The 54,355-nt window shown below is 63.3% G+C and carries 57 protein-coding genes, 4 tRNA genes, 2 pseudogenes and 1 riboswitch (1 of these 64 cut by a window edge); of the genes and pseudogenes, 46 read left to right on the top strand and 17 right to left on the bottom strand.

The annotated features are described in order from the left end of the window. The 13 genes and pseudogenes from EGJ86_RS07245 to EGJ86_RS25175 all read left to right on the top strand — a co-directional run. On the top strand, positions 1 to 1,325 hold the 3' portion of the coding sequence (locus tag EGJ86_RS07245) for a hypothetical protein (RefSeq protein ID WP_125834590.1). It extends 49 nt beyond the left edge of the window; 1,325 of the gene's 1,374 nt are visible here — the last part of the coding sequence; its start codon lies off the left edge, out of view; it ends in the stop codon at positions 1,323 to 1,325. A gap of 2 nt (positions 1,326 to 1,327) precedes the next feature. After that, the gene (locus EGJ86_RS07240; protein ID WP_125834589.1) at positions 1,328 to 1,966 is read left to right on the top strand and encodes a hypothetical protein; all 639 of its coding nucleotides are present in this window, start codon (positions 1,328 to 1,330) and stop codon (positions 1,964 to 1,966) included. A gap of 165 nt (positions 1,967 to 2,131) precedes the next feature. After that, positions 2,132 to 2,590, top strand: coding sequence for a hypothetical protein (locus tag EGJ86_RS07235; protein WP_125834588.1), 459 nt, complete (start codon positions 2,132 to 2,134; stop codon positions 2,588 to 2,590). Further along, complete coding sequence (locus EGJ86_RS24960; protein ID WP_158620895.1) at positions 2,574 to 2,795, top strand: hypothetical protein; 222 nt, start codon at positions 2,574 to 2,576, stop codon at positions 2,793 to 2,795. The genes EGJ86_RS07235 and EGJ86_RS24960 overlap by 17 nt, the downstream gene beginning before the upstream one ends. Positions 2,796 to 2,807: 12 nt before the next feature. Then, a complete protein-coding gene (locus tag EGJ86_RS07225; protein ID WP_125834587.1) occupies positions 2,808 to 3,374 on the top strand; it encodes a hypothetical protein in 567 nt (188 codons plus the stop codon). 4 nt (positions 3,375 to 3,378) lie between these two features. Further along, positions 3,379 to 4,668 (top strand): DUF1566 domain-containing protein, encoded by a 1,290-nt coding sequence (locus EGJ86_RS07220; protein ID WP_218565878.1) that lies wholly within the window; start codon positions 3,379 to 3,381, stop codon positions 4,666 to 4,668. Between the two features lie 51 nt (positions 4,669 to 4,719). Continuing rightward, positions 4,720 to 5,130 (top strand): four helix bundle protein, encoded by a 411-nt coding sequence (locus EGJ86_RS07215; RefSeq protein ID WP_125834586.1) that lies wholly within the window; start codon positions 4,720 to 4,722, stop codon positions 5,128 to 5,130. 276 nt (positions 5,131 to 5,406) lie between these two features. Further along, the gene (locus EGJ86_RS07210; RefSeq protein WP_125834585.1) at positions 5,407 to 6,507 is read left to right on the top strand and encodes an RNA-directed DNA polymerase; all 1,101 of its coding nucleotides are present in this window, start codon (positions 5,407 to 5,409) and stop codon (positions 6,505 to 6,507) included. Continuing rightward, positions 6,508 to 7,122: a DUF4376 domain-containing protein gene (locus EGJ86_RS07205; protein WP_256672367.1), complete on the top strand. Its 615-nt coding sequence runs from the start codon at positions 6,508 to 6,510 to the stop codon at positions 7,120 to 7,122. Further along, positions 7,091 to 7,486, top strand: coding sequence for a DUF1353 domain-containing protein (locus tag EGJ86_RS07200; protein ID WP_125834584.1), 396 nt, complete (start codon positions 7,091 to 7,093; stop codon positions 7,484 to 7,486). The genes EGJ86_RS07205 and EGJ86_RS07200 overlap by 32 nt, the downstream gene beginning before the upstream one ends. Then, positions 7,483 to 8,022 (top strand): hypothetical protein, encoded by a 540-nt coding sequence (locus EGJ86_RS07195; protein WP_125834583.1) that lies wholly within the window; start codon positions 7,483 to 7,485, stop codon positions 8,020 to 8,022. The genes EGJ86_RS07200 and EGJ86_RS07195 overlap by 4 nt, the downstream gene beginning before the upstream one ends. Then, positions 8,019 to 8,489: a hypothetical protein gene (locus tag EGJ86_RS25290; protein WP_125834582.1), complete on the top strand. Its 471-nt coding sequence runs from the start codon at positions 8,019 to 8,021 to the stop codon at positions 8,487 to 8,489. The genes EGJ86_RS07195 and EGJ86_RS25290 overlap by 4 nt, the downstream gene beginning before the upstream one ends. Next, positions 8,413 to 8,592 (top strand): annotated as a pseudogene (locus EGJ86_RS25175) (hypothetical protein); the annotation flags it as partial. The gene EGJ86_RS25290 and the pseudogene EGJ86_RS25175, both read left to right, overlap by 77 nt. A gap of 229 nt (positions 8,593 to 8,821) precedes the next feature. Here the strand turns inward: EGJ86_RS25175 and EGJ86_RS07185 are convergent. From EGJ86_RS07185 to EGJ86_RS07170, 4 genes are all read right to left on the bottom strand, one after another. Continuing rightward, positions 8,822 to 9,370 carry a cytochrome b gene (locus tag EGJ86_RS07185; protein WP_125834581.1) on the bottom strand — a complete coding sequence of 183 codons (549 nt, stop codon included), beginning with the start codon at positions 9,368 to 9,370 and terminating at the stop codon, positions 8,822 to 8,824. Positions 9,371 to 9,505: 135 nt separating this feature from the next. Then, positions 9,506 to 9,582: transfer RNA gene (locus EGJ86_RS07180), tRNA-Met, on the bottom strand. 114 nt (positions 9,583 to 9,696) lie between these two features. Next, positions 9,697 to 9,773: transfer RNA gene (locus EGJ86_RS07175), tRNA-Met, on the bottom strand. A gap of 114 nt (positions 9,774 to 9,887) precedes the next feature. Beyond that, positions 9,888 to 9,964: transfer RNA gene (locus EGJ86_RS07170), tRNA-Met, on the bottom strand. 136 nt (positions 9,965 to 10,100) lie between these two features. On the opposite strand from EGJ86_RS07170, the gene dinB reads away from it, so the two are divergent. Beyond that, positions 10,101 to 11,153 (top strand): DNA polymerase IV, encoded by a 1,053-nt coding sequence (gene dinB, locus EGJ86_RS07165; protein ID WP_125834580.1) that lies wholly within the window; start codon positions 10,101 to 10,103, stop codon positions 11,151 to 11,153. 94 nt (positions 11,154 to 11,247) lie between these two features. On the opposite strand, the gene EGJ86_RS07160 is transcribed toward dinB, so the two are convergent. The 4 genes from EGJ86_RS07160 to EGJ86_RS07145 are packed head-to-tail and all read right to left on the bottom strand — an operon-like array spanning position 11,248 to position 15,865. After that, positions 11,248 to 11,646: an META domain-containing protein gene (locus tag EGJ86_RS07160; protein WP_125834579.1), complete on the bottom strand. Its 399-nt coding sequence runs from the start codon at positions 11,644 to 11,646 to the stop codon at positions 11,248 to 11,250. A 4-nt stretch (positions 11,647 to 11,650) separates the two neighbouring features. Beyond that, positions 11,651 to 12,082, bottom strand: a complete 432-nt coding sequence (locus EGJ86_RS07155; protein ID WP_125834578.1) for a hypothetical protein — start codon at positions 12,080 to 12,082, stop codon at positions 11,651 to 11,653. 27 nt (positions 12,083 to 12,109) lie between these two features. Further along, positions 12,110 to 13,105: a 2-hydroxyacid dehydrogenase gene (locus tag EGJ86_RS07150; protein WP_125834577.1), complete on the bottom strand. Its 996-nt coding sequence runs from the start codon at positions 13,103 to 13,105 to the stop codon at positions 12,110 to 12,112. Positions 13,106 to 13,114: 9 nt separating this feature from the next. After that, entirely contained in the window at positions 13,115 to 15,865 is a 2,751-nt protein-coding gene (locus EGJ86_RS07145) for a response regulator (RefSeq protein ID WP_125834576.1), read from the bottom strand. Between the two features lie 121 nt (positions 15,866 to 15,986). Between EGJ86_RS07145 and EGJ86_RS07140 the strand changes: the two genes are divergently transcribed. The 7 genes from EGJ86_RS07140 (at position 15,987) to EGJ86_RS07105 (ending at position 24,489) form a co-directional block, all read left to right on the top strand. Next, complete coding sequence (locus EGJ86_RS07140; protein ID WP_125834575.1) at positions 15,987 to 16,697, top strand: response regulator transcription factor; 711 nt, start codon at positions 15,987 to 15,989, stop codon at positions 16,695 to 16,697. Then, positions 16,694 to 18,031 (top strand): sensor histidine kinase, encoded by a 1,338-nt coding sequence (locus EGJ86_RS07135; RefSeq protein ID WP_125834574.1) that lies wholly within the window; start codon positions 16,694 to 16,696, stop codon positions 18,029 to 18,031. Before EGJ86_RS07140 ends, EGJ86_RS07135 begins: the two co-directional genes overlap by 4 nt. A 98-nt stretch (positions 18,032 to 18,129) precedes the next feature. Then, complete coding sequence (gene cysM, locus EGJ86_RS07130; protein ID WP_106733883.1) at positions 18,130 to 19,035, top strand: cysteine synthase CysM; 906 nt, start codon at positions 18,130 to 18,132, stop codon at positions 19,033 to 19,035. Continuing rightward, entirely contained in the window at positions 19,035 to 20,393 is a 1,359-nt protein-coding gene (gene rlmD / locus EGJ86_RS07125) for a 23S rRNA (uracil(1939)-C(5))-methyltransferase RlmD (protein WP_125834573.1), read from the top strand. The genes cysM and rlmD overlap by 1 nt, the downstream gene beginning before the upstream one ends. A 134-nt stretch (positions 20,394 to 20,527) precedes the next feature. Next, positions 20,528 to 22,771, top strand: a complete 2,244-nt coding sequence (gene relA, locus EGJ86_RS07120; RefSeq protein ID WP_099525263.1) for a GTP diphosphokinase — start codon at positions 20,528 to 20,530, stop codon at positions 22,769 to 22,771. Positions 22,772 to 22,925: 154 nt separating this feature from the next. After that, a complete protein-coding gene (gene mazG, locus EGJ86_RS07110; RefSeq protein WP_106733885.1) occupies positions 22,926 to 23,756 on the top strand; it encodes a nucleoside triphosphate pyrophosphohydrolase in 831 nt (276 codons plus the stop codon). Positions 23,757 to 23,949: 193 nt separating this feature from the next. Beyond that, positions 23,950 to 24,489: a DUF2058 domain-containing protein gene (locus EGJ86_RS07105; protein WP_106733886.1), complete on the top strand. Its 540-nt coding sequence runs from the start codon at positions 23,950 to 23,952 to the stop codon at positions 24,487 to 24,489. Between the two features lie 54 nt (positions 24,490 to 24,543). Here EGJ86_RS07105 and EGJ86_RS07100 read toward each other — a convergent pair whose 3' ends face one another. After that, positions 24,544 to 24,816 carry a Rho-binding antiterminator gene (locus EGJ86_RS07100; protein ID WP_125834572.1) on the bottom strand — a complete coding sequence of 91 codons (273 nt, stop codon included), beginning with the start codon at positions 24,814 to 24,816 and terminating at the stop codon, positions 24,544 to 24,546. Positions 24,817 to 25,058: 242 nt separating this feature from the next. After that, positions 25,059 to 26,306, bottom strand: coding sequence for an OprD family porin (locus tag EGJ86_RS07095; RefSeq protein ID WP_125834571.1), 1,248 nt, complete (start codon positions 26,304 to 26,306; stop codon positions 25,059 to 25,061). A gap of 318 nt (positions 26,307 to 26,624) precedes the next feature. On the opposite strand from EGJ86_RS07095, the gene EGJ86_RS07090 reads away from it, so the two are divergent. After that, entirely contained in the window at positions 26,625 to 27,764 is a 1,140-nt protein-coding gene (locus tag EGJ86_RS07090) for a DUF5610 domain-containing protein (protein ID WP_106733889.1), read from the top strand. A gap of 48 nt (positions 27,765 to 27,812) precedes the next feature. Beyond that, positions 27,813 to 28,049, top strand: coding sequence for a glutaredoxin family protein (locus EGJ86_RS07085; RefSeq protein WP_106733890.1), 237 nt, complete (start codon positions 27,813 to 27,815; stop codon positions 28,047 to 28,049). A gap of 62 nt (positions 28,050 to 28,111) precedes the next feature. Here EGJ86_RS07085 and EGJ86_RS07080 read toward each other — a convergent pair. The 3 genes from EGJ86_RS07080 to mobA form a co-directional block, all read right to left on the bottom strand. Further along, a tRNA-Pro gene (locus EGJ86_RS07080) sits at positions 28,112 to 28,188 on the bottom strand. 130 nt (positions 28,189 to 28,318) lie between these two features. After that, complete coding sequence (locus EGJ86_RS07075) at positions 28,319 to 28,540, bottom strand: YgdI/YgdR family lipoprotein (protein ID WP_099525269.1); 222 nt, start codon at positions 28,538 to 28,540, stop codon at positions 28,319 to 28,321. 87 nt (positions 28,541 to 28,627) lie between these two features. After that, positions 28,628 to 29,218 carry a molybdenum cofactor guanylyltransferase MobA gene (gene mobA, locus EGJ86_RS07070; RefSeq protein ID WP_125834570.1) on the bottom strand — a complete coding sequence of 197 codons (591 nt, stop codon included), beginning with the start codon at positions 29,216 to 29,218 and terminating at the stop codon, positions 28,628 to 28,630. A gap of 68 nt (positions 29,219 to 29,286) precedes the next feature. Here mobA and moaB point away from each other — a divergent pair, with 68 nt between their 5' ends. From moaB to EGJ86_RS06965, 22 genes and pseudogenes are all read left to right on the top strand, one after another. Next, positions 29,287 to 29,826, top strand: a complete 540-nt coding sequence (gene moaB, locus EGJ86_RS07065) for a molybdenum cofactor biosynthesis protein B (protein ID WP_045732987.1) — start codon at positions 29,287 to 29,289, stop codon at positions 29,824 to 29,826. Next, positions 29,823 to 31,037: a gephyrin-like molybdotransferase Glp gene (gene glp / locus EGJ86_RS07060; protein ID WP_125834569.1), complete on the top strand. Its 1,215-nt coding sequence runs from the start codon at positions 29,823 to 29,825 to the stop codon at positions 31,035 to 31,037. Before moaB ends, glp begins: the two co-directional genes overlap by 4 nt. Positions 31,038 to 31,331: 294 nt before the next feature. Next, positions 31,332 to 31,952 carry a C40 family peptidase gene (locus tag EGJ86_RS07055; protein ID WP_045732989.1) on the top strand — a complete coding sequence of 207 codons (621 nt, stop codon included), beginning with the start codon at positions 31,332 to 31,334 and terminating at the stop codon, positions 31,950 to 31,952. Between the two features lie 85 nt (positions 31,953 to 32,037). Then, the gene (locus EGJ86_RS07050) at positions 32,038 to 32,562 is read left to right on the top strand and encodes a C40 family peptidase (RefSeq protein WP_125834568.1); all 525 of its coding nucleotides are present in this window, start codon (positions 32,038 to 32,040) and stop codon (positions 32,560 to 32,562) included. Between the two features lie 10 nt (positions 32,563 to 32,572). Then, positions 32,573 to 32,892 (top strand): annotated as a pseudogene (locus EGJ86_RS07045) (hypothetical protein). A 39-nt stretch (positions 32,893 to 32,931) separates the two neighbouring features. Further along, positions 32,932 to 33,142: riboswitch (cobalamin riboswitch) on the top strand. Positions 33,143 to 33,327: 185 nt separating this feature from the next. Next, positions 33,328 to 33,939: a cob(I)yrinic acid a,c-diamide adenosyltransferase gene (cobO, locus tag EGJ86_RS07040; protein WP_125834566.1), complete on the top strand. Its 612-nt coding sequence runs from the start codon at positions 33,328 to 33,330 to the stop codon at positions 33,937 to 33,939. Next, complete coding sequence (locus EGJ86_RS07035; protein ID WP_125834565.1) at positions 33,939 to 35,231, top strand: cobyrinate a,c-diamide synthase; 1,293 nt, start codon at positions 33,939 to 33,941, stop codon at positions 35,229 to 35,231. Before cobO ends, EGJ86_RS07035 begins: the two co-directional genes overlap by 1 nt. Then, a complete protein-coding gene (bluB, locus tag EGJ86_RS07030; RefSeq protein WP_125834564.1) occupies positions 35,228 to 35,881 on the top strand; it encodes a 5,6-dimethylbenzimidazole synthase in 654 nt (217 codons plus the stop codon). Before EGJ86_RS07035 ends, bluB begins: the two co-directional genes overlap by 4 nt. Before the next feature lie 3 nt (positions 35,882 to 35,884). Further along, positions 35,885 to 36,793 carry an adenosylcobinamide-phosphate synthase CbiB gene (gene cbiB / locus EGJ86_RS07025; protein WP_125834563.1) on the top strand — a complete coding sequence of 303 codons (909 nt, stop codon included), beginning with the start codon at positions 35,885 to 35,887 and terminating at the stop codon, positions 36,791 to 36,793. Continuing rightward, positions 36,786 to 37,796, top strand: coding sequence for a threonine-phosphate decarboxylase CobD (gene cobD / locus EGJ86_RS07020; RefSeq protein WP_125834562.1), 1,011 nt, complete (start codon positions 36,786 to 36,788; stop codon positions 37,794 to 37,796). The genes cbiB and cobD overlap by 8 nt, the downstream gene beginning before the upstream one ends. Then, positions 37,796 to 39,247 carry a cobyric acid synthase gene (locus tag EGJ86_RS07015; RefSeq protein ID WP_125834561.1) on the top strand — a complete coding sequence of 484 codons (1,452 nt, stop codon included), beginning with the start codon at positions 37,796 to 37,798 and terminating at the stop codon, positions 39,245 to 39,247. Before cobD ends, EGJ86_RS07015 begins: the two co-directional genes overlap by 1 nt. A gap of 60 nt (positions 39,248 to 39,307) precedes the next feature. Next, complete coding sequence (gene cobU / locus EGJ86_RS07010) at positions 39,308 to 39,829, top strand: bifunctional adenosylcobinamide kinase/adenosylcobinamide-phosphate guanylyltransferase (RefSeq protein ID WP_125834560.1); 522 nt, start codon at positions 39,308 to 39,310, stop codon at positions 39,827 to 39,829. Further along, positions 39,826 to 40,881: a nicotinate-nucleotide--dimethylbenzimidazole phosphoribosyltransferase gene (gene cobT, locus EGJ86_RS07005; RefSeq protein ID WP_125834559.1), complete on the top strand. Its 1,056-nt coding sequence runs from the start codon at positions 39,826 to 39,828 to the stop codon at positions 40,879 to 40,881. The genes cobU and cobT overlap by 4 nt, the downstream gene beginning before the upstream one ends. Further along, positions 40,878 to 41,453: an alpha-ribazole phosphatase family protein gene (cobC, locus tag EGJ86_RS07000; RefSeq protein ID WP_177432796.1), complete on the top strand. Its 576-nt coding sequence runs from the start codon at positions 40,878 to 40,880 to the stop codon at positions 41,451 to 41,453. Before cobT ends, cobC begins: the two co-directional genes overlap by 4 nt. After that, positions 41,450 to 42,181: an adenosylcobinamide-GDP ribazoletransferase gene (locus tag EGJ86_RS06995; protein ID WP_125834557.1), complete on the top strand. Its 732-nt coding sequence runs from the start codon at positions 41,450 to 41,452 to the stop codon at positions 42,179 to 42,181. Before cobC ends, EGJ86_RS06995 begins: the two co-directional genes overlap by 4 nt. A 72-nt stretch (positions 42,182 to 42,253) precedes the next feature. Continuing rightward, positions 42,254 to 42,658 (top strand): MarR family winged helix-turn-helix transcriptional regulator, encoded by a 405-nt coding sequence (locus EGJ86_RS06990; RefSeq protein WP_099525285.1) that lies wholly within the window; start codon positions 42,254 to 42,256, stop codon positions 42,656 to 42,658. A gap of 58 nt (positions 42,659 to 42,716) precedes the next feature. Further along, the gene (locus tag EGJ86_RS06985) at positions 42,717 to 43,922 is read left to right on the top strand and encodes an MFS transporter (RefSeq protein WP_125834556.1); all 1,206 of its coding nucleotides are present in this window, start codon (positions 42,717 to 42,719) and stop codon (positions 43,920 to 43,922) included. Continuing rightward, entirely contained in the window at positions 43,919 to 44,044 is a 126-nt protein-coding gene (locus EGJ86_RS25285; protein WP_256672108.1) for a hypothetical protein, read from the top strand. Before EGJ86_RS06985 ends, EGJ86_RS25285 begins: the two co-directional genes overlap by 4 nt. A gap of 62 nt (positions 44,045 to 44,106) precedes the next feature. Further along, a complete protein-coding gene (locus EGJ86_RS06980; RefSeq protein ID WP_125834555.1) occupies positions 44,107 to 44,658 on the top strand; it encodes a glutathione peroxidase in 552 nt (183 codons plus the stop codon). Positions 44,659 to 44,925: 267 nt separating this feature from the next. Beyond that, complete coding sequence (locus tag EGJ86_RS06975) at positions 44,926 to 45,852, top strand: triacylglycerol lipase (protein ID WP_125834554.1); 927 nt, start codon at positions 44,926 to 44,928, stop codon at positions 45,850 to 45,852. Between the two features lie 42 nt (positions 45,853 to 45,894). Next, the gene (locus EGJ86_RS06970) at positions 45,895 to 46,953 is read left to right on the top strand and encodes a lipase secretion chaperone (protein ID WP_125834553.1); all 1,059 of its coding nucleotides are present in this window, start codon (positions 45,895 to 45,897) and stop codon (positions 46,951 to 46,953) included. A 12-nt stretch (positions 46,954 to 46,965) separates the two neighbouring features. After that, the gene (locus EGJ86_RS06965) at positions 46,966 to 48,714 is read left to right on the top strand and encodes a hybrid sensor histidine kinase/response regulator (RefSeq protein WP_125834552.1); all 1,749 of its coding nucleotides are present in this window, start codon (positions 46,966 to 46,968) and stop codon (positions 48,712 to 48,714) included. Here EGJ86_RS06965 and EGJ86_RS06960 read toward each other — a convergent pair whose 3' ends face one another. The 4 genes from EGJ86_RS06960 to EGJ86_RS06945 form a co-directional block, all read right to left on the bottom strand. Next, the gene (locus tag EGJ86_RS06960) at positions 48,715 to 49,326 is read right to left on the bottom strand and encodes a response regulator (RefSeq protein ID WP_125834551.1); all 612 of its coding nucleotides are present in this window, start codon (positions 49,324 to 49,326) and stop codon (positions 48,715 to 48,717) included. A 63-nt stretch (positions 49,327 to 49,389) separates the two neighbouring features. Next, the gene (locus tag EGJ86_RS06955) at positions 49,390 to 50,664 is read right to left on the bottom strand and encodes an OmpP1/FadL family transporter (RefSeq protein ID WP_125834550.1); all 1,275 of its coding nucleotides are present in this window, start codon (positions 50,662 to 50,664) and stop codon (positions 49,390 to 49,392) included. A gap of 150 nt (positions 50,665 to 50,814) precedes the next feature. After that, positions 50,815 to 51,294, bottom strand: a complete 480-nt coding sequence (locus tag EGJ86_RS06950; RefSeq protein ID WP_106733924.1) for a hypothetical protein — start codon at positions 51,292 to 51,294, stop codon at positions 50,815 to 50,817. A 412-nt stretch (positions 51,295 to 51,706) separates the two neighbouring features. Next, positions 51,707 to 52,561, bottom strand: coding sequence for a sulfurtransferase (locus tag EGJ86_RS06945; RefSeq protein WP_125834549.1), 855 nt, complete (start codon positions 52,559 to 52,561; stop codon positions 51,707 to 51,709). A gap of 332 nt (positions 52,562 to 52,893) precedes the next feature. Here EGJ86_RS06945 and gdhA point away from each other — a divergent pair, with 332 nt between their 5' ends. Continuing rightward, positions 52,894 to 54,231 (top strand): NADP-specific glutamate dehydrogenase, encoded by a 1,338-nt coding sequence (gene gdhA, locus EGJ86_RS06940; RefSeq protein ID WP_125834548.1) that lies wholly within the window; start codon positions 52,894 to 52,896, stop codon positions 54,229 to 54,231. Positions 54,232 to 54,355 lie beyond the last annotated feature (124 nt).

Below are 54,355 nucleotides of genomic sequence, written 5' to 3'. Positions count from 1 at the left end.
GGCCCTGGCACGGCCTTATCCAGGGCGCGAGTGCGGGCAGTGGCTCGCTCTCGTTTGGTAGTGGCCGGGTGGTGCCGTGCGGTTATGTCGATTACCACAATACCCATCTTTGGGATATCGGCATGCCGGTGCCAGAGGTCGAAACAGAAGACCCTGACGAGCAGTGGCTGAGCCAGGCGATTGTGCGCAGCCGGTACCTCGGCAACGAAGCTTTTGCCTCGGTGGCCTACGGGCAGATGAGCTTCGACGGTGATGGACGCTACCCGTTCTACACGCCCGGCTACGGCGTGATGCGCAGGCAGTTCGCGATTACGGTACAGGAACCGCTGAACCGCCTGCGGCTATCCGGCTTGGTTTTTGGCTGGGCGGCCACTGCCGTGCCGGACATATTCGTCAGCTATGCCGATGCCGGGCTGGGCGGCAAGCCTGCCGACCTTACGAATCTGCGCGTGCAGTTTCTCGACAACAGCCCGGACGGTCGCCGGGCGCTGTTCGCGATTTGCCCGTGGCGGGTGTCCGGGCAGGTCTACTCGATCCCGCGGTCAATCATCGAGATTGAGTTGCGGGGCGACCCGGAGGTGGGTTTCAGCCTAGCGGCGCACCTGATCGCGCCGTATGCAGTGACTTGGGAATACATCGGTACCGGGGGCGGGCCTGAGCCAAGTTCGCGCTATGAACTGCGCGCGATCGAGGCGGTTATCTGGGCCTGGTACGGCATGGACGGCACCGTGGAGACGGTGAAATTTCGCCGTGAAACTGAGTTCGCCGGCGAGATGAACGGTACGACCACAACGCTCCGCCACTCGTTTGACACGACCATCACCACCAAAGTCATTTGCGGTGACCGCGTGGCGGCTCTGGTGAATGACCTGGCTGTGACTGTGAACTACAGCCGCAACGGCGAAGGCCCGACGTGGTCGAACGTCACCCATACCGTGCGCACCGTGGCGGGCGAGGTGGTGGTAAATGCATCCGTACCTGGCGGCCCGCATGATGAGCCCTCGCGCAATCTGCCGTTTCCCGGCTCATCTGCGATGCAGCAGTTTGACTACTCGATGAGCGGCATTGCGAACCCGGCTGACCTGGTGATTCTGTCAAACAAGATACTGGCGCCTGCGGTTAGAGACATTCAGGTGCCGGGCGTGAGCGGCTACCAGTTCTGGTGCGCCGATGCCGTTACGCCAGCCGGCGTTGATGCGGGGCTCTACAAAATCGCCACCACATCCCAGGCGAGCAATCCCATTCCATTCATCTACGGCGCGTTCAACCCGCTAACGGGAGCTGTGGTGCGGAATAACCCGACGACCTATCAGACATGGGTATGAACATGAATTTCATCGACAACTGGATCTACCAGCTTGACGACGTATTGGCGGTCGATGGTGATGCGCTGCCGGTGCCAAGTGATGCGATCGCAAGGCTTGGGCTAGCAGATGGCGTGGCTTACACCGTGGTGTTTTCAGCAGCGTTGGCCCAGGCCGGCGGTGGGGTGTTCGAAATTGCTCATGTAATCGGCGGCGCGGGTGGTGGGTACACGCTCCAGCGCGGGCGAGAGGGAACGGACGCCGCCCTGTGGCCTGCCGGAACGCTGGTGATGGCGACAGTTACCGCGGCGCAACTGGCGGGTTTTGGTGGCGGTGTGGACGATAGCGGCTGGGTAACGCTGGAGCCTGTTGGCGGTTTTGTGTACCCGCCGGATGCTCGGAGAATCGGCGGGGTAGTCTACCTGCGCGGCTTTAAGTGGATTGATCTCGCACAACTCGGCGAGCCACTAGCGCAGCTGCCAGTGGGCTGGAGACCGGCGCAGCAGTTCTATGCAACTAAACCCATTGGGGACCGCATACGCCGTATGTCAATCACCGAGGATGGCATTGATGGGGCCGGCATGATTTTCATCGATCATGTCAACGGCCCTACGGCATCCGACTATTTCGAGTTTGACGGGATCTCGTTTCCCGTCGGCTGATCGGTATCACCCCATATTACGGAGTAGCCAGCCATGCAGCCGGCCTGCCTAGACCTGCCCATTGTTCCTGGGGCAACGAACCGCAAACCGCTCTACCTGCTCCAGCCGCGCTGGGAGCGCCGCGCCATCGCCGAGGTGCAGAAAACTCCATCCCTGCGGCTCACCGTGCCAGGGCACGACCTGCCGGCCGAGTGGCCGTGCTGGGTGGAGGGTGTGAGCGGCTTCACCGCGCTCAACCGCCAACCGCCGCAGCAAGCGCCGTGGATGGTCGGTGTGGTGGATGACGACACGGTGGAAATCAACGCCCTCAACGGCGCCGAGCAGAACGCCCGCGGCGGCTGGCTGGTGTACCAGTCAGGCGTCGACCTCACCGATGCAACGGCAGTGCTCACGCTCACCGGCCCTGGCTACAGCCTGGAGCTGACCACCGCGCCCGATGGCGGCCTGCAGGTGCTGGGCGTGGGGCGGCTGAACATCGTGCTCACGCCAGCGCAGAGCGCGGCCATCCCGCTCGACGGCGTGACCTACGCGCTCGACATTACATGGAGCAACGGCGACGTGGACCGTTGGCTGGACGGCCCGGTGACCGTGCGCCGAGGAGGTGCCCATGGCCGCTGCGCCTGATGTGATCGTCGCCGGCCAACCGTTTGTGCTGGTGCATGAGCCGGTGGCACCGCCGGCGATTGTGGTGGCGGTAGGGGCGCAGGGGCCGCCGGGGCGTAACGGGGTTGATGGCGCGACCATCAGCCCAGACCCAAACAACCAGATTCAGAACCGCCCGACCGGGCTCTACGTGCCGCCCACTGAGTGGGGCGGTACCGAATGGTAATCAGGAGGCCTCATGGCTCAAGTTCGATTCTACAAGGTCACCACGCTGCCAGGCAGCCTCGAAGCCAACGCCTTTTACTACGTCGAAAACAGCAACTACGCCGAGAGCTACCTGACCAACAGTGCCGGTGTGGCGCGGGCGGTGGGCAATTCGGCAATGATCAACGCGCTGATCAGCGAGGCCCTGGCCAACTGGTCTGGCGCCGCCAGCTCGGTGCAGATCGTTGCCGACATTGCCGCGCGTGATGCGCTGATCGCTACGCTCGAAGCCAACGCGATGATCCTGGTGATCGATGCATCGGCTGACCCGACTGTCGACGCCGGTTCAGCGCTTTATGCATACGACGCCACGGCTGAGCAAACCTACAAAGTGGCCGAGTACGAGTCGATGGACGTGGTGCTTAACTGGGCCGATATCGTCGACGGCCCCAGCTCGACGCCCGCGCAGCTCGACAACGCAGTGAGCCTGGCGCACAGCCACTCCAACAAGGCAACGCTCGACCTCATCGGCGCCGACGGTGAGGGTATGACCTACAACGGCCAGGGCGTGACTACTCGCTGGGCTACTAACAACTGGTGATCCTATGGCAGTGATTAAGCATCACAAAGTCGTTGCCGCCCTGCCGGCCGAGTTGGAGGCGGATGCCATCTACTACGTCCGGTCGGGCGACGGGTACGATCAGTACGTCACCAACAGCTCTGGTCTAGTGGTGGCGTACCCACTGAATGCCCCTGGCGCCGATGGCTCGCGCATTAGCCTGGACGGCCCTACCGAGGTATTCGTCACGCAGAGCGTGCTGATCGAGATCACCAATTTCGACGCATTCAGCAGCTACGTGGTGCAGGTATCCGCTGGCGCTGCTGAGATTTCTGGCAGCACGATCAACTTCACCGCCCCGGCCTCAGCCGGGCCGGCCACGCTGACTGTGTTCGCTGATGACTCCCGGCGCGATGTGCTCATCGACATCCTGCCAGAGCGCCCAGCGGCCCCGATCATTACCTCGCCGGCCCCTACCGGCGCCATGGGCAACCCCACTCTTTCGACGGGGCCGTTTGCGCTTATCGGGCCGAACGAGGACATCCACGCAGCGACCGACTGGGAAATCTGGACAGGCCCAGTGCGGACAGGGGAGCTCGTTTGGTCGTCGCCGGGCAATTCGATCAACAAACTGAGCATCACGCTCCCGCAGAACACACTTGCCGTAGCGACCGATTATCACGTGGCAGTCCGGCACATCGGCGAAACATTCGGTCCCGGTGAATGGGCGGAGCTGGCTTTCCGCACAGCCGACCAGTTCCTGCCGACCATTTTTGGTCAGCCGTTCGGGGGCGGGTTTTACGCCGGCAAAGTCCAGCAGGCTGACGGCGTGTACATTGTCATCGTCGCGCCAAAAGCGGCGGAGACGACGCTGCCCTGGAAGAACGCGAACACCGCTACCACTGGCACGTCCAGTCTCAATGACGGCCTGGCCAACTCCAATGCGATGAACAACGCAACGCATGCGGCCGCCCAGTATTGCCGCGCGTATAACGGCGGCGGGTTCGGCGACTGGTATCTGCCGGCTAAGGATGAGCTCGAGGTCTGTTACCGCAACCTCAAGCCGGACGCGACGGCGAACAGTACCTCTCACGGCGCTAACAACAACAGCGTGCCTGCGGGTGCCAACTACACCGCAGTAACCCCAGGGCAGACGGGTGCCGCTGCATTCAAGGCGGGCGGGCCAGAGGTATTCACGGTGCCTACCTGGTACTGGGCCTCGACTGAGTACTCCGCCAGCAACGCCTGGATCCAGCGCTTCAGCGATGGCTACCAGTACATCAACCCCAAGGCCAGTGCGTACCTGGTGCGCCCCGTCCGCAGATTCAAAATTTAGCCCTTAACCCTTTAATGCCCGCGCGTGCGCGGGCCTGCGTTTAGCGTGCCCATGCCTAAATCGAAAAACCTGCCGATCTACCGCGCCAGCTACGAGTTGTTGAGCCTGGTCACCGAGCTTATCCGTCACTTCGCGCGCGACTTTCGGCCATCGCTTGGCAATCGCCTGCACAACGAGGCGGTGCTTCTGGTGCTGATGATCTATCGCGCCAATGCGGCGGAAGACAAGCTGCCTCATATCGGCAAGCTGCTGGAAACGCTGCAGGTCGTGGAAATGCTGCTGCAGCTGTCCTCCGACCTCAAGCTGATCAGCCTCAAGCAATACGCCCGCTCCGCAGAACTGACCGCCGATATCGGCCGGCAGGCTGGCGGATGGCAGAAATTCGCCGCGAGCGGTAACGCCTCGCGCAAAAATCATGTCAGCAGGCTCAACGCGTCGCCCGCTGCTGGATTGCCACGGTGATCCTTCCCGCGCGATTTATCTGGTTGCGTCCCTGGGCTGCAGCCCACGACAGGCCCTTGCGAAACAGCTGCACCATTGCAGCAGGTCTACGGGCAGTTTCCCGGCTGATCGGCACATGCCTTCGGTTGGGCGACGTGAAGATGCAACTTCGACTGAGAACTCCGCCAACAACGCCTGGATCCAGCGCTTCAGCGATGGCAACCAGAACAACAACAACAAGACCAATGCGTACCTGGTGCGCCCCGTCCGCAGATAACACCGCAGGAGCCTGCTGACATGACCCCAACCATGGAAGAAATCGTGGTCGCCTACAGCGACTGCAGGAAAGGCAAGCGCAACACCGACAGCGCCATCTCATTCGAGCTGCGTCTGGCTCGCAATCTGTGCAGGCTGCGCGACGACCTGGCATCCGGCCGGTACCAGATCGGCGCGAGCCGCTGTTTCGTGGTCACCAACCCGAAGCCCCGCGAGGTGTGGGCCGCTGCGTTTCGTGACAGGATCGTGCATCACGTCATGTACAACCGCATCGCGCCGGCGTTCCACGCGACGTTCTCGGCGGCCAGCTGCGCCTGCATCCCAGGTCGCGGCACGCTGTACGGCGCCAAGCGGCTGGAGCGCCAGGTTCGCAGCGTTACGCAGAACTGGTCTCGCCGCGCCTACTACCTGAAGCTGGATCTCTCGAACTTCTTCGTGTCGATTCATCGGCCGACCCTGTTCGGGCTGCTCGAGCCGAAGCTGGGGAACGGCTGGACTCGCAGTATCACCGAGCAAATCCTATTCCACGACCCGCTTCCGCAGGTGGACGTGCGCAGCCCACCGGAGCTGATGGCCTTGGTGCCTCGACACAAGAGCCTGTTCCGCGCAGCAGACGGATGCGGCTTGCCCATCGGCAACCTGAGCAGCCAGTTCTTCGCCAACGTATATCTGAATGCCCTGGACCAGTTCGTCGGGCACCAGATCAAGCCGAAGGGCTATATCCGCTACGTTGACGACTTCATCCTGCTGCATGAAAGCACCGAGTGGCTGAATGAAGCCAAGGTGCGCATTGAGGCGTTTCTGGCTGCGCGGCTGCGTGCGGCAATCAACCCGACCAAGACCGTACTGCAGCCCATCGACCGTGGCGTGGATTTCGTGGGGCAGGTCATCAAGCCCTGGCGCCGCATCTTGCGAGGACGCATGTTGCCGTCCGCCCTCCACCGGATTGCCACGGCCGGGGATGCGGAGTCCCGGCGCAGCAGCGCCAATAGCTACCTGGGCCTCATGCGCCAGTGCGCCGCCTACCGCGAGCGCACGGATATCGCTCGCCGCATGCTGCGCCACGGGCACCCCGTTGATAACAAGCTCACCCGCGCTTTCGCGCATCGCGGAGACATGTAAATGCGCTACTTGAAATACACCTATGTTGATGCCGTAACCGGAATATCAGTAACCGACAGTCCGGTTAGAAATGGGCCGGCCATGCCGTCAGTTGTCGGGCTGCAGTTCGTTTGGGCTCGGGAGAGCCAATACCCCGCGTTCACACCCGAGCTGTTCGGTACTTGCCCGGACAGCAGCGACACCGACCGGCCTGGCGTAATGGGGGTGATGACCGAGACGGAGTGGCTAGCAGCACGGCAGCAGGAGAATGCAGATCGGCGGGCACTGACCGCCCAGCAAATCGCCGCCCGGCGCTGGCAGGCCGAGACAGGCGGCATAACCCTAAACGGAATGCACATCGACACAGGTCGAGACAGTCAGGCGCTGATCACTGGCGCAACGGTTCAGGCCATGCTTGACCCGAACTACTCGCTGCGCTGGAAGACGGTGGCCGGCTTCGTTGACCTGACGGCCGGGCAGATCATAGGCGTGGCTACGGCTGCACGGGCGCATGTACAGGCTTGCTTTAATCGGGAGGCCGAACTGCTCGACGCGCTGGAGGCCGGCACGCTGACGCCCGAAATGCTAGAGGAGGGCTGGCCAAATGAACCGCTTCCCGAACCCACTCCAAGCTGAGCTACTACCCGACCGCAAAACATGGCGCCTCCTGGCGCTTTTTTCATATCTGGACCCTGACCACGGATTGATCGATGTGCCGGCCGGCTTCGAGACCGACTTCGCTTCAGTCCCGCGCTGGCCGCTGACGTTCGCGCTGCTGGGCCAGTACGGCCACGCTGCCGCCGTGCTACACGACTGGCTTTATCGAGCCGGGACACTGAGCCGCGCCGACGCAGATCGCGTGTTTCTCAATGCGCTGCGTTCAAGCGGCATCGCTCGGTGGCGGGCATGGCTGATGTTTGCCGGCGCTCGAATAGGCGGCGCTAAACGATACAAGACCCCGCCGAGCGCGGGGTTTTCTTTGCCTGGAGAAAATCCATGACCCTGAACGAGATCCGTGACCAGGCAATTACGCCTGCGCTCGCGCTGCTACCTGCGCTTATGGCCGAGAAGCGCGCCCAGGTTGACCAGCTCATGCTGACTGCTCATCTGCAGGAGGCGCCGAACCGCGAGCAGTGCCAACTGCCGATTCGCCCCGGCAAATGCGGCCCGGCCCGTGGCATCTGGCAGTTCGAGCGTGGCGGCGGTGTTGCCGGCGTACTGCGCCACAAGAGCAGCCGCGATGCTGCCATCGCCGCCTGCCGAGCGCTGGGCATCGAGCCGACCGTTGACGGTGTGTTCGCCGCGCTGCCGGGCCAGGTGGACGTGATCGACGCCGTGTTCGCCCGCCTGCTGTTCTGGACCGACCCGCTGCCACTGCCGGAGCTGGGTGACGTCGAGGGTGCCTGGCAGTACTACCTGCGCAACTGGCGCCCCGGTGCGTATGAACGCGGAACCCCGCCCGAGCGCCGCAAGCTGCGGCAGAAGTGGGGCGCCAACTATGCGCGCGTGTTGGAAACGCTGCAGGTGGCGGCGTGATTCCCGCCCAGTACCAACTGGCCGCCAAGGCCGGCGGCGTGCTGCTGCTCATGGCCCTGGCCGCCGGCGTTGTCTGGTGGGGCATGGCGCCGCGTATCGACATCGAGGCTCAGCGTGCCGATACCGCCCAGGCCGATCTGGTCAAGGCCGAGCAACTGATCGAGCTGCAGGCCGATGTGCTTGCGCAGCAGCAGAAAACCCTGGGTGACCTGGCTGAGATTGAGCGCCGCATGCAACTGCTCGATCAGGCAGTTGCCCTTAACCGATCAGCCCAGGCGGCTGAATTCGCGGAGTTGAAACGCAATGACAAAGCAGTCGCTGAGTATCTCGCTGGTGCTGTGCCTGCTTCTCTCGGCCGGCTGTACGAGCGCCCCGAAACCAACGACCCCGCCGCCTACACAGCCCCGCATGGAGTGCAGCCTGGTGCCGTGTCGGCTGCCTTATCGACCGGTCGTGCTGGTGAATGAACAGTGGGGCGAAGCGCTGGACGCCGCTGACGCCGCGTTGCTGAGCTGTGCCCGCCAGGTGCTGGCGTGCATTGAGCGGCAGGCAGCTCAATCACCGAAATGAAATGGCCCGGTGCCGTGGGGGAGTCCCTGCGGTACCGGGCCCCTTTTTTTGTGCCTGCGATTTTAGTTTAGAAAATGTAGCCTATGGGCATCCGAGCGAGACGAAGCCGACTTTCGGGGTGGCGGTGGACATGCGGGCTAACCTCTAACGGGCGCCTGGGTGGCGCCTCTGATCAAAAAGTGCGCAATTCTAGCGGCGGATCGGGCACTTGACCAGAGGCGTCTTCACCTCAAATGCGCCCCGGCAGCATGCGCGTCAGGGTGTTATCGCGCACCACGTAATGGTGATACAGACCAGCGACCGCGTGCAGTCCGATCAGCCAGTAGCCGGCGCTACCGGCCAATTCGTGCAATTCCTTGATCTGCCCGGCCAGTGCCTTGTCCGGGCCGATCAGTGCTGGCAGCTCCAGGCCGAATAAGGGAATGGGCTTGCCGGCGGCGCTGAGAATCAACCAGCCAGCCAGCGGCGCACCGATCATCAGGGCGTACAGGGCCAGGTGCATCAGCTTGGCGAGCAGGTTCTGCCAGCTCGGTGGCGCGGGCTGGATGGCCGGGGTAGGGCTCAGCGCACGAGCGAGCAGGCGCAACCAGACCAGAGCGAAGACGCTCAGACCGAGCATGAAGTGCCATTGCTTGAGCAGCTCGCGGGTATCGCTACCTTTGGGGAAATTGCCCTTGAGTTCGATGCAGGCGTAGACGGCGGCGATCAGAATCAGCATCAGCCAGTGCAGGCCGATGGACAGGCTTCCATAGCGTGGTGGGGGGTTCTTCCAGTTCATACAGGCTTCCTCGGTAATGTCCTGCATCTGTGGCAGGTGTTTCCAGCATAGGCCCGCTTGGCTTATGTGAAACTGAGGAAGATCAATACTCGGAAACGATAAAGGCCACTCGTTTGAGTGGCCTTTATCTGAAGGTGGTTGCGGGAGCAGGATTTGAACCTACGACCTTCGGGTTATGAGCCCGACGAGCTACCAGACTGCTCCATCCCGCGGCGGCCATTCTACTCAGGGGAAGAGTGTTGTCAATTGGTTTCTTGCTTTTGATCGAAAATACTAATCGACAGGCAAACAAAAAGGCCACTCGTTAGAGTGGCCTTTTTGGAAGGTGGTTGCGGGAGCAGGATTTGAACCTACGACCTTCGGGTTATGAGCCCGACGAGCTACCAGACTGCTCCATCCCGCGGCGGCCATTCTACTCAGGGAGAGAGTGTTGTCAATCGGTTTCTTGCTTTTGATCGAAAATACTAATCGACAGGCAAACAAAAAGGCCACTCGTTAGAGTGACCTTTTCGGAAGCTGGTTGCGGGAGCAGGATTTGAACCTACGACCTTCGGGTTATGAGCCCGACGAGCTACCAGACTGCTCCATCCCGCGGCGGCCATTCTACCGGTAGAGAGCTTTGCGTCAACTATTATCTTCAAAAAACTGTTTTCAACTCAGATGGTTAGCCTCAAACAACTGTTAGACTTCAGCGAGTTCGACCAGACCTGGCAAGGCTTTCGAGGGTGTTGTGCGCAAGATAATCCACGTTGACTGCGACTGCTTTTACGCCGCCATCGAGATGCGTGACGACCCGAGCCTGGCCAATCGTCCGCTGGCCGTTGGCGGTTCGGCTGACCGTCGTGGGGTGATCGCCACCTGCAACTACGAGGCACGTGCCTATGGCGTGCGGTCGGCGATGTCCTCGCGGCATGCGCTGAAGCTGTGCCCGGACCTGCTGATCGTCAAGCCGCGCTTCGAGGTGTACCGCTCGGTTTCCCGCGAGATTCACGGCATCTTTCGCCAGTTCACCGACCTGATCGAGCCGCTGTCGCTGGACGAGGCCTATCTGGATGTCAGTGAGTCGGCGCATTTCTCCGGCAGCGCCACCCGCATCGCCCAGGAAATTCGCCGCCGCGTGGTGCAGGAGCTGCACATCACCGTGTCGGCAGGGGTGGCGCCTAACAAGTTCCTGGCCAAGATCGCCAGCGACTGGCGCAAGCCCAACGGGTTGTTCGTGATCACCCCGGATCAGGTCGACGATTTTGTTGCCGAGTTGCCGGTGAACAAGCTGCATGGTGTCGGCAAGGTCACGGCTGACAAGCTGACGCGCCTGGGTATTCGCACCTGTCTAGATCTGCGGGAGTGGAACAAGCTGGCGTTGGTGCGCGAATTCGGCAGTTTTGGCGAGCGTCTATGGCGCCTGGCCCACGGCATCGACGAGCGCGCCGTGCAGGTGGACAGTCGTCGCCAATCACTGAGCGTCGAGAATACCTACGATCAGGACCTGCCCGACCTGGAGGCCTGCCTGGAGAAGCTGCCGGCGCTGCTTGAGGAGATGAACGGCCGTTTGCAGCGGCTGGACGCCAGCTATCGGCCGGACAAGCCCTTCGTCAAGGTGAAGTTCCATGACTTTACCCAGACCACCCTGGAGCAGGCGGGGGCCAGTCGGGATCTGGAAAGCTATCGGCTATTGCTGAGCAACGCCTTTGCCCGGGGCGGCAAGCCGGTGCGGCTGCTCGGGGTGGGCGTCAGGCTGCATGATCTGCGCGGGCGGCAGGAGCAGTTGGAGCTGTTCGCGTAGTTGCCGTCGTGGGAGGGGCTTTAGCCGCGGGGTTTTATCGCGGCTGAAGCCGCTCCTACAGGAACAGAGTGCGTCCTGCTGGGCGAGCGTCGTGTCACTCCGCCCACAGGCGAATCGGTTTGCCGCTGGCCTGCCACAGTTGCAGTTGGCCGATGTCATTGAAGTCCCAGCGCTGCACTTCAGTCAGTGCCGCGAGGAAGCGCTGCTCCTGCTCCATCAATGAGGGCGCGCACATCTTGCGGGTGCTGCCCGGGGTTTCGAAACGGACAGAGTCATCCTTCAGCGTGTAGCCAGCGAACCAGTGGTTGCAGCCGGCGTGACCGTGAGCGCGACCGTCAGCGGCAAAGGTCACGGTCAGGTGGCTGCGGTCTATCAGCGGGCGTTCGCCGATCCATTCCACTTGGTAGCTGCGTTCGGTTTCCAGCTGCGGTGCGTCGCTGGCGCAGCCTACCAAGGTGGCGGCGAGCAGGGCGAGGGGCAGGGCGCGATTCATGCTGTCAGGCCTCCTGGCAGGTGCGGCATAGGTGACGACCGGCATCGTTGCGCCAGCCCAGCTCGGTGATGCGGGCTTCGGCGGCTGGCGCTTGCGCGGCTTTGCCAAGGGCCGCATCGACGGCGAATTCGAAATCCAGCTGCTTGCCGCAGCTGTCGCAGTTCACCTGCCAGTTATGGATGGCCAGTTCCTTGAACTGCGGACCCTTGCACACGGCCAGCCATTGGCCGGGCGGGTTGATCAGGTGGCGAACCTTCTCCACTTCCAGGCGCATGTGCAGGTCGCGGCTGCCCTTGAGGGTGACCAGCAGCACGTCATTGGCCTGGATCGAACCGCCGTTGCCGGTGACCTGGTAGCGGCCCGGCGCCAGTGCGCGGCATTCGGTGAGGGTATGTTGCGGGTTGAGCAGGGAATAACGGAAATCGTGTTCGGCCATGGGTCCTCCGGATCAGCCGGCATGCTATCACGCGCCGGCCTTGACCTCATTGCTTGGCCGTCCGGCTAGCCAGGCCTTGATGTTGTCCAGGGTGGTGTGGGCGATGGCCGCGAGTGCCTCGTGGGTGAGAAAGGCCTGGTGCGCGGTGATGATGACGTTGGGGAAGCTCAGCAGGCGGGCCAGGGTGTCGTCCTGCAGCGGCAGGTCGGAGTGATCCTCGAAGAACAGTTCCGACTCTTCCTCGTAGACGTCCAGGCCCAGGTAGCCGAGCTGGCCGCTCTTCAGCGCTTCGATCAGCGCGGGAGCATCGACCAGGGCGCCGCGACCGGTGTTGATCAGCATGGCGCCGCGTTTCATCTGGGTCAGGCGTTCACGGTCGATCAGGTGGTAGCTGGCATCGGTCAGCGGGCAGTGCAGGCTGAGGATGTCGCTGCTGGCGATCACCTCGTCCAGCGGCGCCTGGCGTGCGCCCAGGGCCTCCAGCCCGCTCAGCGGGAACGGGTCGTGAATCAGCACCTGGCAGCCGAAGCCATGCATGATGCGGGCGAAGACCTGGCCGAGCTTGCCGCCGCCGACCACGCCGCCGCGCTTGCCATGCAGGTCGAAGCCGGTCAGGCCGTGCAGGGAAAAGTCCCCTTCGCGGGTGCGATTGAAGGCCCGGTGGGTACGTCGATTGAGGGCCATGACCCGGGCTACCGCGTGTTCGGCCACGGCGTGGGGCGAATAGGCCGGCACCCGCACGACCGGTAGGCCGAGCCGCTGCGCCGCGGCCCGGTCGACATGGTTGTAGCCGGCCGCGCGCAGGGCGATCAGGCGCGTGCCATCAGCGGCCAATTGCTCCAGCACCGGGGCGGACAGGTCGTCATTGATGAAGGCGCAGACCACCTCGCTGCCTTTGGCCAATGCCACGCTGTCGGCGGTCAGGCGTGTTTCGTGGAACTGCAGATGCCAGTCGGGCGGGCAGTTTGCCGCGAGAAACGAGTCACGGTCATAGGGTTTGCTGCTGAACAGGCAGATGCGCATATGGGTTCCTCAAGCGCTTTGCGCGGCGGCTTCGCTCAGGCGCTCGATCGCTGCGTCCAGCTCGTCCAGGGCACGCTGAGCTTCGGGGTCGTCCTGTTTGAGCAGGGTCTCGCTGCGCTGGCAGGCAGCGCGCAGCTGGGGCACGCCGCAGTAGCGGGTAGCGCCGTGCAGGCGGTGAACTCGCTCGATCAACGTCGTGCGTTCACCGCTAGCGCGAGCCTGGCGGATGGCCTGACGGTCGCCGGGCAGGCCCGCCAGCAGCATGCTCAGCATATCGGCGGCCAGGTCGGGCTTGCCGGCTGCCAGACGCAGGCCTTCCTCGTTGTCGAGCACCTTGGGTTGCGACTGCGCAGGGGTGGGCGGGGCGGCCTTGTGTGTTGGCGGGTTGCGCAGGTTAAGGCCGGTCCACTTGAGCACCACCTGGGCCAATTGGCGGTCGTTGATCGGCTTGGTCAGGTAGTCGTCCATGCCGCTTTGCAACAGGGCGCGCTTCTCGTTGGCCAGGGCATGGGCGGTGAGGGCGATGATCGGTGTGGTGCTGCGGCCCTGCTCGCTTTCCCATTGGCGAATCACTTCGGTGGCTTCGCGTCCATCCATGCCGGGCATCTGCACGTCCATGAACACCAGGTCGAAGCTGTCCTGCTGCACCGCTTCTATCGCCGCGTAGCCGCTGTCGACGGCAGTCACCTGGGCGCCAAGGTCATCGAGCAGGGTCTGCACCAGCAGCAGGTTCGCCGGGTTGTCGTCGACGCAGAGAATCTGTGGTCGGCGAGTATCGCTGATCACCACCGGCTCGCTGATCGGCCGTTGCGGGCTGACCAGTTCTATCAGTGCCTTGTGCAGCTTGCGTGTGCAAGGGGGCTTGGCCTGCAACTGGTTATAGGCGTCGGGCAGCGAGTCGTGGAACAGGCCCAACTCGGTGGTCGGGCAGAGTACCAGCGCTTTGCAGCCGAGGCGGTCGAGGTCCCATATCCGTTGGCCGAGACTCTCGGGCGCCAGCTGGCTGGCGGTAATGCCCAGCACTGCCAGGCTCAGCGGGCGTTCGCGAGTGTGCTGGTTGTTCACCGCTTCGAAGAGCTGAGCGGGATCGGAGAAACTCTCCACCTCCAGGCCGCAGTCCTCAAGCTGGTGGGTCAGGGCCTGGCGCGCCAGTTCGTGACTTTCCAGCACGGCCACACGACGCCCCTGAAAGGCTGCGCGCGGCAGATCTTCGGCATCGTCGCGTGCCTTGGGCAGGGTCAGGGTGATCCAGAATTCCGAGCCTTCGCCTGGCGTGCTGTCGACGCCGATCTCGCCGCCCATCTGCTCGATCAGGCGCTTGGAAATCACCAGGCCAAGGCCGGTGCCGCCGGCCTGGCGGCTGAGCGAGTTGTCGGCCTGGCTGAAAGCCTGGAACAGCGCGCGCAGGTCCTCATCCGACAGGCCGATGCCGGTGTCCATCACGCTGATGCGCAGCTGCGCGCTGTCGGCGCTCTCGTCCTCGACCATGGCGCGCATGACGATGGTGCCTTCGCGGGTGAACTTGATCGCGTTGCTGACCAGGTTGGTCAGTACCTGCTTCAGGCGCAGCGGGTCGCCGCGCAGGGCCAGCGGCGTGTCGCGGTAGATCAGGCTGACCAGTTCCAGCTGCTTTTCATGGGCTGCGGGGGCGAGGATGGTCAGGGTGTCCTGTAGCAGGTCACGTAGGTTGAAGGGGATGGATTCGAGCATCAGCTTGCCGGCTTCGATCTTGGAGAAGTCGAGCACCTCGTTGATGATGCCGAGCAGGCTGTCGGCGGACTTCTCGATGGTCGACAGATAGTCCTGCTGGCGCGGGCTGAGCTCGCTCTTCTGCAGTAGGTTGGTGAAGCCGAGAATGCCATTGAGCGGGGTGCGGATTTCGTGGCTCATGTTGGCCAGGAATTCGGACTTGATACGGCTGGCTTCCAGGGCCTCCTTGCGCGCGAAGTCCAGTTCGATGTTCTGGATCTCGATGGTCTCCAGGTTCTGGCGCACGTCTTCAGTGGCCTGCTCGATGCTGTGCTGCAATTCTTCCTGGGCGTTCTGCAGCGCCTCGGCCATACGGTTGATGCCAGAGGCCAGTTCGTCCATTTCATGGCTGCCCAACGGTGGCAGGCGGGTTTCCAGATGGCCGTCCTTGAGCTGTGCGACCCCGGCCTTGATCGCGCGTAGCGGGCCGTTGATGCTGCGGCTCATGCGCAGGGCGAGCAGGGCGGTGACGGCAAGGCCGCCGGCGATCAGCAGCAGGCTGGCGAACAGGCTGCGGTAGCCGCTGAGCAGTGTGCCCTGGTGCGAGAGCTCCAGCTCGACCCAACCGAGCAGCTCCAGTTGACCGTCCTCGGCGAGGGTGTCGTTGAGCACCAGGTGCTGGTCGTAGACCGGCAGCAGAAAGCGCGTGGCATCCTGGCCACTGAGCAGGCTGACGCCCGGCTGGCCGCTGGGCGTGGGGTTGAGCATGCTGGGGCCGGCGTGCGCCAGGGAGGCGCGCTCAGGGGCAAGAAAACCGACTGCACGAACGTCCGGGTGCTCCAGTGCCTGCTGGGCGATACGCTCAAGCTTCTTCACGTCCTTCTGTTCCAGCGCCGGCGCCGCCAGGGGGGCCAGGTGTTCGACCAGCATCTCGCCGCGTTGCAGCAATTGAGTCTGCAAGCCCGATAGCTGCACCCAGGTGAAATAACCGCCCAGCACCAAGGCCAGCAGGCTGGTGGGCAGCAGGGTGAGCAGCAGTACGCGCCCTTTGATGCTGAGATCCTTGAACACGACCTTCCTCCTTCGGAACATCTGGGCAGTGTAGCGATTCGGCGCGGCGGAATCTGTAGGTGAGAGATTAGTGTTTAGTAGATAGAATTGTTCGCATTCAATGTCTCTTGGTTGACCACGCATGATGACCCGTACACCTACCTCGGCTCGCATCCTTGCCGTTGAGGATGACCCCTTGCTCGCCAGCCACGTACAGTCGCACCTGATGAGCTGCGGGTTTGACGTGACCTTGAGTCACGATGGCAGCGAAGGTTTGCAGTTGGCCGAAAGCGAAGACTTCGATCTGGTGCTGATGGACATCCTTCTGCCCGGCACCAATGGCCTGGAGGTGTTGCAGCGTCTGCGCCAGCGCCGCAGTGTGCCGGTACTGCTGATGTCGGCCCTGGGGGATGAGCAGAATCGCATCGCCGGGTTCAGCCAGGGTGCCGACGATTATTTGCCCAAGCCTTTCAGCCTCGGTGAACTCAGCGTGCGGGTCGAGGCGATTCTGCGGCGGGTCGCCTACGAGCGTCGCGAGCAGCACCTCGGCAGCTTCGACGGTGGCTTGCAGTTCGATGAAGGGCGCAGCGATGTCGCCTTCTCGGGTACCTGGGTGGGCCTGACGCCCAGTGAGTACCGCGTGCTGGAGTTGCTCTGGCGGCATCGCGACGAGGCCCTGAGCAAGCCCTTCCTTTATCAGCAGGCATTACGCCGTGCCTATTCCCAGCACGATCGCAGCCTGGACATGCACGTCAGCCATATTCGGCGCAAATTGCAGGCGGTGGGCTATGAGGCCACGCGGGTGAATACCGTCTGGGGCAAGGGCTACATCCTGACGCAGGCCGGGCCATGAGTCTGCCGGGACGTCATTCGCTGCTGTGGCGGCTGGCTGGCGCCCTGGCGCTGTTCTGCCTGCTGCTGGTCAGCTTGCATGTGGATGTCGGGCGGATGTTGCTCGAGGCGACCTCCTATCTGCCCGAGTCGACCCGGCAGGTGCTCAGAGACGAGGCGCGGCAGGCCGAAAAGTCATGGCGAGAGGGTGGGGCGCCTGGCGTCGATGCTTATCTACAGCACCTGCACGAGCGTGAGCGGGTCTGGGCCGCGGTGGTCGATGAGCACAAGCATTCGCTGGCCTCGCGACCACTGAGCGATGAAGAAGAGCAGCGCCTGGATTTCGTGCGCAAGCTGGATTTTCCCGTGGGCCGACCAGGCGGTACGCCGACCTTCTACGTGCCCTTCAGCGATGGAAAGGCCCGCCTGGTCATGGCGTTGCCGCAGCACTTGAATCCGCGCAAGTACAACGAGCTGTGGGAGCTGCTTCTGCAGCGGGTACTGCCGGCGGTCTTGGCCGTGGTCGTGGCACTGCTGCTTTATCGGCTGTTGATCGCCCCCTTGGCGATCCTTCGACGCCAGGCTGCCGCGCTGAGTGCTGGTGATCTGTCTGCCAGGCTTGGCCTACCGGTCACCGGGCGCAAGGACGAGTTGGGTGAGCTGGCGCGAAGCTTCGACCATATGGCGGAGCGCCTGCAGGGTACGGTCGCGTTTCAGCGTCAGTTGTTGCGCGACCGTTCTCATGAACTGCGCACGCCGCTGAGCCGCTTGCGTGTGGCCGGGGAGAACGAGGGTGACAACGTTGCACTGCGCCAGCGCCTGGCACGTGAAGTGGATGCCATGGAAAAACTGGTCGGCGATGCTCTGGAACTGGTCTGGCTGGACACGGAGCGACCGCAACTGCCCTGCGAAGAGGTGGATGTAATCCGGCTGTGGGATGTGCTGCGCGAGAACGCCGGCTTCGAAACCGGCTGGCCACTTGCGCGCATGCCCTGCGATCTGCCGGTAGGTTGCCGAGTGCGCGGCAATCTCAATGGTCTGGCGCAGGCGCTGGAAAACATCCTGCGCAATGCCATCCGGCATTCGCCGCACGACGGGTTGGTTCGCCTCGCTGGCCGGCAGGAAGGCGATCATTGGTTGCTGTGGATCGAGGATCAGGGGGCGGGTGTGGCAGAAAACGAGCTGGAGACCATCTTCCGTCCGTTTACCCGTCTCAGCACCGCCAGGCCGGGCGGCGACGGTTTCGGCCTGGGGCTGGCCATCGCCCGTAGCATGATCGAGACACAAGGCGGTCGCGTCTGGGCCGAGAACGGCAGGCATGGCTTGCGCGTATCGCTGCGCATGCCGGCGGCCTGATCACGCCGAACAGCCGCTGGTTACGTTCGCTGGGTGATGCCGCGGCGGGTTCGGCGTATCATGACGCCCCTTCGCGTCAGTCTGGATTCGAGCGACCCATGACCCTGCAATTTCCCACCATTGCCGACTGCATCGGTAATACCCCTCTGGTACGTCTGCAACGCCTGGGCGGTGACACCAGCAATACCTTGCTGGTCAAGCTGGAAGGCAACAACCCGGCCGGTTCGGTCAAGGATCGTCCGGCCTTGTCGATGATCAACCGCGCCGAGCTGCGCGGCGCCATCCAGCCCGGCGATACCCTGATCGAAGCCACCAGTGGCAACACCGGCATCGCCCTGGCCATGGCCGCGGCGATCAAGGGTTACAAGATGATCCTGATCATGCCGGACAACTCCACCGCCGAGCGCAAGTGGGCGATGACCGCTTATGGCGCCGAGCTGATCCTGGTCAGCAAGGAAGAGGGCATGGAAGGCGCGCGTGACCTGGCCGAGAAGCTGCAGGCCGAGGGCCGCGGCAAGGTGCTCGACCAGTTCGCCAACGGCGACAATCCCGAGGCGCACTACAGCGGTACCGGCCCCGAGATCTGGCGCCAGACCGGCGGGACCATCACCCACTTCATCAGCTCCATGGGGACCACCGGCACCATCATGGGCACCTCGCGCTACCTCAAGGAGCAGAACCCGGCGATCCAGATCGTCGGTCTGCAACCGCAGGAAGGCTCGGCCATTCCCGGCATTCGCCGCTGGCCCGAGGAATACCTGCCGAAGATCTATCAGGCCGAACGGGTCGATCAGGTGATGGACATGGGCCAGGCCGAGGCCGAGCACGTCATGCGGCGCCTGGCGCGGGAAGAGGGCATCTTCTGCGGCGTGTCTTCAGGTGGCTCGGTGGCCGGCATGCTGCGCCTCTCGCAGCAGCTGGAGAACGCGGTGCTGGTGGCGATCATCTGCGACCGTGGCGACCGTTACCTGTCCACCGGCGTTTACGAAGAACCGGCGCGCTGATGGCCAGACGCAGCTCCAACCTGCGCTTTCAGCCCAGCGGCGGCAGCCGTGCGGCGCAGGTGCCGGTCGGCAAGAAGCAGAAGCTGTCCATCGAGCGTCTGGCCGGTGACGGTCGCGGCATCGCCTTCGAAGGCGGACGTACCTGGTTCGTTAGTGGTGCACTGGCCGGCGAAGAAGTTGAGGCGCGGGTACTCGCTGCCCGCAGCCAGACCGTCGAGGCACGCGCCGAAAGGATCATCGCCGCCAGCAGCGAGCGCCGCGCGGCGCCCTGCGTGCACGCTGACCGTTGCGGCGGCTGCAACCTGCAGCACATGCCTCATGCCGATCAGTTGGCCCTGAAACAGCGCACGCTGGCCGAGCAGTTGTCACGCCTGGGCGGCGTGCAGCCAGACGAATGGGCGGCGCCGCTTGCCGGTCCTGAATTCGGCTACCGCCGTCGCGCGCGCATTGCCGTACGCTGGGATGCCAAGGCGCGTCAACTGCAGGTCGGCTTTCGTGCCGAGGCCAGTCAGGACATCGTCGCCATCGACGAATGCCCGGTGCTGGTACAGCCCTTGCAGCCTATTCTCACTGCGTTGCCGGCGCTGTTGCGCAGTCTGGAGAAGCCACAGGCAGTCGGACACGTGGAGCTGTTCAGCGGTACGGCCGAAGCGCTGCTGCTGCGCCACACTGCCGCTCTGACGGAGGCTGATCTGAGTCGCCTGCGCGTGTTCTGCAGCGAGCATCGCGCGCAGCTGTGGCTGCAGGGCGAGGGGCAACCCCAGCCTGACGACCAGGCCGCTGAGCTGGGCTTCATGCTTGAGCGCTGGCAACTGCACTTGGCCTATCGGCCGGGTGACTTTGTGCAGGTCAATGGTCTGGTCAACGAGGCGATGGTCGCTCAGGCGCTAGACTGGTTGGCAGTGCAACCTGGCGAGCGGGTGCTGGATCTGTTCTGCGGCTTGGGTAATTTCGCCCTGCCGCTGGCGCGGCAGGCCGCTGAAGTGGTGGCTGTGGAGGGTGTCGAGGCGATGGTGCAGCGTGCCGCAGGCAACGCGCAAAACAATGGTTTGGACAACGCGCACTTTTTCCGTGCCGACCTGTCCAACCCGCTGGCTTGCGAGGCCTGGGCGCAGGGCGGTTTTACCGCGGTGCTGCTTGACCCGCCACGCGATGGTGCGTTGCAGGCGGTACGCGGGATGACGGAGTTGGGCGCACGGCGCCTGGTTTACGTCTCCTGCAACCCGACCACCCTGGCGCGCGATGCCGCCGAACTGGTGCAACAGGGGTATCGTTTGCGCCGTGCCGGGATTCTCGACATGTTCGCGCAGACCGCGCACGTCGAGGCGATGGCTTTATTCGAGAAACCCGAGGTCTAGGCCTCGGGCCAAAGCGGTACGTTCGGTACCGCAGGGATGCGCAGGACGCGCATTCTTTCAGTTAATCCGACCGGCTCAGAGAAGGCCGGCGACTGCTCGGTGCGACCTAAGCGCACCGTAGGGAAGGTAAGACGATGGTTCAGGTGAGAGCGCATCAGCCGGTCAACGATGACGGCAGCATCAACCTCGAGGCCTGGTTGGAGCATGTCACCCGCGTCGATCCGGCGCTGGATCGTCAGGCGCTGCAAGAAGCCTGCGAATTCGCCCGTGATCTGGAGCAACAGGCCAACACCAATCAGCATCACTGGAGCGAGGGCGCTTCGACATTCCGCGCCGGTCTCGACATCGCGGAAATCCTCGCCGATCTCAAGCTCGATCAGGATTCGCTGGTCGCCGCGGTCATCTATCGTGGCGTGCGCGAGGGCAAGATTACCCTGGCCGCGGTGCATCAGCGCTTCGGTCCGGTGGTGGCCAAGCTGATCGAAGGCGTGCTGCGCATGGCGGCGATCAGCGCCAGTATCAACCCGCGTGAATCGGTCGTGCTCGGCTCGCAAACGCAGGTGGAGAATCTGCGCAAGATGCTGGTGGCCATGGTCGACGACGTGCGCGTGGCGCTGATCAAGCTGGCCGAGCGCACCTGCGCCATCCGTGCGGTCAAGGAGGCTGACGAGGAAAAACGCCAGCGCGTGGCACGCGAAGTATTCGACATCTACGCGCCGCTGGCCCACCGCCTGGGTATCGGCCATATCAAGTGGGAGCTGGAGGATCTGTCCTTCCGCTACCTGGAGCCGGAGCAGTACAAGCAGATCGCCAAGCTGCTGCACGAGCGTCGCCTCGATCGCGAGCAGTATATCAACGACGCCATGGCGAATTTGCGTCAGGAGCTGGAAGCCACCGGCATCAAGCCCGACATCAGTGGGCGGGCGAAACACATCTATTCGATCTGGCGCAAGATGCAGCGCAAGGGCCTGCAGTTCAGCCAGATTTACGACGTGCGTGCGGTACGCGTGCTGGTGCCGGAGGTGCGCGACTGCTACACCACCCTGGGTATCGTGCACACCCTGTGGCGGCACATTCCCAAGGAGTTCGACGACTACATCGCCAACCCCAAGGAAAACGGCTACCGCTCGCTGCACACCGCCGTGCTCGGCCCGGAAGGCAAGGTGCTGGAGGTGCAGATACGCACCCACGCCATGCACGAAGAGGCCGAGCTGGGCGTCTGCGCGCACTGGCGCTACAAGGGTACCGACGTCAAGTCCGGCTCCAACCACTATGAAGAGAAGATTTCCTGGCTGCGTCAGGTCATCGAGTGGCACGAGGAACTGGGCGATATCGGTGGCCTGGCCGAGCAGTTGCGCGTGGATATCGAGCCGGACCGGGTCTACGTCTTCACCCCTGACGGCCACGCCATAGACCTGCCCAAGGGCGCGACGCCGCTGGACTTCGCCTACCGCGTGCATACCGAGATCGGCCACAACTGCCGAGGCGCCAAGATCAACGGCCGTATCGTGCCGCTGACCTACAGCCTGCAGACCGGCGAGCAGGTGGAGATCATCACCAGCAAGCAGGGCTCGCCGAGCCGCGACTGGCTCAACCCCAACCTGGGCTACGTCACCACCAGCCGCGCGCGGGCGAAGATCGTCCACTGGTTCAAATTGCAGGATCGCGACCAGAACGTCGCCGCCGGCAAGCAGCTGCTCGAACGCGAACTGGCACGCATGGCCCTGGTCGGTGCGGACTTCGACAAGCTGGCCGAGAAGGCCAACCTGAAAACCGCCGAGGACCTGTTCGCTGCCCTGGGTGCTGGCGACGTGCGCCTGGCCCATGCGGTCAACCTGGCGCAGCAACTGGTCGAGCCGGAACGCGGCAACGAGCAGTTGGAGCTGATCCCACGCAAGGCGCAGGGCTTCAAGCCGGGCAAACGCGGCGACATCCAGATCCAGGGCGTCGGCAACCTGCTGACGCAGATGGCCGGCTGTTGCCAGCCGTTGCCGGGCGATCCCATCGTCGGCTACATCACCCTCGGCCGTGGCGTCACCATTCACCGTCAGGACTGCCCAACGGCGCTGCAGCAGACTGCGCGCGAGCCGGAGCGGATGATTCAGGTGAGCTGGGGGCCGGTACCGGTGCAGACCTACCCGGTGGAAATCGTCATCAAGGCCTACGACCGCTCCGGTCTGTTGCGAGACGTCACCCAGGTGCTGCTCAACGAGAAGCTCAACGTGCTGGCGGTCAACACGCGTTCGAACAAGGAGGACAACACCGCCTCCATGTCGATCACCGTGGAGATTCCAGGGCTCGATGCCCTGGGTCGTCTGCTGGCGCGTATCGGTCAGTTGCCCAATATCATCGAGGCGCGTCGCCACCGCGTATCTTAGGCTTCGTACGGAAAGTGCCTGCGCTCGGTGATGCTGCGTTGAAATCGCTCTCAGAATGCTCATTTACAACACGTAAACTGCGCTTCTTCGAGCGATTTCGCCTTGCCTGACCTTCGCTCGACGACTTTTCGTACAAACCCTAGCGAGAGCTTTCATGTATCGACTCGACGACCTGCTGCACCTGATGGCCCGTCTACGCGATCCGCAGCACGGCTGTCCGTGGGATCTGAAGCAGAGCTACGCGAGCATCGTGCCCTACACCCTGGAGGAGGCCTACGAGGTCGCTGATGCAATCGAGCGCAGCGACTTCGAACATCTGCCGGGCGAGCTCGGCGACCTGCTGTTTCAGGTGGTCTACTACAGCCAGCTGGCGCAGGAGGAGGGGCGTTTCGACTTCGCTCGGGTGGTCGATGGCATCACCAGCAAGCTGATTCGTCGCCACCCGCACGTGTTTCCCGACGGTGATCTGTACGGGGCGCCGGACGCCGCCAAGCTGGAGGAAGCTGCGGTCAAGCAGCGCTGGGAAGAGCTAAAGGCCGAGGAGCGCGCCGAAAAGGCCGCTGCACCCGAGCAGCTATCCCTGCTCGATGATGTACCGACGGCGCTGCCGGCGCTGTCGCGTGCGGCCAAGCTGCAGAAGCGTGCGGCCCAGGTCGGTTTCGATTGGCCCGACGCCTTGCCGGTGGTGGACAAGGTGCGTGAAGAGCTGGATGAAGTGCTCGAAGCCATGAGCGAGAACGATGCCGAGGCGGTTGCCGAGGAGATTGGTGATCTGCTGTTCGTCGTCACCAACCTGGCGCGACACTTGAAGGTGGACCCGGAAGCGGCATTGCGCGCGGCCAATGGCAAGTTCGAGCGGCGTTTTCGCTTTATCGAACAGAGCGTACGTGAAGCCGGGCGCAGCATGGACGGTTGCTCGCTTGAGGAGCTGGACGCCCTGTGGGGCGAGGCGAAGAAGCTGGAGAAGCAGTCGCCTGGCTGTTGAACCCTATAGACGGCGGCGTTCCGATTTATCCGCGAAGCCTTTGCTGTCCGCCTTTCGCGGCTGAAGCGGTTCGCCGTCCGGTCGCTCCTAAAGGCTGGAGCCGCCGCTGCTTAGCCCTTATGCTGGGCGCCTTGGACTGGCAGCGCGAATCTGCGTCGCTGCCGCAACTGAATCATGTTCGGGATCTTTAGTCATGGGTCTTTCCCTGCGCGACCAGCTGCTCAAAGCCGGCCTGGTCAATGAAAAACAGGCCAAGCAGGCTGGCAAGCAACAGCAAAAGCAGAAGCGTCTGGTGCAAAAAGGCCAGGCCGAACTGGATGACAGCACACGCCAGGCCGCGCTGCAGGCGCAAGCCGAAAAGGCCGCACGTGATCAGGAGCTGAATCGTCAGCAGCAGGAAAAAGCCGAGCAGAAAGCCCGCACAGCGCAGGTCAAGCAACTGATCGAGCTTTCACGCCTGCCCAAACTCGATGGCGATGATTACTACAACTTCGTCGATGACAAGAAGGTCAAGCGCCTGCCGGTCAACACCATGGTGCGCAACAAGCTGTCCAACGGCTGGCTGGCCATCGTCCGACATGGCGGTGGTTACGAGATCATCCCGCGCGAGGCCGCGCTGAAGATTCAGGAACGTGATGCTTCGCGTATCGTCCTGCTCAACACCCATGTCGAAGAGCCGGATGCCGATGATCCTTACGCGGCCTATCAGATTCCCGATGATCTGATGTGGTAATACCGCATCACAGGACGCCGTAGGGTGCGCCGTGCGCACCGCGATGCCATGCGATCAGCAGCGATTGCCGTTCAACAGCACCCGACCAAAGCTGGCGCCAGCATCCTGTGGGGTGAACGCCAGCAGGCGGTCCATGCGCAGGCGTTGCTCGCCGTCGGCTGTATGCACCAGCAGAAACTCTTCCTTGCTCGCCGTGGTTTCGGTGGACAGGGCCTGGCCCAGTAGGTGAGAGCCGTCGACCAGTTCGATATCCAGTTTATAGCGGTGCATGCAGGCGATCTCCAGATAGTCGTAGAGATCACAGGCCAAGGGCTGGTAGTTGTCCATCGAGGACGTCCTCCGTGGTCAGGCCAACCTGGAATGAAATAGTCGTCATTCCCGCGCAGGCGGGAAACCAGAATCCCGCAGTACCTGGACTCCCGCCTTCGCGGGAGTGACGGTGTAGAGCTTTGAGCGTTTCCCTGGTCGAGAAAGGTTCAGGCAGCTTGCACTTCTCCAGTTTCGATAAAAACAAAAAAACGCCGCAACCCGATACCGGTGTTGCGGCGTTTTCGTTTCGCGGATGCGCCTTACATCAACGGAATGGTATAGCTGACGATCAGACGGTTCTCGTCCAGGTCGCCGATGCTCGCGTTGGAACGCACCATCGCGTTACGCCAGCGCACGCCGAGGTTCTTCAGCGGGCCCTGCTGAATGATGTAGCTGATATCGACGTCGCGTTCCCATTCCTTGCCGCTCGCCCCACCCACACCGTCGAAGCCGTCACCGGTGACGTAGCGGACGAAGGCGGTCAGACCCGGAATGCCGTAGCTGGCGAAGTTGACGTCATAACGTGCTTGCCAGGATTTCTCGTCCTTACGGGTGAAGTCGAGAATCTGGATGTAGTTGACGATGTACGGATCGGTTTCGGTCAGGAAGGGGAAGGCGTTGTCGCCGCCGACCTTCTGGTAACCCACGCGGAAAGTGTGTGCGCCAATGCCGGCCCAGAGATTGACCGAGGTCAGGTCGTTGTCCAGCTTGCCGCCGAGTTTGCGACCGTTATCCTGGGAGTCGAAGTAGGCCAGGTTGGCGCCCAGTTTCCAGTCGCCGATCGGCTGCACATGGATCAGGTTGTACAGCTTCTGGTCGTAGATATCCTCCAGCTCGCCATACCACACGCCAACGGTGGTGTTGCCGCCGTTGAACTTGTAGTCGCCGCCGGCGAAGTTGTAGCGGTCGCTCTCACCGGCCACGTTGGTGGCGGTGATGTCGACCCGGTCGGTGGAGGCGCGCTGGTTCACTTCACGCAGTTGGCCGCCGGTGAGGGTCAGGCCGTCGATTTCCTGCGAGGTGATCATGCCGCCGGTGAACACCTGTGGCAGCAGGCGCGAGTCACCGGAGGAGACGATGGGCAGCTTGGGCATCAGTCCGCCGACCCTGCCGGCGGTCTTGGAGATGCGTGCCTTGACCGCGCCGCTGAACTCGGAATATTCGTCCGGTCCCTCGTTGCCGAAGCCGTTGGGCAGCAGGCCGGTTCCGGCGCGCTCGTCAGATGAGTCGAGTTTCAGGCCCAGGCCCGCATAGGCGTCCAGGCCAAAGCCGACGGTGCCCTCGGTAAAGCCGGACTCGGCCTTGAGGATAAAGCCCTGTGCCCATTCCTCGCGCTTGGACTGCTGCGCGGCAGTGGTGTCGCGCAGGTCCCGATTCATATAGAAGTTGCGCAGCTCCAGAGAGGCTTTGCTGTCACCGATGAAGTCAGCCTGTGCCAGACTTGGCAGGCTCAGGCTGGCGCCCAGCGTGGCGAGGGCCACGGCACGGGCGAGGGGAGTTTTACTCATTATTGTTGTCTCCTCGTTGTTATAAGCAGGTTGGCCACGAAGTGACCAGCCAGTTACGGCGCGACGAAATAAAGCATTTCGCCTGCGAGTCGACTGTAAGACTTTAGTCTGTCGAGCCTTGAGTGGAGCCGGAGCGTAAACAGCCGTGGGCTCTAGGTCGTGCTTGTCAGGGATTTTCGGCGGCTGGCCATCGATCGGGAAAATTTCGCTGGAGCACAATCGAGCTGAGAAAAATCGACAACCGTTGGTCGATAAAGGTTAAAGCTTGCCTTTTAACGGCCGTTAAGTTCGGCAGATAACTTGTTCGGGTGCCCAGTCATGAATCCTTTGAGCTCACTGAATTCCGCCGCTTCCCGCGCTGCGCAAGCCAGCCAGTCCATGGCGGCGCGCAGCAATAGCGCCGATGCCCAAGCCACCTTGGCCAATCGCCTCGCCGAGAAGCTCGGTGTGCCGGCCGGCTCGTTGTCCGGAACGCGTGATGACTACACCCCGGAGAAAGTGGCTGGGCGGATTCTGGGTTTTATCGAGCAACGCCTGCAAAGCGAGGCCGCTGCAGGCGCTGATCCGGCCAAGCTGGACAAGCTGTTGTCCCAGGCGCGTGATGGCGTCGAGAAGGGTTTTGCTGAGGCACGCAAGATTCTCGATGGCATGGGCGTGCTCAAGGGGCAGGTGGCTAGCGATATCGACGATACCTACAAGCGTATTCAGGATGGCTTCGGCGATCTCGACAAGCGTTTCGGCAGCGCCGCCCCTGGCGCCTCGGGCCAAGTGGCGATGGCGGGTTACAGTGAGCGCTTCAGCGCGCTGGCGGAGACCTTCGATTTGTCCGTCACTACTCGCGATGGTGACCGCCTGCGCATTTCCGTGGCGCAGGCTTCCGCCAGCTGGTCGCAGAGCAGTTTTGCCGCCTCCAGCGATGGTAAGTCCACCAGTGTGGTGGGCAGCAGCCAGTCTGGCAGCATGCGTATCGGCGGCTGGCAGGTGGATGTCGAAGGTGAGTTGGACGACGACGAGATCAAGGCGTTGGAGAAGCTCTTCAGCCAGGTTCAGGATCTCTCCGACAAGTTCTACGCCGGTGACCTGGCAGGCGCCTTCGATCGCGCTATGGCGCTGGATATGGATGGTGAGCAATTGGCTTCGATGTCGCTACGCCTGACGCAGACCACCGTGCGTCAGGCCACCGATGCTTATGGCGCCGTGGCCGGGCAGGGCGCCAGTGCGGTCAATGCGGGGCTGCAGGAATATGCCCAGGGCCTGCTCGATGCGCTGCGCAGTGCCGGTGATCTGGCGCAGGACGCTGGCGGTATGCTCAAGGAACTGCTCAAGGGTGGCTTCTCGCTCGACGAGCGCTTCGACCTGCCTCGCCTGGAAAAGGCCGACAGCCTCAACCGCAGTCTGCTCGACGGTTTGCAGTCGCTGCTCGCCGGTCAGGCGGGCAAGGTCGGCGACGCGAGCTGATCTAGCCCAGTGCTAAACTGCGCACCTTGCTGATAGTGAGGTGCGCTCATGACGCCTGAATGCCAACTTTTCGGAACCCTGGGCTGCCATCTTTGCGAGGTGGCCGAGGCGTTGCTCATGCCATTCGTCGAGAATGGCTTGTTGGTCGAGTTGATCGACATTGCCGAGCATGAGGGGATGGTCGAGCAATACGGATTGCGTATTCCGGTATTGCGCCGTTGCGATAATGGCCGCGAGCTGAACTGGCCATTCGATGCCGAGCAGGTGGTGGCCTTTCTGAGTTGAGAGAGTCAGTTCGACAAAACGCAGCCAATAAAAAACCCGCCGATTAAGGCGGGTTTTTGATTTGGTCGGAGAGACAGGATTCGAACCTGCGACCTTCTCGTCCCGAACGAGACGCGCTACCAAGCTGCGCTACACTCCGAATGCCGCGTATTCTACCGAAAAACTTTTACCGCACAAGGGGTTAGCCCGAAAAAACTACGAGTCGGCAACCCGGTTGTCGACTCGTATCATCCATCTGGCTGGCCGATATGGGCGCTCAGGCTGTTGCCTCAGAGCTCCTTGACGGTTTGCACCTGATCTTTGTTGATCGTGGCGCGTTTGCCGTCGAGCTGTTCGAACTCGTAGAAGCCGGATTCTTCATCGAATTTGGGCTTGTCCACGGTCTGGATCTCACGGCCGTCATTCAGCGTGATTACCGACGGCGAGGAGCAGCCGGCCAGTACAGCGAGGCCGATCGTCATAAGCAGGGCGGGGATTATCCGTTGGTTCATGGTCTGTCTCCTTGAGTACAAAAGGTGGGGCTATACCCTCGCTCAGACGTAAAACTGTCGTATGAGTTCCGCTGAGTGCGTGGTGTTTCAGTGCGAAGGGGCGTGACTCGCCAAGGTTTCCGGCGTATTGAGGTTGGCTAGTCGTGCATCCTCTATGGGGCAATCGACAGCGATGGGCGCTAATTTACCGAACCAGCGCTGCGGGCTGCGTTCTCCGGATTGCCATGCACGTTCCAGGTCGTCTTTCAGTCGTGTCGGCAGCAGGCAGAATAACGGTTGCCAGTAGTTGCCCTGGCGAATCACCACCGGTTGGGGTCCCGCGTGCGCTAGCAGCGACTCGATCAGCGCGTGGTCGACCAGCGGGGCGTCGCAGGGCAGGACCAGCATTTGCTCATGGCGTGCCGTAGCCATGCCGGCGCGGATACCAGCCAGTGGGCCCTGAAAATCCTGATCTTCGTCGGTGACCAGTTGGTCGGCATAAGGCGCATAGCGCTCGGTGTTGCGGTTGCAGGAGATGATCAGGTCGTCGCTCAAGGGTCTGGTCAGGTCATGCAACCAGGCGATCAGTGGGCGGCCGCGCCAGTCCAGCAAGCCCTTGTCACGGCCACCCATGCGCTGGCCTCGGCCGCCGGAAAGCAGCAGCACCGAGCAGGTGGGTAGTGGGTTGGATACGGGCATGCGGGCGGTCTCCGAAGACAGGCTGTGTGATATAACAGCGCCCATTCTCTCCCAATTGGATGCCTGCCATGAACCACAAGGCCGATGCGGTTTTCGTGCCGCTGAACATTGCCGTGCTTACCGTCAGCGACACACGCACGTTGGAGACCGACACCTCGGGTCAACTGCTGGTCGACCGCCTGACCGCCGCTGGCCACCAATTGGCCGCTCGCGTTCTGCTCAAGGATGATCTGTACAAGATCCGCGCCCAGGTAGCGACCTGGATCGCCGAGGATCAGGTGCAGGTGGTGGTGATCACCGGCGGTACCGGTTTCACTGGGCGTGACAGCACGCCGGAGGCGGTCGCCTGCCTGCTGGACAAGCAGGTCGATGGTTTCGGCGAGTTGTTCCGGCAGATCTCTGTGGCCGATATCGGCACTTCTACCATCCAGTCGCGCGCGCTGGCCGGTCTGGCCAACGGCACTCTGGTGTGCTGCCTGCCGGGCTCGACCAACGCCTGCCGCACTGCCTGGGACGGCATCCTCGGTGAGCAACTGGATGCGCGTCATCGTCCCTGCAACTTCGTGCCGCATCTGAAGCAGGTGGGCGCCTGCGAGACGCGCGGATGAGTGGTTGCGATCATCCAGGACTGTTGCCGATGGAGGCGGCGCTGGAGCGCCTGCTGGCGTTGGCAGAGGCGGCGTCCATCGAGCAGAACGAGCTGGTTGCGCTGGCCGAGGCCGATGGGCGGGTGCTGGCCGAGCCGCTGATTGCGGCGCTGGATTTGCCACCATGGGCCAACAGCGCCATGGACGGTTATGCGCTGCGCCTGGCTGATTGGAACGGCCAGGCTCTGCCGGTCAGTCAGCGTATTCAGGCCGGAACTGCGCCTGTGTCGCTGGAACCGGGTACCTGTGCGCGCATCTTCACCGGTGCGCCGCTGCCGGCAGGTGCCGATACCGTCGAAATGCAGGAGAACGTCGAGCTGGATGAGGCGGGGCGGGTACACTTCCGTGAGCCGCTGAAAATTGGCCAGAACGTTCGAGCTCAAGGTCAGGAAACCCGCGTCGGCGAAGGTGTTTTGCCAGCCGGTACGCGCCTGGGGCCTATCGAGCTAGGGTTGGCGGCGTCTTTGGGGGCGGCGCAGCTTTCGGTGCGCCGGCGCCTGCGTGTTGCCGTGCTGTCCACTGGCGACGAACTGGTAGAGCCGGGTCAGGCGCTTGGTCCAGGGCAGATCTACAACAGCAATCGGCGTCTGCTGATTGCCTGGTTGCAGCGTCTGGGCTGCAGCGTGGTGGATGCGGGCATCTTGCCCGATGATCTGCAGCGTACCCGCGAAGCGCTGGGGGCCTTGGGCGAGGTCGATCTGATTCTCTCCACGGGTGGCGTTTCGGTGGGGGAGGCGGATTTCCTCGGCATGGCCTTGCGCGAGGCGGGCGAACTGGCGCTGTGGAAACTGGCGATCAAGCCCGGTAAGCCGTTGACCTTCGGTCACTATCAAGGGGTTCCGGTAATAGGCCTGCCGGGAAACCCGGCTTCGACGCTGGTTACCTTCGGACTGCTGGCGCGTCCTTATATGTTGCGTCGTCTTGGCGTGCATCGGGTCGAGCCGTTGGGCTTCGCGGTACCGGCAGGTTTTACCTGGCGCAAGCCGGGCATGCGCCGCGAGTACCTGCGGGCGCGTCTGGAGCAGGGGCGTGTGGTGCCTTACGCCAACCAGAGTTCTGGCGTTTTGCGCAGCGCCGCCTGGGCAGAAGGCTTGGCCGAGGTGATGGAAGGCAGCACGCTGAGCGAAGGGGATATGCTGCGCTTCATTCCCTTGAGCGAGATTCTCGGTTAGCAGGCTGTTGAAAAAACTACCTGCGTTGCCATTGCTGCGTTAAAAACAGGCTCAAAATGCTCATTTACAACTCGTAAACTGCGCTTTTTCGCCTGTTTTTGCCTTGCACTGGCTGCCTCGGCTACGTTTTTCAACGGCCTGCTAGCGTCTGAATCGCCCGGCTGCAGGCATGGTCGGGCGCTTTAGATGGCGCGGCGAAACTACTGGGTCACATTTCTAACGATAGAATTTGCAAATGGGCCTTGTAGAAGGCATAGTCGCCGACTTGTAAATTCAACCGACACGGTCGTGCCCATGCTAAAACGCTTCGCACCCCTCGTGCCTCTTGCACTCACAGTGTTGCTCGCTGCCTGCGCCGGCCACTCGCCGCAACCGCAGATAGACGACGCTACAGCCGAGCCAGTTGCTCGCCCGCTCTCTCAGCAGGTTGAGCCTGCAGACGATGAAATCACCGCGCTGATCGACGACAAACCCTATGAAATGCCGCAGCTGGCCGACAGCCTGCTCGATCTCGGGCGTTCGCTGATCGGCACTCGCTATCGCTACGGTGGCACCTCGGTGCAATCCGGTTTCGATTGCAGCGGTTTCGTCGGCTACCTGTTTCGCGAGGAAGTCGGCCTGGAACTGCCACGTTCCACGCGTGAGCTGATCAACCTCGATGCGCCGAAGGTGGCGCGCGCCGATCTAGAACCGGGTGATCTGATCCTGTTCAATGATCGTGGTCGTGGTCGCGTCAGTCATGCCGGCATCTACCTGGGTGATGATCAGTTCATTCACTCCAGCAGCAGCCGCAGCGGTGGTGTGCGCATCGACAGCCTCGACGACAGCTACTGGAACCGCAGTTATCTGCAGGCCAAGCGCGTACTGGCGCTGGCTCCGGTGGAAGAGCAGGTTGCCGCCAAGCGCAACAACTGATGTAGCACGGCGTAACCCCAGGGTTGCGCCGTTCGTCGTGTCTCGGGCAGAGTAGAGCGCATTCAGGCTCAGGATCGCCTCGTTTATGCCCGTCACGACCCGTGTTGCCCTCATCGCTCTCGTTCTGCTGCTGAGTGCCTGCAGCAGTCGCGCTCCCTCTCCCCAGCCCAGTTACACCCCTCCAGTCTCTTCGTCGTCTTATCAGGGCGGCGCTGAAGACGTGCTGTTCCGTGCCCTCGGTCTGGTCGGTACGCCGTATCGCTATGGTGGCAATACCCCGGAAGGTGGTTTCGACTGCAGTGGCCTGATCGGCTACGTTTATCGTGATGCTGCCGGTATCAGTCTGCCGCGTTCGACGCGTGAGCTGAGTGCCATGCGCACCCCTGATGTCCGCCGCGACGCCTTGAAAAGTGGTGACCTGGTGTTCTTTGCCACCAATGGTGGGCGCACCGTCAGCCATGCCGGCATCTATGTCGGCGACGGCCGCTTCGTGCATGCTCCCTCTACCGGCGGTACGGTGCGCCTGGACACCCTCACCAGCGGTTATTGGCAGGGCGTCTATCTCGATGCCAAGCGCGTCATCACGCCAGAGCTAGCGCGTAACCCCTGAATTACTGTCCATGGTCGATCCCATTCGCCTACCGCCTCAGCCCGAGGTGTGCGAGCTGTGCGCGCGGCCCGTTGCGTTGACGCGTCATCATCTGATTCCCAAGGCACTGCACGACAAGACCTACGTGCAGAAGCGTTTCGCTCGTCATGAGCGCATCACGGCTACGCTTTGGGTCTGCCGCGCCTGCCACAATCAGATTCACCGGCTGTTCAGCGAAAAGGAGCTGGCGCTGACCTACAACAGTCGTGACGCGCTGCTGGGTGATGAGCGCTTGCGCACCTTCGTCGAATGGCTGGCCAGCAGCCGCCGGGCTTCACCCCCAGGCATTGAGCGGTCTCGGCGTTGACGCGCAGGGCTGCCAGCCTCTAACCTGCGCGCCTTGCTTCAGGTGCCCCGAGTTGCCGTGAATGGTAGCCATGGGGTGAAACAGGGAAGCCGGTCCGAATGCCGGCGCTGCCCCCGCAACGGTAGGTGAGTCAAACACCGCTCAAGGCCACTGTGCACCGCACGGGAAGGCGCGGTGCCGAACCTTTGGGTTCGCTCACGAGTCCGGAGACCGGCCTGTCGCATTTTCACGGCATCGCGGAGGGCGTTGTCCGGCCGACGCTCCGGTTTTTCCGGGGTGTTGTGCTTCCTGTCTTCCGCTCGCCTGACCAGCCATTGGCGCCTGGGTGAGGACGCGCGGACCATCGCGATCTGCTCCCCATCGTTGCTCGTACTGTTTACCGACAGTCGACGCGGGTGCCTGATGTACAGGAGCACAGCATGAGCGAGTCCACCGAACGCGATGCCCGCCACAAGGCGCGCATGCAGCGCAAGAAAGCCCTGATCGACGAAAAGATCGCCCAGGCCCAGGACGAATACGGTCTGTTGCTGGTACACAGCGGCAATGGCAAGGGCAAGAGCAGCAGTGCCTTCGGTATGGTCGCGCGTGCGCTCGGTCATGGCCTCAAGGTCGGTGTGGTGCAGTTCATCAAGGGCGCTGCCAGCACCGGTGAGGAAACCTTCTTCCGCCGCTTTCCCGAGGAAGTCAGCTACCACGTGATGGGTGAGGGCTTTACCTGGGAAACCCAGGACCGCCAGCGCGATATCGCCAAGGCGCACGAGGCCTGGGCGGTGGCTCGGCGCCTGTTGAACGACGAGTCCGTCGGCCTGGTGGTGCTGGACGAGCTGAACATTGCCCTCAAGCATGGCTACCTCGAACTGGACGCAGTGCTGGCCGATATCGAGGCTCGGCCGCTGCTGCAGCACGTGGTAGTGACCGGGCGTGGTGCCTTGCCGGGGATGATCGAGGCGGCTGATACGGTCACCGAGATGAGCCTGGTCAAGCATGCGTTCAAATCCGGGGTAAAGGCGCAGAAGGGCATCGAATTCTGATGGAAGCACGTCACTGTCCGGCTCTGTTGATTGCCGCCCCGGCTTCCGGCCAGGGTAAGACCACTGTGACTGCTGCCCTGGCGCGCCTGCACACGCGCCAGGGACGGCGGGTGCGAGTGTTCAAGTGCGGACCGGACTTTCTCGACCCGATGATCCACGCTCGTGCCAGCGGTGCACCGGTGTATCAGCTCGACCTGGCCATGGTCGGTGAGGCAGAAAGCCGTCGCCTGCTGTGGCAGGCCGCGGGCGAAGCGGATCTGATCCTGATCGAAGGTGTGATGGGGTTGTTCGACGGCAAACCGTCGGCGGCCGACCTGGCGCGTCATTTCGGCGTGCCGGTGCTGGGGGTTATCGATGGTTCGGCCATGGCGCAGACCTTCGGTGCGCTGGCCCACGGCCTAGCCACCTTCCAGCCTGACTTGCCCTTTGCCGGGCTGCTCGGCAACCGCGTCGCCAGCACGCGCCATGGCGATATCCTGCGCGATGCCCTGCCGCCCAGCATTCGCTGGTTCGGCGCCTTGCCGCGCAGTGCCGCGGTGGAGTTGCCGAGTCGGCATCTGGGCCTGGTGCAGGCAACTGAGTTGGCCGATCTGGATGCGCGCCTGGATGCTGCGGCCGATGCGCTGGCGGCCAGCGCCGATGTCGACCTGCCGCCAGCGGTGAGTTTTGCCGCGCCGCAGTTCGATGAACCTGCGCCCTTGCTGAATGGCGTACGCATCGGTGTCGCTCGCGATGCCGCGTTCGCCTTCCTTTATCAGGCCAATCTCGACTTGCTGCAGGCGCTCGGCGCCGAACTGCGCTACTTCTCTCCACTGGTCGATAGCGCGTTGCCCGACGTCGACAGTCTGTACCTGCCTGGTGGTTACCCCGAGTTGTACCTGTCCGAACTGGAGAGCAATCAGGTCATGGCTGAAGCGATTCGTACCCATCACCAGGCCGGCAAACCGCTGCTTGCCGAATGTGGCGGCATGCTCTACCTGCTCGATGAGCTGCGCGACAAGCAAGGTGCCAGCGGGCGCATGCTCGGCCTGCTCAGCGGCAGCGCGGCCTTGCAGCCGCGGCTGACCGCGTTGGCCCTGCAGGAAGTGACGTTGCCCGAAGGCGAGCTACGTGGCCACAGCTACCATCACTCGCGTCTGGAAAGCCCGCTTGCGCCGCTGGTGCTTGGCCGTTGCCCGAATGGCAAACCAGTGGCCGAGGCGGTGTACCGCCTGGGTCGACTCACCGCCAGCTATATACACTTCTACCTGCCCTCCAACCCGGAGGCAGCCGCCGCGCTGTTGCGTCCGTGACCGACCATGCCTTCAACGCGCAGGAGCGTGCCGCGGTATACCGCGCCATCGCCGAGCGTCGAGACATGCGCCATTTTGCCGGCGGCGAGGTGCCGCCCGAGGTGCTGGCGCGCCTGCTCGAAGCGGCGCACCACGCCCCCAGCGTCGGCCTGATGCAGCCGTGGCGCTTTCTGCGCATTCGCGATCCGCAATTGCGTGAGGCGGCTCATGCGCTGGTGGAGGCCGAGCGTGTGCGTACCGCCGAAGCTTTGGGCGAGCGTTCGGACGAATTCATGCGGCTCAAAGTCGAAGGTATTCGCGACTGCGCCGAGCTGCTGGCCGTGGCGCTGATGGAGGGACGCGAAGCGCATATCTTCGGGCGGCGCACCTTGCCGGAAATGGATATGGCCTCGGTGGCCTGCGCCATTCAAAATCTGTGGCTGGCTGCACGAGCCGAAGGGCTGGGCGTGGGCTGGGTGTCGCTGTTCGACCCCGAGGCGCTGGCCGGGCTACTGGGCATGCCGGCTGGCAGCAAACCGGTGGCGTTGCTGTGCCTGGGGCCGGTGCACGCCTTCTATGAGAAACCGATGCTGGTGGAAGAGGGCTGGGCCACGCCACGGCCGCTGAGCGAGCTGCTATTCGAGAATCAATGGGGAGTTCGGGGTGACTGAACGATGAGTCTGGCGCTGATCACCTGTGTCGGCGTGGCGCTGGACGCCGTACTGGGCGAGCCCCGGCACGCGCACCCGCTGGTGGCCTTCGGTCGCCTGGCCGAGCGCCTGGAGCAGCGTTTCAACCCGGCTGGCGGCGGCTGGCGCAGTCATGGCGTCACCGCCTGGTGCCTGGCGGTGCTGCCGCTTACCCTGCTCACCTGGCTGCTGGTACAGGTCAGTGGTCTGGGCTGGGCCGTGGAAATCTTCGCCCTGTATTTCGCCCTCGGCCTGCGTAGCCTTTACGAGCATGCGCAACCGGTGGCCCGCGCGCTGCGCCTGGGGGACCTGGCTCTGGCGCGCGAGCGCGTCGGCTGGATGGTCAGCCGCAACACTGCCGAACTGGATGCCACGGGTGTGGCGCGTGCCGGCACCGAGTCTGTGCTGGAGAACGGCTCTGACGCAGTGTTCGCCGCCTTGTTCTGGTTCATCGTGGCGGGTGCACCGGGTGTGGTGCTGTACCGCCTGAGCAATACCCTTGATGCCATGTGGGGCTACCGCAACGAGCGCTTCGAGCGTTTTGGCTGGGCCGCGGCGAAGATCGATGACGGGCTCAATTACCTGCCGGCGCGCCTGGTGGCGCTGACCTACGCACTGCTTGGACGTACCGTCCCGGCGCTTAGGTGCTGGCGCAAGCAGGCGCCGCTGTGGGACAGTCCCAATGCTGGCCCGGTGATGGCGTCTGGCGCAGGCAGCCTGGGCGTGAGCCTGGGCGGGGCGGCGGAGTATCACGGCGAGCGGCATGAACGCCCGCAGTTGGGCGAAGGCCCGGCGCCGCGTGCGCGGGATATCGAGCGGGCGATGAATCGAGTCGTCGCGGGCGTTGGCTTATGGTTGCTGTGCCTGATCGTATGGGAGGTCTGGGTTGCTTGAGCATGGAGGTCGACTGCGTGCCGCAGCGCAGCGCTATGGCATCCCACTGGAGGACTGGCTGGATCTGTCCACCGGGGTTGCGCCCTACGGTTGGGAGCTGCCGGCCGTGCCCGGCTCTGCCTGGGCGCGCCTGCCTGAAGCGGATGACGGCCTGGAGCAGGCCGCGCGCGATTATTACGGCGCCGTCAGCCTGCTGCCGGTAGCCGGTTCGCAGGCGGCGATCCAGGCCTTGCCGCGTCTGCGTCGTAACGCCAGCGTCGGCATCATCGCACCCACTTACGCCGAGCATGCTGCTGCCTGGCGTCGTGAAGGCCATCGCGTCACCAAGCTCAGCGAGGGTTCGGTGCATCGCGCCTTGCCGCAGTTGGATGTGCTGCTGGTGGTCAACCCGAACAATCCGACCGGCCGACTGATCGAGCCGGCGCGCCTGCTCGACTGGCACGATGATCTGGCCGAGCGCGGCGGCTGGCTGGTGGTCGACGAAGCCTTCATCGACTGCACGCCGGAGCACAGCCTGGCTGCCTACAGCGACATGCCGGGGCTGATTGTGCTGCGCTCGTTCGGCAAGTTCTTCGGTCTGGCTGGACTGCGTCTGGGCTTCGTCCTGGCTGCTCAGGCTCTGCTGGAGGAGCTGGAAACGCTGCTGGGGCCCTGGGCCGTCAGTGGCCCAGCGCGCATTGTGGCGCTCAGCCTGCTGGTCGATGGCGAGGGGCAGCGCCTTCAGCGTGAACGCCTGCTGGCCGATGGCGAGCGTCTGGCGGTGCTGCTGCGTGATTGCGGCATGCCGGTGACCGGTGGCTCGGCGCTGTTCCAGTTCAGTTGCACCCGTCGGGCGGTGCCTTGCATGGAGCTGTTGGCGCGGCGCGGCATTTTGGTGCGGCTGTTCGCCGAGCTGGACAGTCTGCGTTTCGGCCTGCCGGCGGATGAGGCTGGCTGGCTGCGGCTGGAGCAGGGGCTGCTGGAGTGCGCGCCGATCCTGGCCAGTCTCGAGGAAACGCCCTGATGGCCACCTTGATGGTGCAGGGCACCACCTCCGATGCCGGCAAGAGCACGCTGGTGACGGCCCTGTGCCGATGGGCGCGGCGCCAGGGCGTGTCCGTGGCACCATTCAAGCCACAGAACATGGCGCTCAACTCTGCGGTGACCGCCGATGGCGGCGAGATCGGCCGGGCGCAGGCAGTGCAGGCGCAGGCGGCCGGGCTGCAGCCACATACCGACATGAACCCGGTGCTGCTCAAGCCCAACAGCGACATGGGCGCCCAGGTGATCATCCACGGCCGGGCCATCGGCAATATGCAGGCACTGACCTATCACGGCTACAAGCCGGTGGCGATGGCGGCGGTGCTGGAGTCCCATACTCGTCTGCTGGAGAGCCATCAATTGGTGCTGGTCGAAGGCGCCGGCTCGCCGGCCGAGATCAACCTGCGTGCCGGTGACATCGCCAACATGGGCTTTGCCGAGGCAGTCGATTGCCCGGTAATCCTGATCGCCGATATTGACAAGGGTGGCGTGTTCGCTCATCTGGTCGGCACCCTGGAGCTGCTCAGCCCGAGCGAGCAGGCGCGCATCCAAGGGTTCGTGATCAATCGCTTTCGCGGTGATATCGCACTGCTCAAACCGGGGCTGGACTGGCTCGAACAGCGTACCGGCAAGCCCGTGCTCGGCGTGCTGCCGTACCTGATGGATTTTCATCTGGAAGCCGAGGACGCCGTCGATACCCGCCAGCAGACCAAGGATGAACAGGCCTTGCGCGTGGTGGTGCCAGTATTACCGCGCATCAGCAACCACACCGATTTCGATCCGTTGCGTCTGCATCCGCAGGTGCAGCTGACTTTCGTCGGGCCCGGTCAGGCCATCCCGCCAGCGGACCTGATCATCCTGCCCGGCTCCAAGAGTGTGCGCGCCGATCTCGCGCGGCTGCGTGAGCAGGGCTGGGATGCTGCCATCACCCGCCACCTGCGTTATGGCGGCAAGGTTCTGGGTATCTGCGGTGGCCTGCAGATGCTCGGGCGGCAGATTCACGATCCGCACGGCCTGGAAGGTGTTGCCGGCAGTAGCCAAGGTCTCGGTCTGCTGGATTTCGAGACGGTGCTGGAGCCGGAGAAACAGTTGCGCAACGTGCGCGGTCGGTTGTGCCTGGAGCAGGCTGATGTCAGCGGTTACGAGATTCATGCCGGCGTCAGTCGTGGGCCAGGGCTCAATGGCGCCGTGCAGCTCGATGACGGGTGCAGCGACGGTGGCCTCAGCGCCGATGGCCAGGTGTTCGGTACCTACCTGCATGGCCTGTTCGAGCAACCCTCGGCGTTCGCTGCGCTGTTGCGCTGGGCCGGGCTGCATGAGGTGCAGGCGGTGGATTACCAGGCGCTGCGCGAGCGCGATATCGAGCGCCTGGCCGATCAGGTGGAGCTGCACCTGGATACCGAAAAACTCAAGGCGCTTTGCGGCCTGGGGTAGGGCGCGCGCGGCACCCGCAGGTTTTGAAATGGTGCGCACAGCGCACCCTACGGAGAGAAGATGCTTGAATTGATCCTCGGCGGTGCTCGTTCCGGCAAGAGCCGGCTGGCCGAGAAGCTGGCCGACGAGTCCGGATTGGAGGTCGTCTATATCGCCACCAGCCAGCTGCTCGATGGCGAGATGAATGCGCGCGTCGCTCAGCATCGCGCAAGGCGACCAGAGCATTGGGCGCTGGTCGAAGAGCCGCTGGAACTCGCCCGCGTGCTGCGCGAACAGGCTGCGCCCGGCCGTTGCCTGCTGGTGGACTGCCTGACCCTGTGGCTGACCAACCTGCTGATGCTGGATGATCCTGCTCGTCTGGCAGCCGAACGTGAGGCGCTGCTCGACTGCGTGGAGCAACTGCCGGGGCGCATTCTGCTGGTCAGCAATGAAACCGGGCTGGGCGTGGTGCCGCTGGGCGAGCTCACCCGTCGTTATGTCGATGAAGCCGGCTGGCTGCACCAGGCACTGGCCGAGCGCAGCCAGCGCGTGCTGTTCACAGTTGCCGGTTTGCCCATGGTGTTGAAGGGGGAGGTGTTATGAGCCTGCAATGGTGGCAAGGGCCGTGTCAGCCGCTGGATCATGTTGCACGGATCAAGGCCGAGACGCGTCAGCAGCAATTGACCAAGCCGGCGGGTTCGCTGGGGCGGCTGGAGAGTCTCGCCATCCATCTGGCCGCATTACAGGGGCGCGAGCGGCCGAGCCTGGACAAGCTGTGGATCGCCATCTTTGCCGGTGATCATGGCGTGGTGGCTGAGGGCATTTCCGCCTATCCGCAGGCAGTGACCGGACAGATGCTGGCCAACTTCGTCACTGGCGGTGCGGCCATCAGCGTGCTCGCGCGTCAGTTGGACGCAGCGCTGGAGGTGATCGACCTGGGGACTGCCGAACCACTGCCGCCGCTGTCTGGCGTGCGTCATCTGCAGGTCGGCGCCGGCACGCAGAATTTCGCCCGCGATCCAGCGATGACCTTGGCCCAGGCGATGATTTGCCTGGAAGCTGGCCGCGACAGCGTCCAACGCGCGCGCGCCAGTGGTTGCGACCTGTTCGTCGGTGGCGAGATGGGCATCGGCAACACCACCGCGGCGGCCGCGCTGGCCTGCTGGCTACTGGATTGCCCGGCGAGCGAACTGGCAGGCCCTGGTACCGGATTGGATGGTGCTGGTGTGGCGCACAAGGCGCGGGTGATCGACGCCGCGCTGGCGCTGCACCGGAGGCAGATCGTCGATCCGCTGCAAGCGCTGATCCACTTGGGTGGCTTCGAGATCGCCGCCCTCGTTGGTGCTTACCTGGCCGCTGCGCAGCAGGGTGTCGCGGTATTGGTCGATGGCTTTATCTGCAGCGTCGCTGCCTTGCTTGCCGTGCGCCTGAACCCTGGTTGCCGCGACTGGCTGTTGTTCGCCCACCACGGCGCTGAGCCAGGCCATGTGCGCGTGCTGCAGGCGCTGCAGGCCGGACCGCTGCTGGAACTGGGCCTGCGACTGGGCGAGGGCAGCGGCGCCGCATTGGCCGTGCCGTTGCTGCGCCTGGCCTGCGCCCTGCACGGCCAGATGGCGACCTTCGCTGAAGCTGCCGTTGCCGAGAGACCGAGCTGATGCTGCAGCTGGAATTGCTGCGCCATGGCGAGACCGAACTGGGGGGCGGTTTGCGCGGCAGCCTGGACGATGCACTCACCGAGCAGGGCTGGGCGCAGTTGCGTGCCGCCGTGCAGGGCGCCGGCCCCTGGGGTCGCCTGATCAGCTCGCCGCTGCAGCGTTGTGCCCGCTTTGCCGAGGAGCTGGCCGCCGCCCATGGTTTGCCGCTGCACCTTGAGCCCGGCCTGCAGGAGCTGCATTTCGGTGACTGGGAAGGGCGTAGCGCTGCCGAGCTGATGCACAGCGATGCCGAGGCATTGGGCCAGTTCTGGGCCGACCCCTATGCGTTCACGCCGCCCAATGGCGAGCCGTTGCTGCAGTTCGAGGCGCGCATTCTGGCTGCCATACGGCGCTTGCAGCAGAATCATGCGGGTGAGCGCCTGCTGCTGATCACTCATGGCGGTGTCATGCGTCTGCTGCTGGCGCGAGCCCGCTGTCTGCCACGCCAGGAGCTACTGCAGGTCAACGTCGGCTACGCCCAGCGCTTTCGCCTGAGCCTGGATGCCGACGGGCAACTGACGGAATTGCCATGATTGCGCTGCTGATCGCCCTGCAGTTCCTCACTCGCTTGCCTGTCACGCTGCCTGGCATGCCCTCGCCGGAGCAGGTGGGGCGTTCGCTGCTCTGGTATCCGGCCGTAGGCCTGTTGCTCGGCCTGCTGTTATGGGGCGCGCACCTGCTGCTGGGGCAGACGTCGGCGTTATTGCAGGCAGCGATCATTCTGGCGCTGTGGGTGGGGCTGAGCGGCGGCCTGCATCTGGATGGCCTGGCCGACACCGCGGATGCCTGGGTCGGCGGTTTTGGTGACCGCGAGCGCACCCTGGCGATCATGAAAGACCCTCGCAGCGGGCCTATCGCAGTAGTGGTGCTGGTTCTGCTGTTGCTTCTCAAGTTCGCCGCCTTGTTCACGCTGCTGCAGGCCGGGCAGGGGATCTACCTGCTGCTGTTGCCCTGGCTGGGACGCAGCCTGTTGCCACTGCTGTTGGCGACCACGCCCTATGTGCGGGCCGGTGGACTGGGGCAGGCGCTGGTCGATCACTTGCCGCGCCGACAATTGCCCTGGGTGCTGGGCCTGCACCTGCTGGGCATGCTGCTGTTCGGCTGGCAGGGCCTGCTGGTGCTGGCGACGGGCTTGCTGCTGTTCGCCTGGCTGCGCCGCGCCTTGCTGCAACGTCTCGGCGGCACCACGGGTGATACGGCCGGTGCACTGGTCGAGCTGGCTGAGTGCGGCGCACTTTTAGCGCTAGCGCTGAATCTCTGACACAACTGTTATGCCGACCCAGTGCATAACTGTATGAGTGTGAATCGTTGATGCGGGTATATACCTGTATCCATGTTGCCGACCTCCTGCCTCTGTACCCAACTGCGCCGCGCCAGTCGCGGCGTTACCCGTCTCTACGATGACGCCTTGGCTGCTGTCGGGCTTGGCGGTGCGCAGTTTTCCCTGCTGCGCCACGTACAGCGGCTCGGGCAGCCGAGCATTTCCGTGCTAGCCGAGGCCATGGGGCTGGATCGTAGTACGTTGGGGCGCAACGTGCGGGTGCTGGAGGAACAGGGGCTGGTGCAACTGGGAGAGGGGCGCGACTTGCGCGCTCGCGAGGTACGGCTCACAGAGGCCGGCCTTCAACGCATCGATCTGGCGCTGCCGCTGTGGGAACAGGCACAGCGCGAGGTGACCGCGCAACTGGGCGAAGGTCGCCGTGCCGAATTGATGAGGTTGCTCGAACAACTGGCCTAATGGCCAACTCATTTTTACTGCCTGAACGGTCGTTAACGGGCGTTCGCTGGAGAGACTGATGACAACTGCATGGCGCTCAACCACCTGGCTGCTGCTTGGCGCGTCACTGATCCTGGCGCTGTCGCTTGGCACCCGGCATGGTTTCGGCCTGTTCCTGCCGCCGATGAGTGCGGAGTTCGGCTGGGGCCGCGAGGTGTTCGCCTTCGCCATCGCGCTACAGAATCTGATCTGGGGTTTGGCGCAGCCGATCACTGGAGCACTGGCCGACCGTTTTGGCGCGCGCAAGGCGGTCGTCGTTGGCGGTGTGCTGTACATGCTCGGCCTGATGCTGATGAGCATGGCCGATTCGCCGCTATCGCTGTCGCTGAGTGCCGGTTTGCTGATCGGCATCGGGCTGTCCGGCACATCGTTCTCGGTGATCCTGGGTGTGGTCGGTCGCGCCGTACCGCCAGAGAAACGCAGCATGGCCATGGGCGTCGCTGCGGCGGCAGGCTCGTTTGGGCAGTTCGCGATGTTGCCGGGCACGCTCGGGCTGATCGGCTGGCTCGGTTGGTCGGCAGCACTGCTGGCCCTGGGGCTGCTGGTGGCGTTGATGATTCCGCTCGCAGTGATGATCAAGGAGACGCCTCCACCTGCGAGCAATGGTCCACAGCAAACGTTGATCGAAGCGCTGCGTGAGGCTACCAGCCACTCCGGTTTCTGGCTGCTGGCGCTGGGTTTCTTCGTCTGTGGTTTCCAGGTGGTGTTTGTCGCCGTGCATCTGCCAGCCTACCTGGTCGATCACCATCTGCCGGCGTTGACTGGTACCACGGTGCTGGCGCTGGTTGGCCTGTTCAATATCTTCGGCACCTACATCGCCGGCTGGCTCGGCGGACGCATGTCCAAGCCGCGTCTACTGAGCATCCTGTACCTGTTGCGTGGCGTGGTGATCACGCTGTTTCTGGTGGCGCCACTGACGCAGTGGAGCGCCTACCTGTTCGGTATCGCTATGGGCCTGCTATGGCTGTCTACCGTGCCGCTGACCAACGGTACCGTGGCCACCCTGTTCGGTGTGCGCAACCTGTCGATGCTCGGCGGTATCGTCTTTCTGTTCCACCAACTGGGCTCCTTCCTCGGTGGTTGGCTGGGCGGTTACCTCTACGACACCACCGGCAGCTACGACCTGGTCTGGCAGATTTCCATCGGCCTCAGCCTGATGGCCGCCGCGCTCAACTGGCCGGTACGTGAGGTGCCGGTGGCGCGTCTGCAGGGCGCGCCGGCATGAGTCGTAAGGTGCTGACGCTCAGTGCCGCGGCGCTGGGCTTCGGTACGCTGCTGGCTTTGGCCTGGTGGGGCTGGCGCCAGGGTGGGCTGGCGCTGCTGCAGCTGGGTGTCGGTATCTGCTAGTTGCTTGCGGCTGGGCCTGCGAGTAGCGTGGTGCAATCGCGTCATCGCCTGAGGTCACTGCCATGTCCCTTCGCCGTCTTGCCTGTTCCCTATTGCTGTCCAGCCTGGCGCTGCCGGTGCTGGCCGCCGAATGTCCGGCCATGCTGCAGGGCGAGCTGCCCAAGCTGCGCGCCAAAGGTGAAAACATCGTACTCTGTCAGTTCTCGGGCAAGCCGCTGGTGGTGGTCAACACCGCCAGCTTCTGCGGCTTCACCCCGCAATTCAAAGGGCTCGAGGCGCTGTACCAGCGTTACAAGGATCAGGGCCTGGAAGTGCTCGGCGTGCCATCTGACGACTTCCGCCAGGAATCCGCCGACAGCAAGGAAACGGCCACTGTCTGCTACGTCAACTACGGCGTGACCTTCGCCATGACCGAACCGCAGCCGGTTTCCGGTGCCAACGCCATCCCATTGTTCAAGGGCCTGGCCGAGCAGAGCCGGCAGCCGCGCTGGAATTTCTTCAAGTACGTGGTCGACCGTCAGGGCAAGGTGGTGGCCAGCTTCTCCAGCCTGACCAAGCCGGATGATCCCGAGTTGATCGCCGCCGTCGAGAAGGCGATCGCTTCGCAACCCTGAGAACCTATTCAAAGTCTGCTGCGCGTCGGCCCTGCTGCGTTAAAAACAGGTTCGGAATGCTCATGTGCTACAGCACACTCCGCTTCCTCTCCTGCTTTTGCCTTGCATGACTCTAGCTCGCGAGACTTTGAACAGGTTCTGGGTCTTTTTGTTTCGCGGCCCTTCACCCATCTGGGCGATGGGCCGTGTCCGTCCGCCTGCCTAGACAGGCCAGGCGCCGGACGCAGTTCACCCGGCGTGCCCGACAAGAACAATAAGGAGGCACCCATGCGTCGCGTCTATACCGCTGCCCTGGCAACACTCGCTCTACTTGGCGCCGTCGAGGCCCAGGCCAACTACACCAAGACCAAGTACCCGATCGTGCTGGTACACGGCGTGACCGGTTTCAACACCATCGGTGGCCTGGTCAACTACTTCCACACCATTCCCTGGAACCTCGAACGCGACGGCGCGCGAGTGCACGTCGCCAGCGTCGCGGCCTTCAACGATAGCGAGCAGCGTGGCGCCGAGCTGGCCCGGCAGATCGTGCCCTGGGCCGCTGCCGGTGGCGGCAAGGTCAACCTGATCGGTCACAGTCAGGGTTCGCCGACTTCGCGCGTGGCGGCTTCGCTGCGTCCGGATCTGGTCGCCTCGGTGACCTCGATCAACGGCGTCAACAAGGGCTCCAAGGTCGCTGACGTAGTGCGTGGCGTGCTGCCACCGGGCAGCGGGATCGAAGGTGGTGCCAACGCCATCGCTAATGCCCTCGGTGCGGTGATCAACCTGCTGTCCGGGTCGAGCAACCCGCAGAGCGGTATCAATGCGCTGGGCACTCTGACCACCGCAGGTACCAGTTCGTTGAACAGCCGTCACCCGTGGGGCGTCAACACCAGCAGCTACTGCGCCAAGTCCACCGAAGTGCACAACGTGCGTGGGCACAGCATCCGCTACTACTCCTGGACGGGTAATGCCGCCTATACCAACGTGCTTGATGCGGCCGATCCCTTCCTGGCCTTCACCGGCCTGGTGTTCGGCAGCGAGAAGAACGACGGTTTGGTAGGCGTGTGTTCCACCTACCTGGGGCAGGTTATCGACGACAGCTACCACATGAATCACGTCGATGCGATCAACCATCTGTTCGGCATCCGTGGGTGGACCGAGCCGGTGTCGCTGTATCGCCAGCATGCCAACCGCCTGAAGAACAAGGGCGTCTGATCCCGGTGAACGCGGCGGGGTGACCCGCCGCAGCGAGGTTGCATGTCCAAGTTCTTCAGTCTTTCCCTGGTCGCCGTGGTGGTTGCGGGTGGTCTTACCCTGTACTGGCGCTGGCCGGCAGCGGTACCCGAGGCGTTGCCAACTGTCGCTGTCGCCGTGCCGTCACGGGCAGCGTCGTCTGAACCTACGTCGCTTCCTATCGCCGAGGCATCTGTCGAGGCACAGCCGTCAGTCGCCGAGTCCTTGCCCAGCCTGGCCGATACCAACGTGGACGGCCAACTGCGCACCGATGTGGCCGGTAATCTGGTGCTGGACCTGGCGGTGCGCGACTATTTCGATTATTTCCTTAGCGCCGTCGATCATTCCGGGCTCGATGCGGTGATCGAGGCCCTGCTGGCCGATGCCGGCCGGCGTCTGCCGGAGCCCGCTCTCGGGCAGATGATCAGCCTGCTCGGTGATTATCTGGACTACAAGCGCGCCAGCATGGCGCTGATGCAGCAGCCGCTGGATGCCCAGCAGCAGGTAGAACCGAAGGCGCAGTTGCAGGCACTGCAGTCGGCTTTTGCCCGTCTCGACGAGTTGCGCCGCGCCCATTTCTCTGCGGCCGCGCAGGAGGCGCTGTTCGGCGCCGAACAGGCTTATGCCCGTTACACCCTCGATAGCCTGGCATTGCAACAGCGTGATGACCTCGGCGAGGCGCAGCGCGCGCAGAGGCTCGAGCAGTTGCGTGAGCGTCTGCCCGAGGCGCTGCGAGAAAGCGAGCAGCGCCAGCAATTGGCTTTGGAACAATTGCAGCGCAGTGAGCAGTTGTGGCGTGATGGCGCGGATGAGCAGCAGGTGCGCGAGTTCCTGGCGATGACCTATGATCCGCAGACCGTGCAGCGCCTGCTGGATGAACAGCGCCGCGAGCGCGATTGGCAGCAGCACTACCAGGCCTATCGCAATGAGCTGGCCAGCCTGCAAGGCCGGGGGCTGAGCGAAGCAGATGGCGAGCAACTACAGCGTCAACTGCGCGAGCGCTTGTTCAGCAGTGAAGACCGACACCGTGTGGAAACCTATGACGCCATCGCCGCGAAGCAACCGGAGCCGCTCGACCACTGACGGATACCGCCCATGAGTGAGCGCCTGCTGCTGGCCCAGCAGCGCCGAGGCTATCGCTCGCTGCGTTTCGCTGCCGAGTTGGAGGCAGGCTTTGCCGAGCATCGGGTGCTGCGCATTCGTCGGCGCCTGCCGCTGATCGCCCCCATCGCAGCGTTGTTTCAGTTGATTTATGCGCTGCTGGATTTTCTGCTCATGCCGCTTCCGGTCAGCCTGTCGGTGCTACCGCTGCGTATGCTTGCGCTGGCGGTGTTGGCGCTGTCCTTTTTCTACTGCCGCCGGGTCGAGGCACCGCCTGCCAGGGTGCCATTGGTCTATGCCGCGGCCTACTGGGTCAACGGCGTCAGCGTCGCGTTGATCGTTCACCTGTGCTGGCAGCAGGGCGTGGCGATGCCCTACGACGGTCTGTTCCTCATCCTGTTGTTCGGTTACGCCCTGCTCGGGCTGTCGTTTCGTGCGATCAGCCTTTGTAGCTGGAGCTTCTGCCTGCTGTTCATCGGCGTCGGCGTGCTGTTCGGTGAAACCGGCGGCGCGCTGGCTTACCAGGGCCTGTTTCTGTTCTGCGCCAACCTGATCGGCAGCGTCGGCGCCTATATGCAGGAGCATGGTCAGCGCGGTGCCTGGCTGAACCTGCGCCTGCTCGATCTGGCGCGTCAGCGCGCCGAAGCCGATGACGCGCGCAAGCTGCGCCTGCTCGCAGCTGCCAGTCACGACCTGCGCCAGCCGCTCAATGCCATGGGGTTGTACGCCGAACATCTGGTGGAACAGGGCTGTGACCTGCAGACCCGGCGCATCAGCTCGCGCTTGGCCGCGTCGGTGGAGCAGTTGGGGCGCCTGCTGCAATCGCTGCTCGACTACACCCGTCTGACCTTACCCGGTGGTGTGCAGGCCAGGCCGCACGCGTTTGCGCTGCGCCTCTTGCTCGAACGGCTGATTGCCGAAGTGGCGCCAGAGGCACAACAGCAGGGTCTAGATCTGCAGCTGCATTGTGACGACTGTGGCGTGCACAGCGACCCGCTGCTGCTGGAACGCCTGCTGCGCAACTTGCTGAACAATGCCCTGCTGCACGCACAGGCGCAGCACCTGAGGTTGAGCGCAGCGCCTGATGGCGACGAGATCGTGTTGGAGGTGGCCGATGATGGTCGCGGCCTCAGTGAGGCGGAGCAGGCCTTGGTGTTCGAGGAATTTCGTCAACTGGACAATCCCGGGCGCAATGCCGAGCGCGGACTCGGTCTTGGTCTGGCCATCGTGCGGCAGCTGGCCGAGGTGCTGGAGCACCCCTTGCACCTGCATTCACAGCCGGGCGCGGGCGCACGCTTCGTCCTGCGTTTGCCGCTGGCTGAGGTACCTGTGGCAGCGCCGCGCGCCGATACTGGATTGACCTTGCAGGGGCGCGTGCTGCTGCTCGAAGACGACCCAGCCGGGCGTGAAGCGCTGGCTGGCTTGCTGCGTCGCTGGGGCTGCGAGGTGCAGGCTTGCGCTGACCTGGCCAGTGCGCTGCAGGTATTGCGTGTCGATACGCCGCAGTTGTTGATCAGTGACTACCGGCTGGCCGAGCAGGAGGATGGCCTGCAGGCCATCGAGCGCCTACGTGAGGCGGCCGGGCTGATGCTGCCGGCTCTACTGATCAGTGCTGACCTGAGCCCGGAGCTGCACGAGCGCTGCTTGCCCGCTCACGTCATTCCCCTGAGCAAACCGCTGTTGCCGGCGCGTTTGCGTCAAGTGCTGGCCACTCAGTTGCGAGCGCGCCAGGCCGTCAGTTGATCACAGCCAGCCACGCTGGCGCGCGGCACTGACACAGGCGGTGCGGGTATGCACGGCGAAGGTTTCGAACAGGGCCTTGAGGTGGGTCTTGACCGTGTCTTCGGCCAGGCCCAGCTGGCGGCTGATGGCTTTGTTCGGTAGACCCTCGGCCAGTAGCTGGAGAATCTCCAGCTGCCTCGGTGTCAGCGGTGAGGCGCTGGTCGGCGCCGGCAGGGTTTCACCCAGCAGGACGCGAGTCACCGACTGACGCAGGGCATGGCCATCGGAGCTCTTGGGGATGAAACCGAGCGCGCCAGCCGCCAGGCTCGCCTGGGCATCCAGCGCCGAGTCACTGGCGCTGAGAATGGCCACTGGCGTGCTTTCGCCGCGTGCCAGCCAACGCTGCAAAAGCTCCAGGCCAGGCACGTCAGGTAAGCGCAGGTCGAGCAGGATCAGGTCATAGCTGTGTTGGCGCAGGCACTGCTCGGCTTCGGCGGCACTGTGCGCGGTGTGGATCTGCAGGTTCGCACTGAGCGGCGACAGGGCCAGGGACAGGCCATCGAGAAAAATGCGGTGGTCGTCGACCAACAGGAGACGGAGATTGTCGGGCAGGGTAGTGCAGAGGGCAGTCATGATGTTCTCACGCGGCTTTTATTGTTGTTCTGCCGCGTGAGTTTAGCCAATGCAGTGGCCCGATTAGAAGCGGTAGCTGAGCGAGGCGCCGAGACCGTGTGCACTGTTCTTGTAACGTGCACTGTAGGTGCCGCGGGTGGCGCTGGCGTGGTTCACGTCCACCGACTCTTCCTGCAGGTAGGAATAGGCCACATCGATGGTCATGTCCTGATTCGGGCTCCAGCCGGCACCGACGCTGAAGATGGTACGGTCACCGGATGGCACGCGCGGCGAGCGGTCGACGTTGTTGATCGGCGACTGGTCGATGGCGACACCGGTGCGCAGGGTCCACTGCGGGTTGACCTTGTACGACAGGCCGACCGCATGAGCCCAGGTGTCGTGCCAGTTCTGCTCCTCAACGATGGTGGCGAGCGGAGCCGGTAGGGTGGCTGAATCGTTCTCCACACGGATTTCCTTGAAGCGGCTCCAGCGCGTCCAGGTGCTGCCAACATGCAGTGTCAGCGCATCGGTCAGGTCATGGGTGATCGACATGTCCACCGATTCGGGCGTGGTCAGGTCCAGCTTTGCGTCGTATTTGCCGGCTACGCCCGCCAGTATGCCGCTGCCGGAAACGCGGGTATCACCTTCCAGTTCGTACTTCACCCGCGAATGGTAGACCAAGCCGGCACGGGTCTGCGGGGTGAACTCGTAGAGCACGCCAACATTGAAGCCGACGGCGGTGTCGTCGCCCTTGACCCGCACCTTGCCATCGTTGCTGCCAGGGCTCAGCGGGTTGAGCACGGAGGAGCTGAGTTCGCCTTCGATATGGTTGAAGGTCGGGCCGAAGCCGACTGACAGCTTGTCGTTGAAGCGATAGCTCAGGGTCGGCTGGATCGTGATCACTCGTACATAGCTCTTGTCCGCGTGATAAAGGCCTTGGAAATTACTCTCATAGTCGGTCATCAGGCCGAAAGGCACGTAGATGCCCAGGCCGAAAGCGACCTTGTCGTCCAGCGGCTTGACGTAATAGCCCATGGGTACGCCGGTGGTCGGCACCATATCGCCGTCGTTACTGCCAGACAGCGCGAGCGGGCCCGCATTGGCGCTGGCGTGGCTAATATCGCTTTTGGCGTGAATCACCGCAGCACCGACGTAGACTTCGTCGCGCTTGAGGCGGGCCATGCCGGCCGGGTTGCCGAACACGGTACTGGCATCGTCGGCCGACGATGAGCGTCCGGCGAAGGAGGTACCCATACCGGAAATGCTTTGTTCGTTGAGGGCGAAGCCGCTGGCGAAACCATGGCTCGAGGTGGCAGTGATGGCGACGGCAAGACCGGTCTTGAGAAGACGTTTGCTCACGGGGAAGCTCCTGTGGTGAGGCGGGGGGGCGCACGCTACAGTTTTTCCTGACCCCTGCCAAGGCGCTGAAGTTCCCGAAATAGAGCGTATTGTCGGACAATTGGTTGGATAATGTATGGATTTTCTAAATTGTATTTTCTGACTGCCTGGTCAGGCCGCCTGGCTTACGGGCTCAATGCAGCGTTGCCAGGCATCGAGAAAGTCATGTTGGCTCGCCTGCGGCTGAAAAACCTTGCGCCAAATTCGGCCCATGGCCAGCACGTCATCAGCGGCCGGCAGCTCGAGTTTTTCGCTTTCGATCATCAGCCAGGCAATGGCAGTGGCGTAACGCAGATTGACCGTCAGCTCCATGTGCGGCATTTCCAAGAATGCGTGCTGGCTGGCGAGGCCACGTACACGGCTGGCAAGATCCGGGTCGAAGGCCAGATGCTGGTCCCAGAGTATCTGGTGGCGCTGTTCGCTGATGCGATACAAACCGTGGCCTTGCGGGGTGTCCAGCGCACTGCCCAGAGCTGACTGACAAGCCGCAGCCCCTAGCAGCAGTGCCTCGGCGGTGGCGCTATGGCGTTCGAGATAGAGCAGGGTAGGGCGGATCACATGTTGGCTGAGATCGCAGGCGGCAATTCCCATGGCATCCTCGCAAGGGTGCCGGTGGGGCCGGGCGCGTGGCAGCTGTTTGCAGACCGATGAAAAACTATCTCGGCTTTGGCTTCCTGCGTCGCTCTACCTCCTGCATCCATGCAGTCGTGCGTTGGCAATCCTGCGTTAAAAACAGCCTCGTGTGCGAGCCCAGTCGAAATGCTCATTTACGCTTGTAAAATCGAGCGCGATTCCGACCGTTTCTCGGCTGTTTTTGCCTTGTCTTGCCTGCCTCGCTAACGTTTTTCAACGGTCTGGGCTCTTCGATAAAGGCCCCACCGGGAGCGGGGTTAGCCGCTCATTCTCAAGTCTAGTGCGATATTTCAGCTGTAAAGGTCTGTTTTTAAATTGATTCCGGATTTGAGTTATTGGGCATATTTCGATTGGTGCTTAAAACCCTCGATCAATCACCCGTGGCTACCGGGCGCGTCGGGTCGGTGATCCACTCGCTCCAGGAGCCTGCGTAGAGCGGCGCCAATGGATAACCGGCGAGGCTCATGGCGAACAGGTTGTGACAGGCCGTGACCCCCGAGCCGCAGTAAGCCACCAGATTTTCCATCGGACGTTCGCCGCGCAGCTCGTCGAAACGCTCGCGCAGTACCGTTGCCGGAAGGAAGCGGCCATCCTTACCCAGGTTGTCGGTGAACACGGCGCATCGTGCACCGGGAATATGCCCGGCGACCGGGTCGAGAGGCTCGACCTCGCCGCGAAAACGCGGCAGTGCACGCGCGTCGAGCAGGGTCAGCTCCGGGTTGCCCAAGTGCTGGGCCAGGTGATCGGCAGTCAGCAGCAGGCTGCTGTCGGGTTGCGCGGAGAAATCGCCCGGGGTGTTGCTCGGTGGTGTGATGGTCAGTTCCTGTCCGGCTTCACGCCAGGCTTTCAGGCCGCCATCGAGCAGGTACAAGCCATCACGCTTGCCCAGCCACAGCAGCAACCACCAGGCGCGTGCGGCGAAGGCCCCAGGGCCGTCGTCATACAGTACGACCTGGCTATCCGCCCGCAGACCGCAGCTGCGCAGGCGTTCGACCAGAGAACTCGGGTCGGGGAGCGGGTGGCGACCGGTTACGCCCTTGACCACCGGGGCAGACAGGTCCTGCTCCAGGTCGAGAAAGTGCGCGCCCGGGATATGCCCATCGACGTAGCTGCGGCGCCCATAGTCTGGGTCTTCGAGGGCGAAGCGGCAGTCCAGTACCAGCAGGTCGTTTTGGCCTAGACGCTGTTGAAGGTGTTCCGCGCTGATCAATTGAGCGAGTGGCATGCAGCCTCCTGTTTCGTAGCAGGGTTTGCGGCATCATACCGCCTGGCCTTCCATTGGATCCCCTGCGAAGAAAAACCTTCTCACACACATTCGGAAAAGCTGTAACGCCAGCACTGAGGCCGACCCAATCATAGGTGGTCGATTTTTGTGCGATGCATGCAATTATTTGGTGCGTTATTGGGTGGGAATAATTGCGCGATAGAGGCCTTTCAAATCTTTATTCGTAGTTAGTGCACTAAAAAGTTTCATCAAGGCGACATTTTGATCTGTTTTGGTGCTTTGCTGCCTGTTAGAGTGCCGGCCACTTTGTCTTTGTGGTGTCGAGGTGCCGCATGTCGTTGTCCGTCGATTCTTTCCTGGCGCGCCTGAAGCAGCGCGATCCCCATCAGCCGGAATTCCACCAGGCGGTGGAAGAGGTGGTGCGCAGCCTGTGGCCCTTCCTCGAGGCCAACCCGCGCTACCGCGATGCCGGCATTCTCGAGCGCATGGTCGAGCCGGAACGGGCCATTCTGTTTCGCGTGCCGTGGGTCAATGATCGTGGCCAGGTACAGGTCAATCGCGGTTACCGTATCCAGATGAGCAGCGCCATCGGCCCCTACAAGGGCGGCCTGCGTTTCCACCCCTCGGTGAACCTGGGTGTCCTCAAGTTTCTCGCCTTCGAGCAGGTGTTCAAGAACTCCCTGACCTCGCTGCCCATGGGCGGCGGCAAGGGTGGCTCGGACTTCGACCCCAAGGGCAAGAGCGAAGGCGAGGTGATGCGCTTCTGCCAATCGTTCATGACCGAGCTGTACCGTCACATCGGCGCCGATCTGGACGTACCGGCCGGTGACATCGGCGTCGGCGGTCGCGAGATTGGTTACCTGTTCGGTCAGTACAAGCGTCTGTCCAACCAGTTCACCTCGGTACTGACCGGCAAGGGTCTGAGTTATGGCGGCAGCCTGATCCGCCCGGAGGCCACCGGTTACGGCTGCGTATACTTCGCCCAGGAGATGCTCAAGCGCATCGGCCGGGGTTTCGAGGGCCAGCGCGTGGCCGTTTCCGGCTCCGGCAACGTCGCCCAGTACGCGGCGCAGAAGGTCATGGAGCTGGGCGGACGGGTGATTTCGCTGTCCGACTCCGAAGGCACCCTGTATGCCGAGAGTGGCCTCAGCGACGAACAGTGGCAGTACTTGATGGAGCTGAAGAACGTGCGTCGTGCCCGCCTGCGCGAGATGGCTGAGCACTATGGTTTGCAGTTCCTCGCCGGGCAGCGTCCGTGGGGCCTGGCCTGCGATATCGCTTTGCCCTGCGCGACGCAAAACGAACTGGACGCTGAGGATGCTCGCGCGCTGCTGAAGAACGGCTGCATCTGCGTGGCCGAAGGCGCCAATATGCCTTCGACCCTGGAAGCGGTGGACCTGTTCGTCGAGGCCGGTATCTGCTACGCACCGGGCAAGGCGTCTAACGCCGGTGGCGTGGCCACCAGCGGCCTGGAAATGAGCCAGAACGCCATGCGCCTGCACTGGAGCGCCGGCGAGGTGGACGAGCGTCTGCACGGCATCATGCAGAACATTCACCATGCCTGCGTGCATCACGGTGAAGAGAATGGCCGCATCAACTACGTCAAGGGCGCCAACATCGCCGGCTTCGTCAAGGTCGCCGATGCGATGCTGGCGCAAGGCGTGGTCTGAGCCCATCGCAGTAGACTCGAGGCCCCCCCGGGAAAACGGGGGCCCGGGGGGTGTGGGGGGGGGCGGGGGGGGGTGCCGCGCCCGAGGAGCGGTGGGGCGGGCCCGCCCCCCGCCGCCCCCGGGC

Source organism: Pseudomonas sp. o96-267 (assembly GCF_003935465.1).
Classification (GTDB): domain Bacteria; phylum Pseudomonadota; class Gammaproteobacteria; order Pseudomonadales; family Pseudomonadaceae; genus Aquipseudomonas; species Aquipseudomonas sediminis.
This window is presented reverse-complemented; position numbering and strand designations above follow the sequence as displayed.

Bases quoted from the DNA above. Each gene is read 5' to 3' on its own strand.
- EGJ86_RS07240 (WP_125834589.1), top strand. From the start codon at position 1,328: ATGAATTTCATCGACAACTGGATCTACCAGCTTGACGACGTATTGGCG.
- EGJ86_RS24960 (WP_158620895.1), top strand. From the start codon at position 2,574: ATGGCCGCTGCGCCTGATGTGATCGTCGCCGGCCAACCGTTTGTGCTG.
- EGJ86_RS07225 (WP_125834587.1), top strand. From the start codon at position 2,808: ATGGCTCAAGTTCGATTCTACAAGGTCACCACGCTGCCAGGCAGCCTC.
- EGJ86_RS07220 (WP_218565878.1), top strand. From the start codon at position 3,379: ATGGCAGTGATTAAGCATCACAAAGTCGTTGCCGCCCTGCCGGCCGAG.
- EGJ86_RS07215 (WP_125834586.1), top strand. From the start codon at position 4,720: ATGCCTAAATCGAAAAACCTGCCGATCTACCGCGCCAGCTACGAGTTG.
- EGJ86_RS07210 (WP_125834585.1), top strand. From the start codon at position 5,407: ATGACCCCAACCATGGAAGAAATCGTGGTCGCCTACAGCGACTGCAGG.
- EGJ86_RS07205 (WP_256672367.1), top strand. From the start codon at position 6,508: ATGCGCTACTTGAAATACACCTATGTTGATGCCGTAACCGGAATATCA.
- EGJ86_RS07200 (WP_125834584.1), top strand. From the start codon at position 7,091: ATGAACCGCTTCCCGAACCCACTCCAAGCTGAGCTACTACCCGACCGC.
- EGJ86_RS07195 (WP_125834583.1), top strand. From the start codon at position 7,483: ATGACCCTGAACGAGATCCGTGACCAGGCAATTACGCCTGCGCTCGCG.
- EGJ86_RS07185 (WP_125834581.1), bottom strand. From the start codon at position 9,370: ATGAACTGGAAGAACCCCCCACCACGCTATGGAAGCCTGTCCATCGGC.
- EGJ86_RS07160 (WP_125834579.1), bottom strand. From the start codon at position 11,646: ATGAATCGCGCCCTGCCCCTCGCCCTGCTCGCCGCCACCTTGGTAGGC.
- EGJ86_RS07155 (WP_125834578.1), bottom strand. From the start codon at position 12,082: ATGGCCGAACACGATTTCCGTTATTCCCTGCTCAACCCGCAACATACC.
- EGJ86_RS07150 (WP_125834577.1), bottom strand. From the start codon at position 13,105: ATGCGCATCTGCCTGTTCAGCAGCAAACCCTATGACCGTGACTCGTTT.
- EGJ86_RS07140 (WP_125834575.1), top strand. From the start codon at position 15,987: ATGATGACCCGTACACCTACCTCGGCTCGCATCCTTGCCGTTGAGGAT.
- EGJ86_RS07135 (WP_125834574.1), top strand. From the start codon at position 16,694: ATGAGTCTGCCGGGACGTCATTCGCTGCTGTGGCGGCTGGCTGGCGCC.
- cysM (WP_106733883.1), top strand. From the start codon at position 18,130: ATGACCCTGCAATTTCCCACCATTGCCGACTGCATCGGTAATACCCCT.
- rlmD (WP_125834573.1), top strand. From the start codon at position 19,035: ATGGCCAGACGCAGCTCCAACCTGCGCTTTCAGCCCAGCGGCGGCAGC.
- relA (WP_099525263.1), top strand. From the start codon at position 20,528: ATGGTTCAGGTGAGAGCGCATCAGCCGGTCAACGATGACGGCAGCATC.
- mazG (WP_106733885.1), top strand. From the start codon at position 22,926: ATGTATCGACTCGACGACCTGCTGCACCTGATGGCCCGTCTACGCGAT.
- EGJ86_RS07105 (WP_106733886.1), top strand. From the start codon at position 23,950: ATGGGTCTTTCCCTGCGCGACCAGCTGCTCAAAGCCGGCCTGGTCAAT.
- EGJ86_RS07100 (WP_125834572.1), bottom strand. From the start codon at position 24,816: ATGGACAACTACCAGCCCTTGGCCTGTGATCTCTACGACTATCTGGAG.
- EGJ86_RS07095 (WP_125834571.1), bottom strand. From the start codon at position 26,306: ATGAGTAAAACTCCCCTCGCCCGTGCCGTGGCCCTCGCCACGCTGGGC.
- EGJ86_RS07090 (WP_106733889.1), top strand. From the start codon at position 26,625: ATGAATCCTTTGAGCTCACTGAATTCCGCCGCTTCCCGCGCTGCGCAA.
- EGJ86_RS07085 (WP_106733890.1), top strand. From the start codon at position 27,813: ATGACGCCTGAATGCCAACTTTTCGGAACCCTGGGCTGCCATCTTTGC.
- EGJ86_RS07075 (WP_099525269.1), bottom strand. From the start codon at position 28,540: ATGAACCAACGGATAATCCCCGCCCTGCTTATGACGATCGGCCTCGCT.
- mobA (WP_125834570.1), bottom strand. From the start codon at position 29,218: ATGCCCGTATCCAACCCACTACCCACCTGCTCGGTGCTGCTGCTTTCC.
- moaB (WP_045732987.1), top strand. From the start codon at position 29,287: ATGAACCACAAGGCCGATGCGGTTTTCGTGCCGCTGAACATTGCCGTG.
- glp (WP_125834569.1), top strand. From the start codon at position 29,823: ATGAGTGGTTGCGATCATCCAGGACTGTTGCCGATGGAGGCGGCGCTG.
- EGJ86_RS07055 (WP_045732989.1), top strand. From the start codon at position 31,332: ATGCTAAAACGCTTCGCACCCCTCGTGCCTCTTGCACTCACAGTGTTG.
- EGJ86_RS07050 (WP_125834568.1), top strand. From the start codon at position 32,038: ATGCCCGTCACGACCCGTGTTGCCCTCATCGCTCTCGTTCTGCTGCTG.
- cobO (WP_125834566.1), top strand. From the start codon at position 33,328: ATGAGCGAGTCCACCGAACGCGATGCCCGCCACAAGGCGCGCATGCAG.
- EGJ86_RS07035 (WP_125834565.1), top strand. From the start codon at position 33,939: ATGGAAGCACGTCACTGTCCGGCTCTGTTGATTGCCGCCCCGGCTTCC.
- cbiB (WP_125834563.1), top strand. From the start codon at position 35,885: ATGAGTCTGGCGCTGATCACCTGTGTCGGCGTGGCGCTGGACGCCGTA.
- EGJ86_RS07015 (WP_125834561.1), top strand. From the start codon at position 37,796: ATGGCCACCTTGATGGTGCAGGGCACCACCTCCGATGCCGGCAAGAGC.
- cobU (WP_125834560.1), top strand. From the start codon at position 39,308: ATGCTTGAATTGATCCTCGGCGGTGCTCGTTCCGGCAAGAGCCGGCTG.
- cobT (WP_125834559.1), top strand. From the start codon at position 39,826: ATGAGCCTGCAATGGTGGCAAGGGCCGTGTCAGCCGCTGGATCATGTT.
- EGJ86_RS06995 (WP_125834557.1), top strand. From the start codon at position 41,450: ATGATTGCGCTGCTGATCGCCCTGCAGTTCCTCACTCGCTTGCCTGTC.
- EGJ86_RS06990 (WP_099525285.1), top strand. From the start codon at position 42,254: ATGTTGCCGACCTCCTGCCTCTGTACCCAACTGCGCCGCGCCAGTCGC.
- EGJ86_RS06985 (WP_125834556.1), top strand. From the start codon at position 42,717: ATGACAACTGCATGGCGCTCAACCACCTGGCTGCTGCTTGGCGCGTCA.
- EGJ86_RS25285 (WP_256672108.1), top strand. From the start codon at position 43,919: ATGAGTCGTAAGGTGCTGACGCTCAGTGCCGCGGCGCTGGGCTTCGGT.
- EGJ86_RS06980 (WP_125834555.1), top strand. From the start codon at position 44,107: ATGTCCCTTCGCCGTCTTGCCTGTTCCCTATTGCTGTCCAGCCTGGCG.
- EGJ86_RS06975 (WP_125834554.1), top strand. From the start codon at position 44,926: ATGCGTCGCGTCTATACCGCTGCCCTGGCAACACTCGCTCTACTTGGC.
- EGJ86_RS06970 (WP_125834553.1), top strand. From the start codon at position 45,895: ATGTCCAAGTTCTTCAGTCTTTCCCTGGTCGCCGTGGTGGTTGCGGGT.
- EGJ86_RS06965 (WP_125834552.1), top strand. From the start codon at position 46,966: ATGAGTGAGCGCCTGCTGCTGGCCCAGCAGCGCCGAGGCTATCGCTCG.
- EGJ86_RS06960 (WP_125834551.1), bottom strand. From the start codon at position 49,326: ATGACTGCCCTCTGCACTACCCTGCCCGACAATCTCCGTCTCCTGTTG.
- EGJ86_RS06950 (WP_106733924.1), bottom strand. From the start codon at position 51,294: ATGGGAATTGCCGCCTGCGATCTCAGCCAACATGTGATCCGCCCTACC.
- EGJ86_RS06945 (WP_125834549.1), bottom strand. From the start codon at position 52,561: ATGCCACTCGCTCAATTGATCAGCGCGGAACACCTTCAACAGCGTCTA.
- gdhA (WP_125834548.1), top strand. From the start codon at position 52,894: ATGTCGTTGTCCGTCGATTCTTTCCTGGCGCGCCTGAAGCAGCGCGAT.